Consider the following 56342-nt stretch of genomic DNA (forward strand, 5'->3'; position numbering starts at 1 on the left):
CAGTTGGCCGAATGGGCGCGCACGCACCGCCATTGCGGCGTGTGCGCCACGCCCATGCAGCGCACGCGCGGCGAACGCTGCTTTACCTGCGCCGCCTGCGGCATGCTGGCCTACCCGCGCATCTCGCCGGCCATGATGGTACTCATCCGCAAGGGCGAGCAGGTGTTGCTGGCCATGCACAAGCATTCACCATCGCAGCGCTTCAGTCCGCTGGCCGGTTTCCTGGAGGCGGGCGAATCGATCGAGGAAGCCGTGCACCGCGAAGTGATGGAAGAGGTGGGCTTGCGCGTGCATAACTTGCAGTACTTCATGAGCCAATCCTGGCCATTTCCCCATTCGCTGATGATCGCGTTTACGGCCGATTACCTCGATGGCGAGATCCGCCTCGACGAGAACGAGATCGCCGAGGCGCGCTGGTTCGGCCCCGGCGATGCGTGGCCGGAAGCGAGTTCGAGCGTGTCGATTTCCGCGCTGCTGGTGGGCGCGCACCGGCCGCCGGCGCAGTCGTAAACCAGGGGCTGCTCAGGCAGCCTGCCGCATTTTCTATATACTGGCGGCAATTGAAAATTTTAGGGTGGTTTAGCATGTCTCAAGAAGAATTCTCCGAAAACGACTGGCGCCGGCTGATCAGCAGCTTTGGTGAAGATCCGCAGCGTCCTGGCTTGCTGGAAACGCCGGCCCGCGTGGCCAAGGCGTGGAAGCACTGGACGTCCGGCTACGGCCAAGACCCGGTGGACTTGCTGAAAGCCTTTGAAGATGGCGCGGAACAGTACAACGAGCTGATCGTCGTGCGCGGCATCCCCGTCTACAGCCATTGCGAACACCACCTGGCGCCGTTCTTCGGCAAGGCCACCATCGGCTACGTGCCCAACGGCAAGATCGTCGGCCTGTCGAAACTGACGCGCCTCGTCGATTGCTTCTCCAAGCGCCTGCAAGTGCAGGAACGCATGACGATGCAGATCGCCAATGCGCTGATGGAAGTGCTGGAACCGAAATCGGTGGGCGTGGTCGTACGCTGCCGCCACCTGTGCATGGAAAGCCGCGGCATCCGCACGCCGGGCGAAGAAACCATCACCTCGGCCATGCTGGGCGAGATGCAGCCGAACCTGGCGCTGCGCACGGAATTTCTGGCCCTGGCGCGCGAAGTCTGATTTTCGGCGACGATGCGGGACGAAGGCGGCATATGCCGCCTTTTTTCATGCGCGCCCGGATTCCCGTTCCGCCAGGTAGCGGGCCGGCGGCTTGCCCACGGCCTTGCGGAACATGGTGACAAAACCGCTGGTATTTTCATAACCGAGTTCCAGCGCCACCGCTTTCACGCTGTGGCCTTGCGCCAGCCGTTGCAAGGCCAGGATCACGTGCAGTTGCCGGCGCCAGCCGCCCACGCTCATGCCCATTTCCTCCAGCGACAGCCGGGTCATGCTGCGCTCGCTCATGCCGATGCGGCTGGCCCACTCGGCCAGGGTGCTTTTATCGGCCGGCTGCGCCAGCAGCAGGGCGGCCAGGCGGCGCAAACGCGCATCGCGCGGCATTGGCAGATGCAAGTCTTCCACGGGCGCGACCGCCAATTCATCGAGCAGGGTGGCCACCAGGCGTTCCTGCGCGCCCTGCAGCGCGATCAGGGTGGGAAAACCGGCCGCCTTGGTGATGAGTTCGCGCAACAGGGGCGAGACAGCCACGGTGCAGCAGATGGCCGGCAAGGCCGGCGCCGTGGCCGGCTCGATAAACAGGCAGTAGCACTCGGCCTCGCCCACGCCCTGCGCCGAATGCATCAGGCCGCCCGGTATCCACACGGCGCACTGGGGCGGCACGATCCACACTCCACTTTCTACTTCGCAATGGATCACGCCCCGCGTGGCGTACAGCAGCTGCCCCTTGCGGTGCTGGTGCGGCGCCTGCTCCGCATCCTCTGGCACGCTGGCCAGGCCCACGGCCAGCAAAGGGCGCAGCACGCCGTCGACGTCGAAATCGAGGATGGAGGCCTCGTCGTCCAGACCCAGATGGGCCGTCAGCATGCTGGGCAAGAGGGGATGGGGCATGGGATGACTTTGGCTGGATTGAATAATATTGTGGCTATTGTATGCAATGACGTCGGGCGCCGTCATCGGTATCGTATGGCTATCCGCAGCCCCGCTTCAACGGCAACCGCCGCCGCCCGTGTTCTGATGAAGGTGAGGAGAAACGGCAACCCCCTTGAAGGAGTCCCCCATGCAACTCGATATCACCGATTTCCCCCTCGTCTGGATGCGCCGCGACAACGCCGCCAGCGGCCCCGACGATGCCTTGTTCAGCCAGTTCGAGGACTTGCTGGCGCGCCAGCAAGCGTTTGTCATCCTCAGCGAAGAAGGCCTGGACGAGGATGGGCATGACCATCCGCAGGAAGAGCGCAAGCGCGCCGTGCTGTGGATGAAACGGCACAAGGCTGCCCTGCGTGCGTATATCCAGGGCATGGTGCTGGTCGAACCGAGCGCCGCCAAGCGCCTGGCCGGCAAGGCTTTCGCCGTCATGTTCGGCCAGTTCTGGGGCTACCCTTTACACTTTGGCACCAGCCGCGACGACGCGCTCGACATCGCCCAACATTTGCTCAGGGCCTGGCTGCCTCCAAGGGAAAACTAACAACGCCAAGAGCACCTGACAAAACCGTAGCGAGCGGCAGTGATTTGTGGCCAAGAAGCGCAACCGTACTTTTGTACGGGGGTGCCGAGCCGGTGAGCATCGCAGGCCGCAAAGCGCGCCGCGCAGCAGGTTTGGTCAGGTGTTTTAGTAGCGGTAGTCGTTGACGAAGTGTTTTGTAAAGTTGTACTTGCTGCCGCCGTCGAGCAAGTCGATCAGGCGTTTCGGCGCCGAGGCCGACATGAAGGCGTCGGCCGCGCCGCCCGTGCTGCGGAACTTCATGCCCGGGCTGAGAATCTGGTTGGCGCCGATCTTCAGGTGCTGGAAGCTTTTCGTCTTTTCGTTGTTGAGGATGAAGTGCAATTCCTGCTTGAAGGTCAGGAAGGGGATCTTCAGCCACCAGCCTTCGTCCGTGCCATAGCTGGCGACGCTGGCAAAATGCGTGTTCTTGTCCGTCAGCGTGGGTTTGCCCAGGCGGTCGTTGATGCGTTTCATGGCTTCATTCTTGGTCATGCTGTGCTTTCGTGATTCAATCGATCTGGCGTGCATTTTGACACACGCCCGCCACCTCCGCCTGCCTTGACGCTGCCTATTCACAGCCTTTTTTGCTGCAATGCAATATCGCAACGCAACATCAATTCTCATCAATTGTCGCAACGCATTAACAACACCGGGCAAAATTCATTGCTTCCCGGCATTGTAAATATCGGTCGTTCGAGCGTATGCTGGAGACGTCTGAACGGTGCCGCCAGAGCACCGTCGCCGCCGCATTCCGGGCTTGCCCAGCTGGAAGCGGGCCACGCCCCATCGCCGCACAATAGAGAGTCGGAGACACAGCATGAAGAAATTGACGTTCCAGCAGAAGTTATGGATTCCCCTGATTTGCAGCCTGTTGTGCATCACCGTTATTTTTGTCTACAACGCCCTGGAAATTCGCAAGATCCGCATCGAAGAACGCAGCGCCGACCTGAGCAATGCCGCCGACCTGGGCCTGGGCGCCGTCAAGATGTTCGGCGACCTGGCCGCCAGCGGCGCCTTGACCAAGGAAGAAGCGCAAAAGCAGGCCACGGCCGTCATCAAGAGCATGCGTTTCGGCGAGACCGGTTATTTGTCCATCATCGATCTCGATGCCGTCGTGGTGATGAATCCCGCCGCGCCGCAAACCAACGGCAAGAACATGTCGGATTTTAAAGATGCCAACGGCACCTATCTGTACCGCGACATCGTTGCCGTCGGCAAGAGCGATGCGGGCAAGGGCTTCGTCCATTATTATTTCCCCCGCCCGGGCCAGAAGACGCCCGAACCGAAGATGAGCCGCGTGGTGGCCTACAAGCCGTGGGCCTGGACCCTGGTGGTGGGCGTGTACATGGATGATATCGATGCGGCCTTCCGCCAGTCGCTGCTCACCTCGCTGGGCGTGCTGGTGCTGGTGTGCGGCCTGCTGGCCGCCGTCGTCGTCGTAATCAACCGCAGCCTGCGCCATGCGCTGGGCGGCGATCCCGAGTATGCGGCCGACGTGGCGGAAAAGATCGCGAATAACGATTTGAGCGGCGTCGTGCGCACGCATGCCAGCGACCGCCACAGCGTGCTGTACGCGATGAAAACCATGCAGGCCAACCTGGTCGACGCGATCAGCGAAATCCGCCACAGTGCCGAGACGATCGCGACGGCATCGAGCGAGATTGCCAGCGGCAATATGGACTTGTCGGCGCGCACGGAAATGCAAGCCAGTTCGCTGGAAGAAACGGCGGCCTCGATGGAGGAGTTGACCTCGACCGTGACGCAAAACGCGGGCAATGCCGTGCAGGCGAATGAACTGGCGCAGTCCGCTTCCGCCGTGGCCCGCCAGGGCGGCGCCGTGGTGGCGCAAGTGATCGGTACCATGGACACCATCAACGCGTCGTCGCGCAAGATCGTCGACATCATCGGCGTCATCGACGGCATCGCTTTCCAGACGAATATCCTGGCCTTGAACGCGGCCGTGGAAGCGGCGCGCGCGGGCGAACAGGGACGCGGCTTCGCCGTCGTGGCGTCGGAAGTGCGCAATCTGGCGCAACGATCCGCAGGCGCGGCGAAGGAAATCAAGGAACTGATCGGCGCTTCCGTCGACAGCATCGCGGCCGGCAGCACGCTCGTCGCACAGGCGGGCACGACCATGGATCAGGTGGTGGCCAGCGTGTCGCGCGTGACCGACATCATGGCCGACATCACGGCCGCCTCGCACGAGCAAAGCACGGGTATCGGCCACGTCAACCAGGCGATCACGGAGATGGACAGCGTGACGCAGCAAAATGCGGCACTGGTGGAAGAAGCGGCGGCAGCGGCGTCGAGCATGCAGGATCAGGCGGCAGTGCTGGCGCAACTGGTGGCGCGCTTCAAACTGTCGGCGCAGGAACCGGGAACATCGCCGCGCCTGGCGGCAAGCTCGGCCGCGCCACGCGCCGTGGCGAAAAAGCCGCTGCGCAGCCTGGCGGCGCGCTAAGTTCCTATTGGGCCGGTGCCGCCGCTTGCGGCGCCGGCTCGAATTCCAGCTTGTCATCGACGACCACGAATTGCCCGACCGGCTGGCCCAGGTCGGCTTTCGGGTCGTTTTCCATTTCCGTCAGCTCATTGCAGGTATTCGTTTCCGCCTGCCACAGCTGCTTGCCCATGCGGATATTCCACAGGCCATCGCCCGCCGCGAACAGCTCGACCTTGATGTCGGCCGGCGCATCGGTGGACAGCGTATGCAGGCGCTGGCATTGCGGCAGGTTGGTGGCCATCAGCTGCACTTCCACGGTGTCTTGCCAAAAATAACGTTGCTGGCGGCGCACGGTCAGGGAATGGTCTTGCCCATCGAACATGTAGATGGCGAAGTCCTGGACACAGCCTGACAGCAGGACGGACAGCGTGACGATCAGGAGTTTGCGCATGGTCGGCTTTCTTTGTTTGTGCTCTGGAATGTCGGGATGCCTGCGTGACGGTGCCAGTGGGTGCTTGCCCTGCCTGGACGCCGTCTTGTTTTTCGCTTACGTGGCATTATATCCATGCATATCAGTTGCGGCGCGACAATAGTTCTGCCAAGTGCGCCTGCCCCTACTTATCTACCTGGAAAGACCACGATGATCGACCTGTATTATTGGACCACGCCCAACGGGCACAAAGTGACGATGTTCCTGGAAGAAGCGGGCATCCCCTACAACATCATTCCCGTGCATATCGGCAAGGGCGAGCAGTTCAAGCCCGAGTTTCTCGCCATCGCGCCGAACAACCGCATCCCCGCCATCGTCGACCAGGCGCCGGCGGATGGCGGTGAACCGCTATCCCTGTTCGAATCGGGAGCGATTTTGCAATACCTGGCCGAGAAAAGCGGGCAATTCCTGCCGGCCGACGTGCGGGGACGTGCCGAGGTCATGCAATGGCTGTTCTGGCAAATGGGCGGCCTTGGCCCCATGGCCGGGCAAAACCACCATTTCGTGCAATATGCGCCCGAACCGATCGACTACGCCATCACGCGCTACGTCAATGAAACGAACCGGCTATACGGCGTGCTGAACAAGCGCCTGGCGGACCGCGCATTCGTGGCCGGCGACACGTATTCCATCGCCGACATGGCGATCTACCCGTGGATCGTGCCGCACGCACGCCAGCGCCAGAAGCTGGAAGACTTCCCGCACCTGGCGCGCTGGTTCGCGGCCATCGCCGCCCGTCCCGCCACCGTGCGCGCGTATGCGCGGGCAGCCGAAATCAATGTGCAGCCCACCGTCAGCGGCGACGCGAAAAGCGTGCTGTTCGGGCAGACGGCGAAGACTATCGGCCAGGTTTAATTTCCGCGGTAGGTGGAAAAGCCGAAAGGGCTGAGCAGCAAGGGAATGTGATAGTGCTGGTCGGTCTTTTCCACGTGGAATTGCACGGGGATTTCCGGGAAGAAGGTTTCCTGTTTCAGCCGCGCATAGTGTTCGCCCGTCTTGAACACGATGCGGTAGTCGCCCGCCTGCATGGGTTGATTTTCCGGATACATGGCCGCGATGCGTCCTTGCGCGTTCGTCACGGCGCTGCCCAATTGTTGCCAGGCATCCCCTTTTTTCTGCTCCAGCGTGACCGTCACGCCCGCGGTCGGCTGGCCGCTCTGCAGGTCGAGAATGTGCACGCTCAAGGGATTGGCGGCCAGCGCCATGCTGGACAGGCTGGCGAAGGCCAGGGCGGCGGTGATTTTTTTCAGATAGGTCATCGTCGTTGCTTTCACAGGGTGGGGGAATCGAGTTCAGGAATGGCGGCCAGGGCGGCATGGGCGCAGGCCCGGTCTTGCAGGGCGCCACCGCCACCGGCGACGCCGATGGCGCCGACGACTTCGCCCTTGGCGCGCAAGGGCAGGCCGCCGCCCAGCAGCAACAGTTCCGGCACGGTCGTCAAATTGGCCATGTCGGGATTGCCGCGCGCGGCCACGGCCAGCGCCTGGGTATCGTTTTTCGTCGACAGGGCCGTGTAGGCCTTGCGCCGGCTGGCGTCCGTGTTGTGCGGCCCGACGCCATCGGCGCGCTGCACGGTCACGACATTGCCGCCACGGTCGAGTACGCTGACGACAATATGCCGGCCTTGCGCCTGGCACGCGGCGATGGCCGCATTCGCCAGCTTGTTGGCCATTGCCAGAGAAAGATCATCGACCTGGCGCAGCTGGGCGTGGGCGGGGCTGGCCAGCAGGTACAGCAGGGTACTGCCGAGTAACAGGGTTTTCATGTGGCTGTCCGTTGATAAGGTGGCGCCAGTATGGTCAGTGTTGCCCTACGAGAAGATGATCGCCGCATGACATTTTTATCATCCGCGGCGGTCCGTGCGCGGCGTAGAATGGTTTTATATTCTCCTTAGAAAGCGGCCATGCGTATCCTGGTAATCGAAGACGAACCGAAGACGGGCGACTATCTGCTGCGCGGGCTGGCCGAGTCCGGCTTCACGGTGAGCCTGGCGCGCAATGGCCGCGATGGCTTGCACATGGCAAGTACGGAGTCACCCGATCTCATCGTGCTCGACGTGATGCTGCCCATCATGGACGGCTGGCAAGTCTTGCGCGCGCTGCGCCTGCAAGAGGGTGGCGCGGACGTGCCCGTGATTTTTCTCACGGCGCGCGACGAAGTGCAGGACCGCGTGAAAGGGCTGGAGCTGGGCGCCGACGATTATCTGGTGAAACCGTTCGCCTTTGCCGAACTGGTGGCGCGCATCCGCACCCTGCTGCGGCGCGGGCCGCCCCGTGAAGACGACGTCATTCGCATCGGCGACATGGAAATCGACGTGATGAAACGCAAGGTCAGCCGGCAAGGCCAGCGCATCGCCCTGACGGCCAAGGAATTCGGCTTGCTGCATTTATTGGCGCGGCGCCAGGGCGAGGTGCTGTCGCGTTCCATCATCGCCTCGCAAGTGTGGGACATCAATTTCGAGAGCGACACCAATGTCATCGACGCGGCCATCCGACGCCTGCGCAGCAAGCTCGACGATCCGTTCGAACCCAAGCTGATCCACACCTTGCGGGGCATGGGCTATGTCTGTGAATTGCGCGCGCCCACGGTGCCTGACAATGGCGCCGCCGCATGAAGCTGGCAGAACTGCGGCGCTCGCTGACCCTGCGCGTGACGCTCGTCTTCGTGCTGATCGTGGCGCTCGTGTCGGCCGGGCTGGGCATGCATCTGTACCGTTCCTTTGTGGCGGAAATCGAGCGCCGCGATGACATCTTATTGCTGGGAAAACTGCGGCAGATTCAGCAATTACTCGGCAATGCGGGCACCCTCGATATCATCCGCGAGCGGCCCCAGTATTTCCGCGACACCATGAGCGGACAAGAGAATTCCCTGGTGCGCATCGTGCGCGCCGATGGCACGCGTTTGATCGATGTCAATCCGAACAGCGAGAACGTCGCGCATGCTGTTCCCGTGGCCGTCGATGCGCCCGTGACGGCCAGCGACATCGTCAGCTGGACCAGCCGCGACGGCTATCCGGCCCGGGTCGTGGCGGCCAGCGCCCGCATCGGCGATCCGGCGCAGATGGCCGATATTGCCGTCGCCCGGGTCTACGGCGACCGCACGGCCATGTTCGCCGCCTACCGCTGGCAGATCGTCGTCTCCGTGGCCGTCAGCGCACTGGTGGCGGCGATTCTGGCCAGCGTGATGCTGCTGCGGGGATTGCGGCCGCTGCGCAATATCGCCGCCCATGCGGCCCTCGTGCGGCCGGGCAAGCTAGGGCAGCAGCTCGAGGCGCGCGATGCGCCGACGGAACTGCTGCCCCTGATCCAGGCCTTGAACGCCATGCTGGCGCGCCTGCAGGAAGGCTATGCGCGGCTGTCGCAGTTTTCCGCCGATCTGGCGCATGAATTTCGCACGCCCGTCACTAATCTGCTGGGACAAAGCCAGGTCATGCTGGCCCGCCCGCGCAGCGCGCACGAATATGAACAGCTGGTGTCGTCGAATGTGGAAGAGCTGGAACGGCTGTCGCGCATGATCGACAGCATGCTGTTTCTGGCGCGCGCGCAGCAGGATGAAATGGTGCTCGTCAAGCAAGTCTTGCCCGTGCAGGACGAGTTCTTGCGCCTTGCCGATTTCTTTGAAGGCCTGGCCGAAGAGCGCGAGCTGGCGCTGGCCTGCCACGGCAGCGGCACGGTGACGGCCGAGCCGCAACTGCTGCGCCGCGCGCTCGGCAATTTGCTGTCGAACGCCATCCGCCATGCGGCGCCGGGCAGCACGATTTTAATGCGTTCGCACGCGACCAACGAGGGCGTGGAACTGAGCGTGAGCAACCTCGGCCCCGCCATCCCCGCGCGTCATTTGCCCCACCTGTTCGAGCGCTTCTACCGCGCCGACCCGGCCCGCAGCGACTCGGCCGCCTCCACAGGATTAGGGCTGGCCATCGTCACGGCCATCATGCAGTTGCATGGCGGCAGCGCGACGGTCGCATCCGACGCTGCCGCCACGACATTTACCTTGGTTTTCCCGGCGTAATATTGATGGTGGTGGTGTCGGATTACGCGCTTGCGCGCTAATCCGACCTACATCTTGGTTTTCACGGTGCAGGAAAGTAGGTCGGATTAGCGGGGCGTAGCCGCGCGTAATCCGACAATAGCGATTCGGCCGCTTCCGCAGGCCTGGGCATGGCCTGCGTCACGGCCATCGTGCAGTTATACGGCGGCAGCGCGAGTGTGGCGTCCGACGCGGCCGCCACGACGTTTACCTTGGTCTTCCCGGCGCAGCAACGTAGATACTGTTATCCCCGTCAAGCGGCGTGCAAGGCCGGATCAAATATTTTTCCCGACCTGAGCACGCCGAATGCCACGTGCACCAGCTTGCGCATCATGGCGCCGATGATCAGCTTGGGCGCTTTGCCGGCGTCACGCAGGCGCTGACCGAAGCGCTTGCCCCAAGGCGTCTTATGGACTGCCACCATGGCCGGCATGTACAGTGCCTTGCGCAGGAAACTGTGGCCGACCTTCGACATGCGTGGCTTGCCACGCACGCTGGAACCCGACTCGTGCTGGCGCGGATCGAGGCCCGCAAACGCCACCGCCTGCTTGGCGCTGTCGAAGCGCTCAGGATTGGCGTAGTAGGACAGCAGCACGGGAATCGTGCGCTCGCCCAGGCCAGGGATGCTATCGAGCAATTCGCGCTTGCCGCGTAAATCCGGGTCGTCATCGATATGACGGCGGATCGCCAGGATCAGCGCCTTGATCTCGGCGTCGAGCCAGGCAATATGATCCTCGATACCCTGGCGTACCGCCGCGCGCGCCACTTCAAGCCGGTTGCTTTCCTGCTGGCGCATCGCTTGCAAGGCATCGAGGCGCAGCACCAGCGCGCGCAGCGATTGCTCGGCCGGCGATGGCGCCTGCCAGGGCTCTGGCTGGCGTTCATGGGCGAAGTCGGCGATCAGCTGTGCGTCGACCTTGTCGGTCTTGGTGCGCACCAGGCGCGAAGCGCTGAAGGCCTTGATCTGGGCCGGATTGATGACACTGACCACCATGCCAAGTCCAGCGAGATATTCGGCAACCCCTTCCCAATACGTGCCCGTCGCTTCCATGCACACCCTGGGGCTGCCGGCAGCATGCTTCAGCAGCCATGCGTGGAGCGCGGTGAATCCTTGGTGGTTGTTCTCGACAACCTTGTTACGATGCTTGCCGTTGGGCAGGCGCAGCGCGCAGTCGAGCTTGGCCTTGGCAACGTCGATTCCTAAATTAAACATGCTGTGGTCCTCTTGCGATCTACCTTGCAAATGCGGGCTAACCGGCATGCCGGTGCCAAAGATACTGTCCGATCTTGACATGGAGGATGGGTAACTGGTGCGAGATCTACGGAGCTGGCTCGGGGCCTAAGGGCGGATACGGCATCCAGTTACCCGGTCTTGATATGCCTACCAAGATTTTGACAGCGGTCGATACCGTTCGCAATACCACGAACGGCATGAGGGGAATAATACAAGGTCGGATTAGCGGGGCGTAGCCGCGCGTAATCCGACAAGAGCGGCCAACAATGTTGTCGGATTACGCGCTGGGGCGCTAATCCGACCTACGCCTGCCAATCAGCCCATTTCCACCAAAAACTCATGCATGCCCGTATGCGGCAATTGCGCGCACGCCGGTGCAAAATGCGGCAACTGGCCCCACAGCAGCGGGTTGCCGACGATGTACACATAATGCTGCGCGCGCGTCAGGGCCACGTTGAGCAAATTCGGCGTGGCCGCCGCCCATTGCGCGGCGCCGGTCGTGCTGTCGTCGGCGCCGAGGACCAGCATGACCACGCTTTGTTCCTTGCCCTGGAAGGTATGCACGGTGCCGACCATCTGACTGCTCCACTGGCGCAGTTCGCGCGCCGTCGGCGCCTTGCCGTAGCCGAGGCGGCGGTCCCAGTCCATGTCGACGATGCGCGAACGCAATTCGTTGCGCACGGCCTTGAACGGCGTAATCACATACATGTCGGGCAGCTTGCCATCGCGGCGATATAGTTTCAACAGCACTTCCAGCACGAAATCGAGCTGCACCGGCACCACCTGCTTGTAGCTGACGGCGCCGACGGCGTCGATCCAGCGGCTCGGTCCCCGCGTCAGGCCCCGCGCGCCGGCCGGCGGCGTGCGTTCAGCCAGCCCATACACCATCTTGTCTTCGTAGGCGATGCTGTTGGCCAGCGAAAACATCGGTTCGACGCAGCGGCGGTGCACGCGCAGGGGGCTGCCTATCCACAGGGGCTGCGCGCTGCCGGTGCCGACCGTTGCGCCATAGCGGTTGGCCTTGTCGGCCAGGGTCTGCACGGAAACGGAAGTCGGCGCGTAGCTGCCGTCCTGCGTATGCGGCGACAGGGCGGACAGGGTCTGCACGAGACGGCCCGGCACCGTGAACACGGGTTCGATCTGCAGCGGGTCGCCCACGACGACGGCGCGCTTGGCGCGCCACAGGCTGCCCAGCGCCGCTTGCGGCACGGCCTGGCCCGCTTCATCGATGAACAGCCAGCCCAGCGATTCCGGGCCCATGCCCTGGAACTGGCGCGCGAACGAGGCAAACGTGGTCGACACGACAGGCACCACCATGAACAGGCTGTGCCAGACCATGGCGACGTGCGACTGGTCATACGCGCGCTTGTTTTTCAGCAATTTCGACACGGCCAGCAAGTTGCCGCCAAAGCCGGGTCCGCCCTTCTTCGCCACTTCCGCCAGCCACGCTTCGTGCAGGGCCAGGGCCTTGGCGAACAGGCGCGAGCGCAGGCGCGCCAGCGCCGGTTCATGCCACAGGCCGCCTATCTGCAACGCGTCGCCGTCCAGCTCGTCCAGGCTGGCCGGCGCGCTGATGGTGGGGAAACGCATGCGTGCGCGGCGCAGCAATTCCGTGCTGTCATCCCATTCGCGCTGGCGGGATTGCGCCGTGCGCAGGGCAATGTGCAGGCTGTTGCGGGCCCGCTCGCAGCGCGGCTCCAGCTCGCCCTTGAGCAGCAGCTTGATGGCGGACACGTCGCGCGCGGCCTGGCGCTGCGCTTCGGCGTTGGCCACGACGGCGTCCTTGTAGGCGCGCGCTGGGGCCGTGCGGAACAGGCGGGCAAAAAAGCCCGGTTGCGTCAGCGCCACCAGGCGCTCTTCTTCCAGCAATTCCTTCTTGCTGGCGAGCAGGGTGTCCTGCTGTGCCAGCGCGCCGGACAGGGCGTCATTCGCTGCATCCATCTCTTGCTCAGCTTCAATCAACGCCTGCTGGCTGGCCTGGATAAAATCGGCTTCCGTGCACGTGCCCACGGCTTGCCACAGGGCCGCGTATTGGGCGTGCTCGGCCAAGGCCTTTTCCACCACGTGTTCCGTTTCGCGGAACTCGCGCGCCGCCTGGGCGAAGCTCACGCCCTGGTAGCTGGTCAGCCATTGGCGGATATTCTGTGCATTCGGCGTCTTGCGCGCCGTGCTCTTGTCCCAGTCGTCGTCATAAAAATTGCTGACGAAGCGGCGGCGGTTGGCGCTATTGCCCAGCGCGCAGGACATCAAGCCCCATGGCGCTTCCGTCTCGTCCAGGGCGCGGTTGGTGCCATTGCCGTCGGCCACCACGCGGCGCGCCACGCTTTCAAAGTAACGCGTGCGCGCCCATTCCTTGCCCAGCTGTTTCGGTTTTGGGAGGTCGCCGGAAATATTTTCCACCGCCGCATTGTTCGACGAGGCGACGACCATTTCAAAGCCCGTCAATTCCGGGCGCAAGCGGGCGATGGTGATCGGGTCGCGCACGCCTTCGAAGGACACGGCCACCTTGCCGATGAAGGCGTCGCCGGCGCGGTCCAGACAGGACAGCACGCTGGCGCGGCGCACGATGTTGTCGGCAAACAATTCGCGCAATAACGTCGTCTTGCCCGTGCCGGGCGGGCCGTTGACGGAAAAGATGCCGCGTTCGCTCAAGCCCGTGCGCGCGCCATGGATGGCGAACTGCTGCATCAGGCTCATGGCGTAGCTGGCGTCTTCCAGCCAGTGTCCCCGGTTCATGTTCGCGGGATTGAGCATGGCGGCCAGTGCCTGGCGTCCGGCCGGGCTGTACAGGTCGATGCGCTCGTCCTGCGCCAGCGGCGTCAGGTAGGCGGCCACCGTCGCCGGCAACTTGCCCCCACGCAAGGCGCGGATGATCTGTTCCAGGTCATCGAGGTAAAAACTGTTGAGGATATCGATCGATGGCTCCACCGCGTCGCCAAAGTCCAGGCTGCGGTTCTGGCTGGCCTCAACCAGGTCGCCTTCCGTCACGGCCGCGCGTTTCTTGCGCGTGCGCAATTCCAGCACGGCCAGCGGCTGGCCGGCGGACGGGTGGAAGCCGGCCCAGTCGCGCAGCAGGTCGGCCAGGGCCGCGATTTCCATGCCGGACAGGGGCGCCGAGACATTGCCTGCCTCGTCCGTCACTGGCTGCGGGGCGCGGGCGGCGGCAAAGTTGCGCAGGCTGTCCTGCAGCACCAGCTGGCTGTCGCTGAAGGCGTCCAGGCTCAGGCCCGACCAGTCTGGCGTGCGGGCGCGGCCCAGGGCCCACGGCAAGGTCGACACGGAGACGGGATCGAACTGCGGCTCGCCCAGCGCATTGAGGTTAATGCGGGCAAAGCACGAGCGTCCCAGCAGCTCTGTTTTTTCTGTCTCGGCAATGTTTTCCGGGCCGTTGGCCGGCGGGCAAGCCTTGTTGATTTCGGCCTTGTCGAACACGCCGAGGAACAGTGAAAAGCCGTCGATCTCGCGGTCGGAAGGGACTGGCCACTGCGTGGCGAACTGCGGCGGCATTTGCGCCAGCTGTTCGCGGTGGAGGAGACGCACGGTGGATTGGTCTTCAACGTCCGTGATTTGATTCAGGTCAAACGGGATAAAGAATTCGATCTTGTGCCAATACTCCAGGATAGCCAGGAGGCGCTGCTGTTCTGCCTGATTCATGATGACCAATATTTTGTAAAGCGAGCGAGGATTGTAAAGCGTATGCGTGCTGCACGTTTTGCACTTTTGTCTATTGCGCGGGCTTTGCCGCAAAAAAAGTGGTATTGGCGGACGAAAAAAAGCCAGGCAGCAACTTCCTGCCTGGCTTTCCCCGTTGCGATGTTGCCGGGTGTTAAAACTCTGGTATTAACACGGGTGTTTTAAAACTCTTCCCATTCGCTTTCGGCGGCGGCATTGCTGCGGCGCGCCGGCGCGGCCGCGACGGCCTGGCGTACGGGTGCGGGCTTGGCTGCGGGGCGCGCGATGGCGGGCGCAGCCGCTGCCGGCGTGGCGCGCACAGGCGTCAGCTTGCTGACGCTGGCAACATGGTTGCCGGTTTTAAAGAAGCCCACCACGTGCGCCAGTTCGCCCGCCTGTTCCTGCATGCTTTGCGAGGCGGCCGCCGCTTCTTCCACCAGGGCCGCGTTTTGCTGCGTCACTTCATCCATCTGGGCAATGGCCATGTTGATCTGTTCGATGCCGATGGTCTGCTCGTGCGTGGCGGAGGTGATTTCGCCCATGATGTCGGTCACGCGCACGATGCTGTCGACGATGTCGCCCATGGTCTGGCCCGCTTCATTGACGAGGCGCGAACCCGTGTCCACGTTGGCGACCGAAGCGGCGATCAGTTCCTTGATCTCCTTGGCGGCCGAGGCCGAACGGTGCGCCAGATTGCGTACCTCGGTGGCGACGACGGCGAAGCCACGGCCCTGTTCACCCGCGCGCGCCGCTTCCACTGCCGCGTTCAAGGCCAGGATGTTGGTCTGGAAGGCGATGCCGTCGATGACGCCGATGATGTCGACGATTTTCTTCGACGAGTCATTGATCGTGCCCATGGTGTCGACCACTTGCGCGACGATGCTGCCGCCGCGCACGGCCACTTCCGACGCGCTTTTCGCCAACTGGTTCGCCTGGCGCGCATTGTCCGCGTTCTGTTTCACGGTCGAGGTCAGCTCTTCCATGGCCGACGCCGTTTCTTCCAGCGAACTGGCTTGCTCTTCCGTGCGTGACGACAGGTCGAGGTTGCCTGCGGCAATTTCGCTCGACGCCGTGGAAATCGCATCCGTACCGTTGCGCACTTGCGCCACCACGCTCAGCAAGCTCGTGTTCATGGCTTTCAGGGCTCCCAGCAGGCGGCCCGTTTCATCGCTGGAATTGACGACGATGTGCGACGACAAGTCGCCCGAGGCCACGGTTTCGGCCACGGCCACGGCCGCATTGATGGGCTGGGTGATCGAGCGCGTGATGATCCAGGCAACAAAAGCGCCCAGCAGCACGGCCACGCTGCCCAAGGTAATCATGGAAGCGCGCGCACTGTTGCTCAGCGTTTCGGCGTCCGTTGCCGCCTGGGCCGCCTGCTCGCCTTCATACGCGACCAGGCTGTCGAGCGCGCCCAGCACGCGTTTCAGGCTCGGCGCCGCCTGCTGCGTCAAAAAGGCGATCGCTTCATCCGTCTGGCCCGCATTGCGCAGCTCGATGACCTTGTTGTTCAGCGGCGCGCCCGATTTCAGGGCCGCGTCCAGTTCAGCCATCAGCGCCGTTTCCTTGTCTGTCGAAATTTTCTTTTGCAGGGTTTCCTTGGCGGCGCCGTATTTCTTGCGTGCTTCGCCGATCTTGGCCAGTTCCGCCTGCACCAGCGCTTCCGTCGGCGCCACCACAATGCTGGTGATCGCCAGGGTAATGTTGCGCACGTTGTCGCTCATGGTATTGGCGGCCGCCATCTTGACGTTCTTATCGGCCACGATGTCGTGCGTGCGTGCGCTCAGTTGCCCCATGGAGTACAGGCCGACGAGCAAGACGGCCACCAGCAGACCGAGAACGACAGCAAATCCGATCCCGAGCCGGGTGCCGATTTTGAATTGTGTAAGTGACATGATTGCTTTCGTATTGCGGAAGTGAGGGAAAACGTCGACAGGCCAAGGCTACGGGTTTATACGTAAGGGCAGCCAGCCTGTAATTGTTCCTCAAAATTCCGCACTGCAATACAAAAACTTGTATCAAGTCCGCGAAAAGTTTAAAAAATGGTAGCAAATTAAATAAGTTGTCGTGTGGAAACAACGAGCGCGGCGCCGGGTGCGGGCTTAGTTTTCCGGAAACACGTGCATGGCGAGGAAGTCGATGAAGGCGCGCAGTTTCGGCGTCAGGTGGCGGCTGCTGGGCCACAGGATGCGAAAGGCGCCATCGTGCCGGCGGTGCGCGTCCAGCACCGGCTGCAAGCGGCCCGCCGTCAGCGCCGCGCGCGCGGCAAAGTCGGGCAGGGCGGCGATGCCCAGGCCGCTTTCGGCAAAGTGCAGCAGGGTGTCGACATTGTTGCAGTTGAGCACAGTCGGCAAGCCGGCCGCGTGCAGGGCATGCCACTCGGGCAAGGGCCACGCCTCGACCTTGCCGCTGCTGGGAAACTTGTACAGCAAACAAGTGTGGCGGGCCAGGTCGGCCGGCAGCGCGGGCGTGCCGTTGCGCGCCAGATAGGCTGGCGAGGCCACCAGTTGCAGCTGGAACTGGCCCAGCTGGCGGCTCATCAAACGGCTGTCGGCGCTTTCTCCCGCGCGCACGACGGCGTCATATCCCTCTTCGATGACGTCGACCCGGCGGTCGCTGAAATCGAGGTCGAGTTCCACCTGCGGATAGGCACGCGCAAAGGCCGCCAGCACGGGATTGAGCAGGCTGCCCACCTGCGGCAGGCTGACGCGCAGCCGGCCTTGCGGCGCGCGCTTGCTGTTCGATAACTCCAGCTCGGCCGCTTCGATTTCGCCCAGGATGCGCCGGCAGCGCTCGAGAAACACGGTACCCTCGCTGGTCAGCGCAATGCTGCGCGTGCTGCGGTGAAACAGACGCACGCCGAGCCGCTCTTCCAGCCGCGCGATGCTCTTGCCCACGGCCGAGGCGGAAATGCCGAGCACCCGGCCCGCCGCGACAAAACTGCGCGTTTCCGCCGCCTGCACGAAGGCCGTGAATCCCGCCAGATTATCCATGGTTTTCCTTTTGATTGCGGATGTCAACGTCCGCACAGACAGAAACTATAGCCTGTTTTTCTTTGATCGCGTCTCGCTTACCTTGGCAGCCTGATCATTTGAAAGGCTGAGCCATGATGTACAACTTCTCTCCCGCGGCCTTGGCCGCCCGCATTGACCCCTTGCTTGATGCCGTGCTGCATCAGCAGCGCCTGGTGGGCGCCGTGGTGCTGGTGCGCCAGTGTGGCCAGGAAATCTATCGCCGCGCCGCCGGCCACCTGGACCGCGAAGCGGGCACGCCCATGGAGGAAGACGCCGTCTTCCGCCTGGCCTCGGTCAGCAAACCCATCGTCTCCACGGCCGCGCTGGCGCTGGTGGGGCAGAACCGCCTGGGCCTGGACGACCCGGTGGCGCGCTGGCTGCCGTATTTTGCGCCGCGCCAGCCGGACGGCGCCGTGGCGGCGATGACCGTGCGCCACTTGCTCACGCACACGGCCGGGCTCGACTACGGCTTTTTCCAGCCGCCGGGCGGGGCGTATGCACGGGCGGGCGTGTCGGACGGCATGGACGCGTCCCGCATTTCCCTGGAGGACAACCTGCGCCGCCTCGCTACCGTGCCGCTCGCGTCTGCACCGGGTGCGCGCTGGGCGTATTCGATCGCCACCGACGTGCTGGGCGCCGTGATCGAAGCGGTGACGGGTTTGCCGCTGGCGCAGGCCGTGGCACAGCTGGTGACGGCGCCGCTGGCCATGCACGACACGGGTTTTATGGCCACGGACGCGGCGCGCCTGGCCGTCGCGTATGCGGACCGCGCAGCGGAAGAAGCCCGGCCGCGCCGTTTGCTGGACGAGGGGGAAGACCATCTGCCGTTTCTCGAAGGCATGGCCGGCTTTACCTTGTCGCCAGCAAGGGCGCTCGACGCGCACGCGTATCCGTCCGGCGGCGCCGGCATGGTCGGCTCCGCCCCCGATTTCATGCGCCTGCTGGAAACCCTGCGACTGGGCGGCGCGCCGCTGCTGCCGCCAGCGCTGGCGCGCCAGATGGGAGCAAACCAGACGGGCGGTTTCGACTTGCCGTTCTGGCCGGGACGCGGCTTCGGCCTGGGGTTCACGGTCTTGACGGACCCGCTTGCCGCCGCCACGCCGGAGTCTGCGGGCACGTGGCGCATGGGCGGCACGTATGGCCACTCGTGGTTTGTCGACCCGGCGCAGGAACTGTCCGTGGTGGCGTTTACGAATACGGCATTGGAGGGCATGGCGGGACCGTTCGTCACGGAACTGTGCCAGGCAGTGTATGGCGCCAAGGAAATGCCATGACGCGCCCGCACCCCATCGTCTTCCTCGCGCTGGGTCTGTTCGGCGTGTATTGCATCGAGTTTGGCGTGGTCGGCATCTTGCCGATGATCATGCAGCGTTACGGGGTGACGGCCGCGCAGGCGGGTTCGCTGGTGAGCCTGTTCGCGCTGGTGATCGCCGTGGGCGGCCCCTTCCTCGTGCTGCTGGCCACGCGGTGGCGCCGCAAGAGCGTGCTGATCGTCTCGCTGCTCGTGTTTGCCCTGGCCAGCGTGGCCTCGGCGTATGCACCGCGCTTCGGGCTGCTGCTGGCGCTGCGCATCGTGCCGGCCCTGTTCCACCCCGTGTATTTCTCGCTGGCCATGGTGGCCGCCGCCGCCCTGTATCCGCCGCGCGATGCGGCGCGGGCCGGCGCGCATGCGTTCACTGGCACCAGCATGGGCATGGTGCTGGGCATCCCGCTGACCACCTGGATCGCTGCCCAATATGGCTATGAGGCATCGTTCCTCGCGTGCGCCCTCGTCAATGCGCTGGCCGCGCTGGGCTTATATGTGTTCTTGCCCGACACGCCGCGCGAGGCGCCGATGGCGTATGGCCGCCAGCTGGCCGTGCTGCGCAAACCTGCGCTGTGGTTCACCATCGCCGCCGCCGTGCTGGTGTTTGCCGCCATGTTTGCCGTGTATGCGTATGCGGCCGCGTATCTGCAGCAGGAGGCGGGCTTGTCGGCGCGCCAGACGGGGCTGGCGCTGGTGGTGTTTGGCGTGGGCGGCGTGGCGGGCAATCTGTTTGCGGGGCGCCAGCTGGGCATGCACGTGCTGCGCACGGTCTTGCTGCAGCCCGTGCTGCTGGGGCTGGCGTACTGGCTGTTGTACCGGCATGCGGGCACGGGCATCGGCTGGGCGGCGCTGGCCGTGTTGCTGCTGTTCTGGGGCGCCGCGCATACGAGCGGGCTGATCGTCACGCAAGTATGGCTCAGCAGCGAAGCGCGCGAGGCGCCCGCGTTCGCCATCGGCGTGTATATCGCCGCCATCAACCTGGGCGTGACGCTGGGCGCGCTGGCCGGCGGCATGGCCATCGAGTCCTATGGCATGCCGGGGGCGCTGGCCTGCGGCGCGCTGCTGGGCGGGCTGGCGCTGGCAGCGATTGCCGTGAAAGCGTGGCTGTACCGCCCGCCGTCAGTCGGCAAGATGGTTGGGGATGCGAAACAGTAAATCCGTGTCGCCGATGTCCACGCCCGCTTGCGACAGCAAGGTGCTGGCCTGACCCCGGTGATGCGTCTGGTGGTTAAAGAAATGCATGAGCAGGCTGAAAAACTCGCGCCGGTTAGGCCCCTTGCTGTTGCGGTAATCGAGCAAATGGTCGAGGTCTTCTTCGCGGATGGACGCGGCCCAGTCGATGATGACCTGGTCCAGCCATTGCCGGTGCGCGTGCATGGCGGCAAAATCGTCGGCCGCGAACAGCGGCTGCGTGAGCGACGCGGGCGGCGTGATGGCGCGGATGGGATCGAGCAGGGGGAAACCGGCCGGATGTTTCGCGTAGCGCTGCAGCCACAAGGTATCGCCCACCATCACGTGGTTCAGGGTGGCCAGCAGGGAGCCGAAAAAGGCGCCCCGCTCGCGCTGCAGTTCGCCGGGCGGCAGGCTGGCGGCCGCCGCATAGACCTTGGCATTCATCCACTGGTTGTAATCGGCCATCAGGCAAATGTGGGCGCAACGGCTCATGGTGATTCCTCCAGTGTATGAATGCTCTATGTTAAACGGACTTCAGGAACGCGCGTATGCCGGCCAGCAGCATTTCAATGGCCATCGCCGTCAGGATCAAGCCCATCAGGCGCTCGAACGCCGTCATGACCCTTGGACCGAGCGCCCGCTGCAAGCGTTCGGCGCACAGGAAGACGGCCAGCCAGACGACGGCCACGGCCGTCAAGCCCGCCACGTGGGCGATCACTTCATTGACTTCATGCGAGGAAAACAGCAGCACGGTGGCCAGGGCCGACGGGCCGGCCAGCGCGGGGATGGCCAGCGGCACGATGAACGGCTCGCCGCCCATCTCGTGGTCGCTATTGCCCGCGTTTGGCTGCGGAAACACCATGCGCATGGCGATCAGGAATAAAATCACGCCGCCGCCGATGCGCAGCGCCACTTCCGACAATTGCAAGGCGTTCAGGAAATGGCGGCCGAAGAACATAAACAGCAGCAAGATGCCGAAGGCGATCAGGCATTCACGCACCACGACTTTCCAGCGCCGCTCGATCGGTACCCGTTTCAGGGCGTTGACGAACAGGGAAACGTTGCCGAATGGATCGGTGACGAGCAAAAGCAGGATAAAAGTCTGGAAGAAATTCTGTGTCATGGTGGTGTGATTGAGGTCAACACCGCTGCCAGGATGGGCGCGGTGCGATAAGGCTTGCGATGATAACAAGCCCGGCGCTTATCGCCCATGATTATTGATGCATAGCAGCATTTTTTTTATGCCGCGATGACTTTTGCCTGGTAAAACGCGGTCGGCGTCGTGCCGAAATGCTTTTTGAACATGGCGGCAAATGCGCTTTGGCTCGTGTAGCCATTGTCCATGGCCACGTCGATGACCTTGCCGCCGCGCGCCAATTGCTCCAGCGCCCGCAGCAGCCGCGCCTGCTGGCGCCACTGGCCAAAGCGCAAGCCCGTCTGCTTCTGGAACAAGCGGTGCAGGCTGCGCTCGGTGATCGCCAGTTCTTGCGCCCAGTGCGCCACCGTCAGCTGTTCGCCCGGCTGTTCCATCAGCCGCGCGCAGATGCCGCGCAGGCGCGCGTCCGCAGGCAAGGGCAGATACAGGGGCAGCACAGGCAGGCTGCCCAGTTCGTGCAACAGCAATTGCAGCAGATGCCAGTCGCGGCTGCCTTCCGTAAAATCGGGCGCGATGTCGACGGCGGCCACGATCAGTTGCCGCAGCAGGGGGCTGATGTCGAGCACGCAACTGTGGCCAGGCAGCAATGGAGAATTGGCGCAGTTGACGAACACCGTGCGCATTTTCACGGTGCCGCTCATGCGCACCTGGTGCGCGATACCGGGTTGCAGCCACACGCCGCGCGTGGGCGGCACCACCCAGCGCCCGCCCTGCGCCTCGATGGTCATCACGCCCTCGATGGCGTACAGCAATTGCGCGTGCGTGTGGCGGTGTACGGAAATCACGTGGCCATGCGCATAGTCGACGGCCAGCGCCATGGCGCGCGCCGTGACGGGCAGCAATTCCTGAAAGGCGGGGGAGGTGCAATCCATAAAAAGAGCGTCAGTTTTGCGATAGGTATGGACATCTTAGCGCGAGAAGGCGCGGCGCGCCTGCGGCATGATGGTTCCCCGCAACTATTCCTGGAGCTACGCATGCCTGTGCGCGCCTATCTGTATCCTTTTCTGGCCATGCTGCTGTGGGCCGGCAACGTCGTCGTCTCGAAGCTGGCCGCGTCCAGCATCGCCCCCACGGCCATCACGTTTTATCGGCTGGTGCTGGTCTTGCTGGTGATGACGCCGTTTATCGCCCATCCCCTGTGGCGCAACCGCGCCGCTATCCGCCGCCAGTGGTGGCAGCTGGCCCTGTGCGGCCTGATGTCGATGGCGCTGTTCCAGAGCCTGTCCTACCGCGCCGCCGAATCGACGACGGCGACGAATATGGCCATCGTCACGGCGCTCGCGCCCCTGATGACGGCCCTGCTCAGCGTGCTGCTGCTGGGCGAGCGGTTGACGGTCGGCATGGCGGCCGGCGGCGTGCTGTCGTTTGGCGGCTTGCTGTACCTGGTGGGGCGCGGCGACGTGCTGGCCTTGCTGCAGCAGGGCGTGCATGCGGGCGATGCGCTGATGCTGCTGGCCTGCCTGAGCTTTGCCCTGTACGGCGTGCTGCTGCGCCGCTGGCGTCTGTCCATTCCCGCCTGGCAAGCTATTTATTGCCAGGCGCTGGCGGCCCTGGTGTGCATGCTGCCGCTGTTCCTGCTGCTGCCGCCTGGCAGCGCCCGGCTGGACGCCACCACCTTGCCCCTGATCGGCTATGCGGGCATCGGCTCATCCATCGTGCTGTCCTACCTGTGGATCGAGGGCGTCAAATTGCTGGGACCGAACCGCTGCAGCATCTACGTCAATCTGCTGCCCCTGCTGACGGCCTTGCTGGCCATCGTCTGGCTGCATGAAAGCATGCATCTCTATCACCTGGTCGGCGGCGGCATCTCGCTGCTGGGCGTGCTGCTGGCGCAGACGGTGCAGCGGCCGCTGTTTGGCCGGCGTCCTGGGGTGTCCGGTCTTGCCTGATGGCCATGCATAATGGCGGCTTTCGGCAGTGGAGTTGACATGCGGTACACATTTTGGATGAGCACGATGGCCATGGCGCTGGCCTGGGGTACCCTGGCGCCGGCCCAGGCCGCGCCGCGTTTTTATGAGGGTGCGCCCATGGCCTACGCCAGCGCCGTCGAGCGCCGCGACGGCGGCGTGGTGCTGGCTTTCCTGCGGGAAAATGGCGAGGTCAACGGTTACTATTGCCAGTGCAACGGCATCAGTGAAAAACGCATGAACCTGGACAAGTACGGCCAGGCCAGCATCGAGGCCGTGTTCCAGCTGGATCTCGACAGCGAGGGCGAAACCACGTTCGTGCTCAGCCGTAGTGGCGCGCGCAGTGACAAACCCTACGGCTTGCATGCCTACCGCTACGAGCGCAGCGGCGGCAAGATGTTCAAGGTGCCGGCCTTGCAGCCCGCGCTGGATGCCATCGTGCGCGGCGCAACAACCATGGACGAGGCGCAGGTGCGCGCCGCGCTGGCCTCCTTGCAGTTGATCGACTACAGCATCGCCTACGCGCCTACGGGCGTGGCCGGGTTCGACGCCATCGAGCATGCGCACGGCACCCTGGCCGGCTATTTCAATATCGATGGTGAATTATTGCCCGGCAAGCCGGCCGACGCCCCCGCGTTTGCCTATAAAAAGACGTACCAGGAAAAGGATGGCCATTATCTGACCGTCACGTATCTGCTGGGCAAGGGCTGGGAAGGGGGCTTCGCGCCCAGTTATCACATCAAATGGATCACCTGGGAAACACAGCCGCAACGCTTTGCCGGCAGCCAGGACGGGCCATTCATCGAGTACGACGTCAATTGTTGCGTGGGCAGCGTGTTTGCCCGCGGCCTGTATGCGCAGGGCAAGCGCACCGGCGTATGGCATTACGAAGAGCCCAATACCATTCGCTCGTCTGGCGCTTTTGTCGACGACAAGGCCGAGGGGCTGTGGACGTATGCAAGCGGCGACGAGACCACCACGGGCATGATGCAGCGGGGCCAGCGCACGGGGCGCTGGGAAGTGCGCCCGGGCGTGGCCGAATGGCGCGCAGCGGACATGCACAGCTACACCGGTTACGACCATTTCGTAAAAGACCGTCTGGACGGCCCCAGCGAGCGCCGCGCCGGTGGCGTGGTGCAATGGCAGGGTAGTTATGTGAATGGCAAGAAGCAGGGCCAGTGGGTGGAACCTGGCGGTGGCGGCGACTATGCCGATGACATCAAACAGGGGCCATGGAAGAAATCGACGCCGGACGGCGGCTGGCAAGTGTTGACCATGCTCAATGGCAAACCCGATGGCAAGCTGGAGCAGTATGCGGCCGATGGCCGGCTGGAACTGGTCGAACATTACCGCCTCGGTGTCCTCGATGGCACGATGGAAAGTTTTTATCCGGACGGCAAGCGGCGTTACCAGGGCACGTTTGCCGACGGCAAGCGCGATGGTGCGGAAACCCTGTTGTATCCCGATGGCGAACTGCCGCAATTTCACCGCAACTGGCACAAGGGCGTGCTGCATGGCGTCAATATCGAGAATTTCCAGAACGGAAAGCCGAAGCAGATCGGCGCCTACAACATGGGCAAGAAAACGGGCCGGTTTCAGTATTTTCGCGACGATGGCCAGCTCATCGAAGAAACCATGTATTAACTAGATGGCTAGCATAAATGGCATTCCCAAGCGACCGCGCACGTCAGCGGAATGCCAGTTCTGCGCAAAAAACATCATCCGCTTGTTACAAAGCGTGAAAATTCCAGACGGATGTTGCTACTGGTAATCTTTCCCTGTATCTTGCAGTCAGGAAATTAAAAGTACAGGAAACCTCGACCTCGTTGCCCTGTCTTGCACTCCTGACGATATGCGCGGGCCGCCTTCCCCCTGCCGCCGCACACGCCGTATCGACCTGTCCTGAACAATTCACGTGATCCGCCCATCTGGCGTTTGCCGCTATCTCGTCCGGCAGGCGGTGGCACGGTCGCGCCCTTACCAAGGAAAACTGCATGCTGTCGAATATAACAATAAAAATGCGTCTGATCGCTACCATGAGTGTGCTGGGCGTGTTGATCGCCTTGCTGGGCGTGATGAGCATCATCAGCCTAAAATCGGCCAACAACAGCCTCAACGAGGTCTACAGCAATCAGCTGGCCTCGACGCAAGCGATCGGCGAATCGCAAATTGCCCTGGGCCGCGCGCGGTTCACGATGGACCGCGTGATGGTGCACCCGGACGCGCCCGATGCCAAGGATACCCTGGCCCGCGCGGAACAATTTCTGGAAGCATCCAACAAGTCGTGGAAGGTGTACCTGGCCTTGCCGCAGAGCGCGGAAGAAAAGCGCCTGTCCGACGACATGGACAAGAAGCGCAGCGATTACATGAACAATGGCGTGCTGACCATGAGCAAGGCTTTGCGTGAAGGCAACATCGCGCAAGCGGACGGCTTGATGATGAAAGGGCTGACGCCGCTGTACCGCACCCTTGACCAGGCCGCTGAAACCTTGACGCAATATCAGGCCAGCTCGGCCGCCAAGATGTATGCGGAAAGCCAGTCCAGCTTCCGCACCCAGGTGACCATGGCCATCGGCGGCATGATAGTGGGCGCCTTGCTGACGATTATTTCCAGCTTCTTGCTGCTGCGCGCCATCTTTGGCCCGCTGGACCAGGCCCTGCGCCATTTCGGCGCCATTTCCGACGGCAACCTGGCCAACGACATCGTCATCACGCGCCACGACGAGATGGGCGCCTTGCTGACGGGCTTGCAGAAAATGCAGGAACGCCTGTCGACCACCGTGCGCGGCGTGCGCGACGGCAGCGGTGCCATCGCCACGGCCAGCAATGAAATCGCCTCGGGCAACCTGGACTTATCGAGCCGCACGGAACAGCAAGCGTCGAGCCTGGAAGAAACGGCCTCGTCGCTGGAAGAGCTGACCTCGACCGTCAAGCAGAATTCCGACAATGCGCGCCAGGCCAACCAGCTGGCCGTTTCCGCTTCGGACGTGGCGGTGAAAGGCGGCGCACTGGTGGCGCAAGTGGTCGATACCATGGGCACCATCAGCGAATCGTCGAAAAAGATCGCCGACATCATCGGCGTGATCGACGGCATCGCCTTCCAGACCAACATCCTGGCCCTGAACGCGGCCGTGGAAGCGGCCCGCGCCGGCGAGCAAGGCCGTGGCTTTGCCGTCGTCGCCACGGAAGTACGCAACCTGGCGCACCGCTCGGCTTCCGCCGCCAAGGACATCAAGATGCTGATCGAAGCATCGGTACAGAACGTGGGCGCCGGCAGCGCGCTGGTCAGCCAGACGGGCACGACGATGGATGAGATCGTCTCCAGCATCCGCCGCGTGACGGACATCATGGGCGAAATCAGCGCCGCCGGCCGCGAGCAGGAACTGGGCATCGGCCAGATCAATCAAGCCGTGGCGGAAATGGATACCGTGACGCAACAGAATGCGGCGCTGGTGGAAGAAGCGGCAGCCGCCTCGGAGTCGATGCAGGAGCAGGCGGCGGCGCTGGCCGAGATGGTCAGCATTTTTAAACTCGACGCCAACCACAGCGGCCCGGCAGCGGCCAAGCCTGCCTTGCGCAAGCCTGTCGTGGCCGCCGCCAGCACGGCCTTGAAACGCCCGGCGTTGCGCCTGACGCCAAGCCGTACTGCCTCGGCAGCCGCTCCGGCCCAGCCACGTGCTGCCAAGCCCGCTGCAGACAGCAGCGGCGAATGGGAAGAGTTCTAACTTAGCGAGGTTCCAGGGCCGCCTTGCTGCCCTGTTCCTGCAATAGCGCCGCCTCGGCCAAGGCCTGGGCGCGCGCTTCCTCTGCCGCCTGTTCCGCTTTTTCCAGTGCATCATGGCGCGCCTGCAAGGCCGCGCGCGCGCGCACGAAGACGATCTTGATGGCCGCCATCACGGGCACGGACAGGAAGATGCCGACCACGCCACCCAACTGGTCGCCGGCCAGCAAGCCGACGATGACCATCAGCGGGCTCACTTCCACGCCTTCGCTCATCAAATACGGGTTGACCACGTAATCCTGGAACAAACGGTAGGCGGCGATAAAGCCGATCAGCCAGAACACGTGCTCGAAGCCGCTGAAACCGGCCACGACCACGGCGATGACGGCCGCCGCCAGCGGACCGGCAAACGGGATGAATTCCAGCAGGGCGGCCGCGCCGGCCAGCAGCAGGCTGTACGGCACGCCCATCAGGGAAAAGGCGATGCTGTAGGAGACAAACGTGGCGATCGACAACAGCAGCAGGGCGCGCACATAGCGCGACAGCAGGATGTCGAGGTCATCGATGATGGCGCCCCAGAGTTTCTTGTTCGGGCGGTTCAGCAGGGACAGCAAGCCGTCGCGCATGTCAGGGCCTTCCTTGATCAGCAAAAAGCTCAGCACGGGCACCAGCACCAGATAGATCAGGTTGCTGGCCGCATGCATGACGGTCAAGCCCAGTTCCTTCGCCAGCGGCATGGCTTGTCCCGTACCGCTGCTCAGCTGCGTCTGCATGAAGGACAGCAGGCGCGCGCGCAACGGTTCCATGAATTCGGGCAATGGGATGCGTTCGGCAAAATTATTCCCCTTGAGCAAGGTCGGCAGCTGATCGCTGAGCTTGATCGCCTCTTCCTCGATGCGCGACCCGAAGATGGACCCCAGCACCGCCACCAGCAAGATCACCACGAGGAAGACGATGCCGATGGCGGCTGTGCGCGGCAGGCGTTTCGGGCCATGGCGCTCCAGCAGTCCGATCAGCGGATACACGAGGTAGCTGAAGAAAATGGCAAAGACGACCACGATCAGGGTCGACGAGACCTTGTAGGTGAGAAAGAGCAGGAAGGCGATGAGGAACGCCGTCCATACCATCTTGGCAACACGCAAGTTAAAACCGAACATATGAATTCCTTAGGGCAGGATGCGACGCAAGCGTGGCTGGCTTGAAGGGCAGGGTGGGCAAGGCAGGGATCGGGCCGCGCCGCACGGCCGGAAATCATACCGCAAAATGCCAAAATGCCATGCTCTTGTGCGTAATGGCAATGCTTTCCCTGTTCGCCTTCCTTAATTTTTCCGCCAGATGGCCACGGTGATGAACACGCTGTCTTTCTTGCCCGGTTCGCGCAAGGTCACCGTGTAGCGGCCGCTCGTATCGCTGCCCGTGAACACGACCTTGTCGTCATGGCCCTGCACTTGCGCGCCTTTGGCCAGCTTGGCATAGGTGTTGAGCACCCAGTGGAAATCGGCATAGCTGCGCATGGTGATGCTGGCATCGGGCATGGGCTCGTCGCCGGCCTCGGCCGCTTCCGCAGGCGTGCGCATGGGCAAACCGGCCAGGCCCGCCGGTGCAATGAGCTTGCCGCCGCTGGCGCTGCTATTCAATTCCGCGCTCGGCAGCAACAGGTGCAGCAAGCTGGGGGGAAAGCCGGGCGGCACGTCGCGCGGCTCCCAGCCGGGCTGGCCGGGAAGAGTGGTGATGTATTCCACCGCAGCAATGCTTTGCCGCTGTTCCGGCGCAGCCTGCGCCAGCATGGGCGGCAGTTGCCGCGCCCACACGAGCAGCGGCGCGGCCATCTCGTCCTCCGCGCCTGGCGGCACGAACACCGTCAGCATGGCGTGGGTGGACGGCAGGCAAGCGGGCAAGGCATCGCCGATGGCGGCCTGGCAATGACCGTTGACGAGGCCCAGGGCCAACAGCTTGCGTTGCGGATCGAACAGCATGGCGGCGCGCTGCGCGCCGTGTGTGTCGGGGTTGATGGACGCCAGCACGGAACGCCCGTCGGGCAGCATGGTGCGCTGGATGTCTGGCAGCGAACGCATGCTGTCGAGTACCTGGAGCGCGATCAGGGTATCGCCCTGCGTGTAGTTGCCGCGCGCATAACCGAGCAGCTTGAAGACGCCGGCGCGAATTTGTGGATGCTCGTTCAGGCTGAGCGGCGGCGATGGCACGGAGACAGGCACGGTGGCGGCCGCGAAGGCGGCGTCTTCGGTCGCTTGCGTTTGCGCCAGCGCAAACGGTGACGTGCCCAGAGCCGCGCACAGCGACAGCAGGGGATAAATGAGGCGTATGTTCAATGGCAATCCTGGTCGAGAGGCCATGCCGGTCCGGGCGCCGGCATGCGCGCGCCGCGATCTTAGCATTTCAGGAATGAAACGCTTTCTGCTAAGCTAGTCTATTGAATCACTGTCCCGCTTGCCATGGCCAAGATCACCATTTCCTGCAGTATGCCAGTCGACGATGAAGTCGTGACCGAGTTCTTGCACAAGTACGTGCTCCACTCGCGTGTCGGGGCGGCCAGGAAGTTGCGCATGGGAGAGAAGGGCTGTTTCTATACCTGTTCTTTATACCTGGAAGACCATGCCAGGGTCAGCCAACTGCTCCGCCGCATGCTGGCCTTCTTTGAGAGCAAGAACATTCCCTTGACCATCCTCAAGATCGGCGCGCAGGACAGCTGGTGCGAGGTGGATCCCGAGCAGCGCGAGCCGTGGAAGATTGCGCCGCAAACCTTGCTGGCGCTGCTCGACGCGACGACGGACGGCGGTATTCAGGCGGCGTTGAACACGTAGCGGTTCTTGCCGTTTTTCTTGGCCTGGTACAAGGATTCATCGGCGCGCCGGTAGCTGTGCGACAAGTCCGCTTCCTTGATCAGTTCCGCCATGCCGATGCTGACGGACACCTTGCGTTCCGGCACGAAAGCCGCCTCGACCGCATCGACCAGCTGCGCGGCAAAGGCGCAGGCCGCGTTCTTTTCACCCACGTAGATGACGGCAAATTCCTCGCCGCCCAGGCGGCCGCACAGGTGATCGCCCGACAGCCCCGCGATCACCTCGGCGATCCTTTTCAGCACTTCGTCGCCCACGTCATGGCCATGCACGTCATTGATCTGCTTGAAGTCGTCGATGTCGATCATCAGGAAATACGCGGGCGTGCGCGCCGTGCGCTGCAGGACGCGGGCGCTTTGCGTGAACATGCGCCGGTTATTGAGTCCGGTCAAGCCATCCTTGTAGGCCATCGTCGCCAGCTCGCGCTGGGCGCGGTAGTTATGGATGCGCAAGACGAGAAAATAGATGTTCAGCGCAAGACCGATGATCACGCTGATGGTGACGGCCAGCACGGGCCAATGCTGGTCGGCCTGGCCCGCATGCACGGGAAACTGCCCCAGCCCCAGGATGGCCCAGACGCATAGCGACACGCCCAGGTAATACGCGATGCCGCTGAAGATGGGCGCCGTCGTCAGCGTGATCATCACGCCCAGCGGCAATACCCAGAAAGCGGGGTCTTCCGTGCCCAGCATCAGCACGCGAAAGCCGAAAGCGATGAACAGCACGCTGATGGTGCCGCTGGTGATAATCGCCTGCAAGGACTTCGCATACACAGTCAGCAGCAGCCCGGCCAGCATGCCCGTCACGCCCAGCGCCGCCTGCGCATGATCGAGCGAGGCGCGCGACAAGGTCAGGCTGAACGTGACCAGCCAGCAAGCCAGGCCAAACGTCAGGATGGCTATCGAAATGAAATGCAGTTCCTTGAAAAAGCGCTGCTGCTGCTCCCGTTCTCCTGAAAAGAACAAGTAATAGAAGGCAGGCGACAGGCTGCGCGAAGTGAACATGACATTTGTCCAGAGACAACGTGCCTTGCGGCAAGGGCGCCTCCCGGCAACGGCAGGCGGCATGACGCGCGTACAAAACTAGTTGCGCTCAGGAACTAGTGTACTGGTTTCTTGGGGGCAGTGGTGATCCGGGCGAGGAAAACGGCGGCCAGTGTACTGCCGCCGCCACAGTGGCGTACGGCGGCGCGGCGGCGAGGGGCGTCACAGCTCGCGTGCCAGCACCTGGCCAACCAGGTCCTTGCCAAAGCTGTGATGCGCCTCTTCTTCGACCAGCTGGAAGCCGGCCTTGTCGTAGATGCGCCGGGCATCGGTGAGGATGCTATTGGTCCACAACACCATTTTCGTGTAGCCGACCTGGCGGCTGAAGCGCAGGCATTCATCGACCAGGCGGCTGCCGATGCCCAGGCCGCGCGCGCAGGGATCGACATACAACAGGCGCAGCTTGGCCGTCGTGTCATCCTGGCGCACGATGAAGACGGAACCGATCACCTTGCCGTCCTTCTCGGCGATCCAGCAGCGCTCGCGGGCAGGATCGAATTCCCGCACGAATTTGGCGAGAATCTCGGCAACGAGTGCCTCGTACTCGTTGTTCCAGCCATACTCCTGCGCATACAGCACGGCTTGCCGGTGGATGATCCAGCCCATGTCGCCCGGCTGCGGATTGCGCAGGATATAGCTGGGCGATGAGCTGGGCGATGGCTCCCCCAGCAAGCCCTGGATTTGCTCCATGGCCGCGACCAACTCCTGCTGCGCCGTCGGCGGCAAGCGCTCCAGCATGGCCGCCACTTCGCGCCGCGATGCCTCGATCAGCGGCGCGAGGGTGAGCTGTCCCTGTTCGGTCAGCTGCAATTGCGTGGCGCGCGCATCCGTCGGCGAGCGCGTCTTGGCGATCAGCCCCTGCTTTTCGAACCCGGCAATCACCCGGCTCAGATAGCCCGCGTTCAAGCCCAGCTCGCGGCACAGGTCCGCACTGGTCAATTGCTCCCGGTGCGCCAGTTCGTAGAGGATGCGCACTTCCGTCAGAGAGAATGCGCTGTCCAGCAGGTGTTCATGCAGCACGCCAATCTGGCGCGTATAAAAACGATTAAAACGGCGCACGATCTCCGTGCGTTGGCCGAGTTGGTCCGTATGCATCTGACGCCTTCCATATACTTGCTTATGGCAGATTATTGCTTGCTTTTAGCAAGTATGTCAATGCGCTGGTGCCATGCTGGCAGGCATAAAAAAGCGGCCCTGAAGAGGGCCGCCTTGGCAGTAATGGAAACCAGGGAAAGCTGGCTTACACGTCAATATTCCCCGCGCGCAACGCGTTGTTTTCAATGAACGCGCGGCGTGGTTCCACGTCGTCGCCCATCAGGGTCGTGAAGATCTGGTCCGCCGCAATGGCGTCTTCGATCTGCACTTTCAACAGGCGGCGCACGGTCGGGTCCATCGTCGTTTCCCACAGCTGGTCCGGGTTCATTTCGCCCAGACCTTTGTAGCGCTGTTTCGAGACGGTGCGTTCGGCTTCGTCGCGCAGCCATTGCATGGCTTGGTGGAAGTCGACCACGGCGATTTCCTTCATGCGCTCGCCTTCGCCGCGGCGGACAAACGCGCCTTCGCCGATCAGGCCTTCGAAGGTGGCGGCGCCGCTGCTCAGCACGGCGTAGTCCGGGCCTTGCACGAAGTCGGCGTCGATGGCGCTGACTTTGATGTTACCGTGGTGCATGCGCTCGATGCGCAGCATGTGTTTTTCCGATAAGTCGTCGGAACGCACATGCACTTTCACTGCGCTGTCGTTGATGGCCGTCTGCAGGGCCAGGGCGGAAGCTTCCGCCAGGTCCAGGGTCGACAGGTCCAGCTGCACGCCCGTCATGATGGCCGTCAGGGCGGCGCGGTCGATGACGCGCGTCAGACGCGTCATGATGGTGTTCGACAGGTTGAACTTGCGCACCAGTTCCGTCAGGGTGTCGCCGGAAATGCCTTCCGCGCCTGTGCGCGGCACCAGCACGGCCGTGTTCAGCGCCACCGTCATCATGTAGCTCGCTTCTTCGGCGTCATCTTTCAGATAGCGCTCGTCGCGGCCCGCTTTCACCTTGTACAGCGGCGGTTGCGCGATGTAGATGTGGCCGCGCTCGACCAGTTGCGGCATCTGGCGGTAGAACAGGGTCAGCAGCAGGGTACGGATGTGGGCGCCGTCGACGTCCGCATCGGTCATGATGATGATGCGGTGGTAGCGCAGCTTCTCGACGTTGAATTCGTCCGGTCCGATCGAGGTGCCGAGGGTGGCGATCAGGGTGGTGATCTGCTCCGACGACAGCATTTTCTCGAAACGGGCTTTTTCCACGTTCAAGACTTTACCGCGCAACGGCAGGATCGCCTGGAACTTTCGGTCGCGTCCCTGTTTTGCCGAGCCGCCTGCCGAGTCACCCTCGACGATGTACAGTTCGCACAGGGCGGGGTCTTTTTCCTGGCAGTCGGCCAGCTTGGCCGACAGGCCCAGGCCATCCATGATGCCTTTGCGGCGCGTCAAATCGCGGGCCTTGCGGGCCGCTTCACGGGCACGTGCCGCTTCGACGATCTTGCCGCAGATGATCTTGGCGTCGTTCGGTTTTTCTTGCAGGTAATCGGCCAGGGTCTTGGCGACGATCTCTTCGACAGGACCGCGCACTTCGCTCGATACCAGCTTGTCTTTCGTCTGCGACGAGAATTTCGGTTCCGGCACTTTCACCGACAAGACGCAGGTCAGGCCTTCGCGCATGTCGTCGCCGCTGATTTCCACTTTCGCCTTCTTGGCGAACTCGTGTTCATCGATGTATTTGTTGATCACGCGCGTCATGGCCGCGCGCAAGCCCGTCAGGTGGGTGCCGCCGTCGCGTTGCGGGATGTTATTCGTGAAGCACAACACCTGTTCATTGTAGGCATCGTTCCACTGCATCGACACGTCGACCGAGATGTTCGTATTCTGGTCCGACAGGCGCTCGCCCGTAGCCTGGAAAATGGTCGGGTGCAAGACCGATTTGGCCTTGTTGATGTATTCGACGAAGCCGCGCGTGCCGCCTTCGAAAGCGAAGATTTCTTCCTTGCCCGTGCGCTGGTCGGACAACTTGATGTTGACGCCATTGTTCAGGAAGGACAGTTCGCGGATGCGCTTGGCCAGGATTTCGTAGTGGAATTCCACGTGCGTGAAAATCTCTTCATCGGCCCAGAAATGCACGTCGGTGCCGCGCTTGTCGGTGTCGCCGATGACCTTGATCGGGGAGGTGGCGACGTCGCCGACCATGACGATCTGGCGGTCCTGCGGCACGCCGCGCACGAATTCCATGTAATGGACCTTGCCGTCGCGGCGGATGGTCAGTTTCAGCAATTTCGACAGGCCATTCACGCAGGACACGCCCACGCCGTGCAAACCGCCCGAGACTTTATAGGAGTTCTGGTCGAACTTGCCGCCCGCGTGCAGTTCCGTCATGACGATTTCCGCCGCCGAACGCTTCGGGTCGTGCTTGTCGTCCATTTTCAGGCCGGTCGGCACGCCGCGGCCATTGTCGGTGATCGAGATCGAATTGTCGCTGTGGATGGTGACGTGGATTTCCGTGCAGTGGCCGGCCAGCGATTCATCGATGGAGTTGTCCAGCACTTCGAATACCAGATGGTGCAAGCCGGTGCCGTCCGAGGTGTCGCCAATGTACATGCCCGGGCGTTTGCGTACGGCTTCCAGGCCTTCCAGGATCTGGATGGAGGCGGCGCCGTATTCTTCCGTTTTGGCCTGGATCGGGGTGTCTTGTGGATTCTCGGACATGGACTGCTTTCTCAAATAACGATTGCTGATTGATTCGGGGCTGCTGGCTGATGACCGCAGGTCGGGTTAGCCGGAACGGCGTAACCCGACAGACGGCGCTCAGCATGTCGGATGACGCTGCGCTCATCCGACCTACGTCACTGCTGTGGTCTTTAGATCCGCATCGGCATGACGACATACTTGAAGTCGGCATTGTCCGGGATGGAGATCAGGGCGGACGAGTTCGAGTCGCCCAGCGCGATGTTGACGTATTCGCATTTCAGGTTGTTCAGCACGTCCAGCAGATACGTCACGTTGAAGCCGATGTCGACGGAATCGCCGCCGTAGTCGATTTCCAGCTCTTCGACGGCTTCTTCCTGGTCCGCATTGGTCGAGCTGATCTTCATGCTGCCCGGGGTGATGATGCAGCGCACGCCCTTGAACTTGTCGCTGGTCATGATGGCGGCACGTTGCAGCGAGCGCAGCAGTTCATCGCGGCCGATGGTGAAGTCGTTCTTGTAGCCTTTAGGAATCACGCGCGTATAGTCGGGGAACTTGCCTTCCACCAGCTTCGAGATCAGCTCGATGTCGGCAAAGGTCAGTTTCACCTGGTTGGCGGCAATGTCCAGCTGCACCGGCTCATCGTTCTCTTCCAGCAGGCGCTGCAGTTCGATGATGGTCTTGCGCGGAATAATCACTTCCTGGCGCGCGAACGTCTGCTCGGTGGCGACCTGGCAAAACGCCAGGCGGTGGCCGTCGGTGGCCACGGCGATGACATTATTGCCATCCAGAACCAGCAGCAAGCCGTTCAGGTAATAGCGGATGTCTTGCTGCGCCATTGAGAAATGCACCATGTTGAACAGGTGCTTCAGCGTTTTCTGGGGCAGGGTGACGGACGCGTTGTAGCTCTCCGCCTGTTGCACGGTTGGAAACTCTTCCGCCGCCAGGGTTTGCAGCGCGAAGCGCGACTTGCCCGTTTGCACGGTCAGGCGCTTGTTGAGCAGGGTCATCGTGACGTCGCCCGATTCGGGCAGCGCGCGCAAAATGTCGAGCAGCTTGCGCGCGGCCACGGTGGTACCGGTGACGTCCGCGCCGGAACCGATTTCCGCGTGCGTGGTGATCTGCACTTCGGTGTCGGTCGACAGGAAGGAGACATTTTCACCGTCTTTGCGGATGAGGATATTGGCCAGAATCGGCATAGTGTGCCGACGCTCGACAATACCGCTCACGATCTGCAGTGGCCGGAGAAGGGTATCTCGGGTGGTTTTGACCAATTGCATATTTATCCTCAATGTATAGGTTGAACAGTACGACGTTTAACGTATTAATTTAACAATTCTTGCCATAGGGAGCCCCGACAGACCGGCTGCGGCGCCCTCCCAGATAATAAGGGTAAAGCACGTTTTGAGCCAGTCTTGCCCAGTCGTGCTTGCAACGCCTGACAAAACCGTAGCGAGCGGCAGTGAGTCGTGGCCGAGACGCGGAGCTGTGCTTTAGCACAGTGAGCATCGGAGGCCGCGAATCGCGACGCGCAGTAGGTTTGGTCAGGCGTTCTTAGCCTTTCAATGTTTGCTCCAGCACATGCAGTTCATGGTTGCATTCCGGATTCTTGGTGCGGTCCAGCGCGATCTTGCGCACGGCATGCAGCACCGTGGTGTGGTCGCGGCCGCCGAACAGCTCGCCGATTTCCGGCAGGCTCTTCTGTGTCAATTCCTTGGCCAGGTACATGGCGATCTGGCGCGGCCGGGCGATATTCGCGGGGCGGCGCTTCGAATACATGTCGGCAACCTTGATATTGAAGAAGTCGGCCACGGTTTTCTGGATGTTTTCCACGGAAATCTGGCGGTTCTGCACCGACAGCAAGTCCTTCAAGGCTTCCTTGACGATATCAATCGTTATATCTTTGCCATGGAAGCGCGAGTACGCCAGAATTTTGCGCAGCGCACCTTCCAGCTCGCGCACGTTCGAGCGCAGGTGCTTGGCGACAAAGAAGGCCACGTCATCGGAGAAGGTCACGCCTTCCTGCTTGGCTTTTTTCAACAGAATCGCCACGCGCATTTCCAGTTCCGGCGGTTCGATGGCCACCGTCAGGCCCGAGTCGAAGCGCGAAATCAGGCGGTCGTCCATGCCCGTGATTTCCTTCGGATACGTATCCGAGGTGATGATGATCTGTTTCTTCGCAGCAATTAATGCCTCGAACGCATAGAAAAACTCTTCCTGCGTGCGGCTCTTGCCGCCAAAGAACTGGATATCATCGATCAGCAGCATGTCGAGCGAGTGATAGTAGTGCTTGAAATCGTCGAAACCCTTGCGCTGGTAAGCGGTCACTACGTCGCGGACGTACTGTTCCGCGTGGATGTAGCGGATCTTCGCGCCCGGATTGTCGGCCATCACCTGGTTGCCGATGGCGTGGATCAAGTGGGTTTTACCCAGGCCGACGCCGCCGTAGAAGAACAGCGGGTTATACGACACGCCCGGATTGTTCGCCACCTGGATGGCGGCGGCGCGCGCCAGCTGGTTGGCCTTGCCGGTCACGAAGCTGTCGAAGGTCAGGTCGGTGTTGATGCGGCTTTGCTCGCGTCGCGGCGCGGCGCCGATGCTCAGTTCCGGCACGCTCGGCTGCGGCTCCGCCGGGCGGGCGCTGGGCGCGCCGCCATTCGGATCGCTGGCCGGGGTGCTGGCGGTGACTGGCTTTTTCGGCAGGGCCAGGCGCGGGTCGAGCACGAACTGCACTTCCGTCGGCGCTTCGAAGTACTGTATGGCCAGCGCCGTGATGCGGCTGGCGAACTGGGTCTTGACCCAATCGAGCTTGAAGCGATTGGGCGCAGCAATGCGCAGCTTGCCCTCTTCGTAATCGAGAGGGATAAGCGGTTTGATCCACGCACTGAATTGTTGCGGTGTCAGCTCCAGTTCCAACTGCGCGGAACAGGCCTGCCAGAAATTATCCATGTATGTCTATGTGAAAAGGTGTGGGAGGGCGTATCGATTCTGCCCTGCGGTCACCGTGTTGCAAGGCCGGCGTCGCGCGAGGGCTCGCCACACGTAACGCGCTATTCTACTCCCGACTGACAAAGTTATCCACAGGCACGACGCTTATTTTTGTGTGGCGGGGTGGGGCGCCATGTGTATAAGAAGCGACTTATCCCCCGGTTATCCCGTCACAGGCAGTGCTGGCGCGGCCTGCGGCGCAGGTGGGGAGCCGCGCGCAAATTTCCAGACGATCACGGCAATCCTTGACAAGAGGGGGGCATATGCTGAATAATTCAGGGTTCCCCGCCCGTATTCCGTGTTTATTCATTTGGAACGACAATATGGACTAAGCGTGGATTAACGACGCAGTACCAAATCGTAGCGAGCGGTGATGAGTTGTGGCTGAGGCGCGCAACTGTGCGAAGGCACAGTGAGCACCGGAGGCCGCAAATCGCTCCGCGTAGTCGATTTGGTGCGCGTTCAAGCGGGCGATGAGATTGGCCAGCTTGTGCCTTGGCATAAGTGCGCGATTGTCATTGGCACCAAAAACTGACGGGACGTCAGACCCGATTTTGCATTTTTTTTGTTTTTAGCGAGACCAACATGAAACGTACTTACCAACCTTCCGTCGTTCGCCGCAAGCGTACGCACGGCTTCCGCGCTCGTATGGCTACCCGTGGTGGCCGTGATGTGCTCAACGCACGTCGCGCAAAGGGCCGCAAACGTCTGGCCGTCTAGGCTTGTCGTTGACAGCTGATCGCGTGGCTAGCTGTACTCCAGTCGGCAATCAACGCGAAGGTTCACACGACTTCGCGCGCTTTCGGCGTATCGTTAAAACGGATGAATTTTCATCCGTTTTTCGTTTGCGCCCTTCGCAAAAAACAGCGCATTTTGTGCTGTACACCCGACACAATCAATTGCCGCATGCGCGGCTGGGCGTCGTTGTGGCCAAGCGTTTCGCGCCGCGCGCGGCGACCCGCAACACGATCAAGCGCGTCACGCGCGAGCTGTTTCGCAACAGCGCGATGCCGCCGGTCGACTGCGTGGTGCGTTTGTCGCGCGCCGTCAACAGCAAGGATGGCCCGGCCACCACGAGCAAGCTCAAAGCCGAGCTGCGTGAAGAATTGAGCCGCCTGTTCGCGGCGCAAATCGCCGCCCAGGCCCGTTCTGTTGCTGCGCCACCACCATCCGCGCCATGAAAACCCTGCTGCTGTTCCTGCTGCGTGCTTATCAGTTGCTGATCAGCCCCATGCTGGGACAGAATTGCCGTTTCTATCCGAGCTGTTCGCATTACGCGATGGAAGCGCTGCGCGTGCACGGTACGGCCAAGGGCAGCCTGCTGGCTGCCAAGCGCCTGTGCCGTTGCCACCCCTGGAATGAAGGGGGCGTCGACCCGGTGCCGCCGGCCGATGGCAAACAATCTTCAACGACCGCTTGCGGTTGCAACCACTCCTGACAAATACCCTAATGGATATCAATAAACGTACCATCCTGTGGATCGTGTTTTCCGTCTCGCTGGTAATTCTCTGGAACGAATGGATGATCTCGAACGGCAAGCCGTCGATGTTCTCCGCGAACACGGAACAAACCGCCAAGGCGCCTGTCACCCCGGCCAAGACGGCCGCCCTGGCTGCTGCCGGCGCGACCGCCGTGCCTGGCGAAGCGACCGATCCCGCCGCGTTCAAGCGCGAAGTGATTACCATCACCACCGACGTCATCAAGGTCGATATCGACACCCTGGGCGGCCAGGTCAAGCGTCTGGAATTGCTGAAGTTCAAGGGCGCGGGCAATCCGGGCTGGTTCGGCGGCTGCTTCGGCCTGTTCAAATGGTGCCAGCCTGATGAAGGCAAGCAAAACGAAGTGCTGTTCGACGAAGGCGCGAACCACACCTACCTGGCGCAATCGGGCCTGGTCGGCGGTCCTTTCCCTACCCACGCGAGCGGTTTCACCGTGCAGCCTGGCGTGCGCACCCTCGGTGACGGCAAGCAAGTGCAACTGGTGATGGAAGCGGTCGAAGGCGGCGTCAAGCTGACCAAGACGTTTACGTTCAAGCGCGGCGACTACGTCATCGACGTGCGCCACGACGTGGCCAACGTGGGCGCGGCCCCTGTCACGCCGCAGCTGTATCTGCAACTGACGCATGACGGCAACAAGCCGGTCGGCGACTCGTTCTTCAACAGCAGCTTCACGGGTCCGACCCTGTACACGCCGCAAGACAAGTACCAGAAGCTGACGTTCGAGAAAATCGAAAAAGCGGCCGTGGAAGACGAGAAGAAGGGCAACGACAACGCCATGAAAGGCCTGCATCCGGCCACGGCGAATGGCGGCTGGTTTGCGATTTCGCAACACTTCTTCGTCTCGGCTTTCGTTCCGCCTGAAAACGCCAAGCGCGACATCTTCACGAAAAAGCTCGGCACCAACCTGTACGCCATCGGCAACGTGCTGCCATTGCCTACCCTGGCGCCAGGCGCCACGGCCAGCATGGACAGCAAGCTGTACTCGGGTCCGCAAATCGCGCACCTGCTGGAAAACGTTTCGCCTGGCCTGGAACTGGTCAAGGATTACGGCTGGCTGACCATCATCGCCAAGCCGATCTTCTGGGTCATGGAACACATCCACAGCGTGCTCGGTAACTGGGGCTGGACCATCATCGCCTTCACGATCCTGATCAAGCTGGCCTTCTTCCCCCTGTCGGCCGCTGGCTACCGCAGCATGGCCAAGATGAAACTGGTCACGCCGAAGATGCAGGCGATCCGCGAGCGCTACAAAGGCGATCCGCAAAAGATGAACCAGGCCACGATGGAGCTGTACAAGACGGAAAAGATCAATCCGCTGGGCGGCTGCCTGCCGATCCTGATCCAGATGCCCGTCTTTATCGCCCTGTACTGGGTGCTGAACGCGTCCGTGGAAATCCGCGGCGCGCCATGGATCGGCTGGATCACCGACCTGGCCCAGCATGACCCATGGTGCATCCTGCCGGTGCTGTACGCGATCTCGATGTACATCACGACCAAGCTGAACCCGGCCCCGGCCGATCCGATGCAAGCGAAGATGATGTTGTTCATGCCGTTGGCATTCTCGGTGATGTTCTTCTTCTTCCCGTCGGGCCTGGTACTCTACTGGGTCGTCAACAACGTCCTGTCGATCGGCCAGCAATGGGTGATCACCAAGAAATACGCGCCGTCCACTGTGTAAGCAGGGTTAGCGAAGTAAAAGCCCGCCTAGTGCGGGCTTTTTAATTCTTGTAGGTCGGATTAGCGTGGCAAGGCCACGCGTAATCCGACACTATCGCCAGCGTGTGCTGCGTCGGCTTACGCGCTGCGCGCTAAGCCGACCTACGTTGCTGCACCTTCCCTTGCCGTACCTATTACAATATCCCCATGAAACTCGACTCTTCCCCTATCGCCGCCATCGCCACCGCTCCCGGGCGCGGCGGCATCGGCGTGGTACGCGCCTCCGGCAAAAATCTCGCCCCGCTGATGACGGCCCTGTTCGGCGCGCAAACGCTGAAACCGCGCCACGCCACCTATCTGCCGTTCACGGAAGCCGATGGCAGCATCATCGACCAGGGCATCGCCATCCACTTCAAGGGCCCGCATTCCTACACGGGCGAAGACGTGCTGGAATTGCAGGGCCACGGCGGCCCCATCGTGCTGCAGCTGCTGCTGGCGCGCGTGCTCGAAGCGGGCAAGGACAGCGGCCTGCGTCTGGCAGAACCGGGCGAATTCACGCGCCGCGCTTTTCTCAATGACAAGCTGGACCTGGCGCAAGCCGAAGCCGTGGCGGACCTGATCGACGCCTCGACGGAAGCGGCGGCCAAGTCCGCCTCGCAATCGCTGTCGGGCGCGTTCTCGAACACCATCCACGCGCTGGTGGAACAGGTGACGGGTTTAAGGATGCTGGTCGAGGCAACCCTGGACTTCCCGGAAGAGGAAATCGATTTTCTGGAAAAATCGAATGCGCGCGGCCAGTTGAAAGCCGTCATCGAAGCGTTGAATAAAGTGTTTGCCCAGGCGGCGCAGGGTGCGCTGCTGCGCGAAGGCCTGAACGTGGTGCTGGCCGGCCAGCCGAACGTGGGCAAGTCGTCGCTGTTGAACGCGCTGGCGGGCGCCGACGTGGCCATCGTCACGCCGATCGCCGGCACCACGCGCGACAAGGTCAGCGAAACCATCCAGATCGAAGGCATTCCGCTCAACATCATCGACACGGCCGGCATCCGCAGCGCGGGCGACACCATTGATGCCGTCGAGCGCATCGGCATCGAGCGCACCTGGGGAGAAATTGGCAAGGCGGACGTGATTTTGCACCTGCTTGACGCAGATCATGGCCCGACACTGGCCGATGAAACCATCGTCGCCGCCTTCCCGGAAGGCGTGCCCGTGGTGCGCGTGTGGAACAAGATCGACCTGTCGGGCCACAAGCCCGGCGTCGACAACATGCCGGACGCCACCCACGTGTATCTGTCGGCGCACGAGCACATCGGTATCGACCTGCTGCGCGCGGAACTGTTGCGCATCGCCGGCTGGCAGCAGACGGGCGAATCGCTGTACCTGGCGCGTGAACGCCATCTGATCGCCTTGAAATCGGCCGGCAAGCATCTCGATATCGCCGCCGCGCACGCGGCGCAGGACGACCAGTCGCTGGACCTGTTCGCCGAAGAGCTGCGCCTGGCGCAGGTGCAGCTGTCGAGCATCACGGGCGAGTTTTCGCCTGACGATTTGCTGGGCGTGATCTTCAGCCGTTTCTGCATCGGCAAGTAAGGAGAATCGGATGAAGCTGCTGTTTGCCGTCATGTTCGCCTGCCTGCCCCTTCTGGCTGGCGCGCAGGAAAAACTGCCGCAAGACGTGGCGAAATTCGTCGAAAATGCGCAGATGTGCGAGCACTTCGCCGGCGAATGGGATGACAACGACAAGGCGCGCCAGCGCGAGATCACGCAAGCCGTGGCCAGCTCGTGCGGTCAGGCGCAGCGGCAGTGGAAGCGCTTGCGCGTGAAATACGCGAAGCAGCCTAAGCTGCAACAAGTCATTGCCGAGAATGCCAATGACGCGGTCAGGAGCTTTCGGAAATAAGTCCGAACGGCGAAAAGGCCGGGGTCAGACCCTCAACACCGCTAACACAGAGGTCATCGCTCAGGTGCGAGGGGGTCTGACCCCAGGTTTTGTCACCCCTTCCTCCCCTTCGCCTGTTCTTCCCTGAACTTCTGGAACGCCTCGATATGCTCGGCGCGGCGCAGCACGCGCGAGTGCGGGTCGAGCGTGTACGTGGCGCCAGCCGGCAGGGGCAGTTCGCCAAAGCCCAGCGACATGGGAACGGTATGGATTTCTTTGCCGATACGCACTTCCACCGGCATCGGGAAGGCGATGTCGGCAGGCGTCTTCCATAGCAGGCGCAAGATGTCGCCGTCGCGCACGGCGGACAGTTCCGGCAATGCCGCCTGGTACAGATAAACCTGGAAGAACCAGTCGTAATTGCTGCCCGTGACTTTGTTGACGATGGCCATGAATTCCGCCGTGCTGCCGTAGCGCGGCTGGAACTGGCCCGGCAGCGGCTGTTCCGTGCCGTAGACGAGCAGGCGCACGGCGCGGAAGAAGGCCTCGTCGCCGATCAGACCGCGCAAGGTGTGCAGCACCAGCGTCCCTTTCACATACAGGTCGCCGCCCGGTCCGCCCTTTTTCTGGTCGTAGACTTCTTCCTCGCTTCTCGGCTTGCCCGAAACCATGGGCGCCTTGTTGACGATGCCGGCCCGCATTTGCTGCAACGAAGCAAAATACTCTTGCTCGCCCCGCAGGTATTGCATGTACAGCGGCTGCATATACGTGCCGAAGCCTTCGTGCAGCCACATATCGTCCCAGTTGCTGTTGGTGAGCTGGTTGCCGAACCATTCATGGGCAAACTCATGCTGCAGCAATTCATCGTAGCCATAGCTGGTCTTGGCGAATTTGTTGCCATAGGCATTGATTGTCTGGTGTTCCATGCCCTTGTGCGGGGTTTCGGCGATGCCGACTTTCTCATCGCCAAACGGGTAGGGGCCGATGACGCTTTCAAAAAAGTCCAGCATGGGCGGCAATTCCGCGAACAGGGCGCCTGCCTTGGCCTCGCTTTCCGGCAAGTACCAGAATTGCAGGGGGATGCGGTTGCCGTAGCGGCTCGCATACTCGCCCTGCAGGCTGCGGTAGGGCGCCACGTTCAGGGCGATGCCATAGGTGCTCGGGTGTTTGGCGCGCCAGTGCCAGGTGCGCCAGCCGTCGGCCTCATCCATGCCGAGCGCGATGCCGTTGCCGGCCGCCACCAGCGGCGCCGGTACCTGGATGTGCTGGTCGATCAGCCGGGCCTTGCCCATCGGGTGGTCGATGCAGGGCCAGAACAGGTCGCAGCCTTCGCCTTGCACGGCGCTGGCGATCCACGGCGCGCCATCGGCCGTGCTCGACCATACCATGCCGCCATCCCACGGCGCTTTCACGGCGACGTGCGGCACGCCGTGGTAGACGATGCGGATGGTGGTGCGCGCGCCTGCCGCGAGGGTGGCCGGCAAGGTCATGCTCAGGCGGCCGTCCGGATTGGCATAGTCTTGCGGCCGCAGCGCCTTGCCGTCGATTTCGATGGCATCGACGGGCAGGTTGCGGTCCAGGTCCAGCGCGAAACGCGAGATCGGCTGCGTGGCCAGGAAGGTCAGGCGCGCATCGCCGGCAATGCTGCGGCGGGCCGGATCGATGCGCAGGCTCAGGTCGGCGTGTTCGAACACCACCGCCAATTGTTCCGGCGTGCGTTCGGCACCCGAATTGAGGGTGTAGGCGGTGGGCGCGCGCGTGGCGCAGGCGCTGAGCAGCAGGCAGGAGAGCAACAGGGGGATGTGTTTCATGGCGTGCGCGCAAGTGAATGGAGCACTGATTGTAGTGTGAAGTGACAACGTTGTCGTTTGGAAATTTCAAAGTGCCGATGGGGCAAGCGTGGCCACGGTTGAGAAATGTCATGGGCTTCAAACTGTGCTGACGTAATCTTGCTGAGCGGCCTTGAAGTGCCGCTAGGAAAGGAAGCGCCATGGACAGCGAACAGCCGGAAGTCGTGGAAAGCAGGGGCATGGCGGCGCCGCCATTGCCTTCCCTGCCGCAATTGATCGCAGCGCTGCCGCCGAAAGGTGCATGCTGGTACTGCGACAAGCCGCTCGATGCCGTGCGCCGTTTCTGTTGCAAGAGTTGTTGCGTGGCGTATGCGGAAGAGGCGCAGTTCAACAGCTGAGCGGCAGCTCGCTGTGCGCTAGCGGCGCCGCAGCAGCGCCGCCAGGGCGCCTTCGAAATCGAACTCGTGCGCGGCGGCGGCCACCTCCTGGTACACATTCACGCCCAGGCTGGCCGCGAGCAGGCTGGCCGAGTTTTCCAGGATGTCGATGGCCGCGCCGTCGCCTTCGCGCAAATGGCTGGCCAGGCGCGCCAGCAGCAGCTGGATGGCGGGCGCGGCCGGGTCGGGCGCCACGTCCTGCGCCGCCGTGTGGTTTGCCTCCGGCGTGCCCAGCATGCTGCTGACTGCGCCGAGCAATTGATCCTGCGCCAGTTCCAGCTGCAGCATCTGCTGGGCCAGGTCGGGCGCCTGCGCACGCAGTGCCGATTCCAGGGTTTCCGACAGGCTGTGCACATGGCGCGCCCCGATCATGCCGGCGGCGCCTTTCAGGGTATGCGCTTTCAGGCGCGCGGAAACGTAGTTGCCCGTGTCGAATTCGGCGCGGATCTGGCACGGCGTGGTGCCGTGGTCGTGCAGGAAGCGGCGCAGGATTTTCAGGTACAGGATGCGGTCGCCCATGATGCGGCCCAGTCCGTTCTCAACGTCGAGAATGCGGACCATGTCGGATGCCGCAACGGCGGCATCATCATCGCAAGTGGCGTGTGGTTTCAGCATGCTGTGCAGAGCGCCCCAAAACTTGTCAATTGCTGTAAAGCAGGAACCACCATTTTACATCCAGTCGTCCATGACGCTGCGCCCGCTTGGCGGGGCGAGTCGCCCTAGCGCGTGCTGAATGACCAGCTCTGCGTGACGTCCGCGCCATTGACTTTCCCGATGAAACTCACGTCATAGCTGGTGTTCGCGTTCAAGGCCGCCAGCGGGATGATGGATGCGGCCGAGACGGGCGTATGCACATCATTGCCGCTGGTGAGCAGGCGCACGGCCAGGTCCGCGGCGGTGCCGCGCTGGCGCACGCTGAACGCCGTCACGCTGACGGGCGTGCCGTAATTGGCATGCACGCTGATCGGGTAGCCGACCACGTCCTGGTTCGGCACGGGATCGGGCGATTCGTTATTGCTGGAAAAACTGACGGCCACCTTCTGCTGTCCGCTGTAGGGGTAAGTGACGATCTGTCCCGCCGCCAGCCCCGGGCCATAGCTGCGGTTGCCGGCCAGGTCGGTGGTGAAATAGGCATAGCCGGCGCTGCTGACGGCCGCGCCCGCGCCGCCTTCCTTGAACAGCGGTTCGAAAATGACGAAGCGGTGATAGATGGCCGTGACCAGTTCTTCGGCCAGGTAAAAGCCGGACGTGTTGCTCGCGCCGGCGATCACTTCACCCTGCAGCGAGGTGACGACGTAGCCGGCCTTGGCCAGGCGGTCGCCCAGTGTGACGCCTGTAAAGCCGGGCTTGCCCTGCACCTGTTCGTGCGCCACCGTATTGTTGAGATTGAGATAGCTGGAATGGCCGAGGGCCGCGCTGTCGATCAGGCTATTGCGCACCAGCGGCGACAGGCCGATCTGGCTGCGCCGGTAGTTGAACCAGTTGAAGCCATCGGTGGCAATATTGTTGCTGAGAACGGGAGCACCCGGCTCCTGCGTCAATTGCCCGGCCGGGGTCGAGTTGCTCAGCGACGTATTGCCGCTATCGCTGCCGCCGCCGCAGGCGCTCAGCAGGGCTGCGCTCAGCAGGGCAGGTATCCAGTATTTCCAACGCAGTGACGAGGCAATCAAGTCGACTCCTGTAGAGGTAGGCGGGCAGCGGTGGGGGCAGCGTGCTGTCCTGTAAAACGATTCTAAGGTATTTTGATCACGCGTAGAGCATCCGTGAAAAGATATGTCGCGCTCGTGCGGGGACGGTGCCGCCGCTGCGCAGGGTAGAATGGGCGCAGCGCAGCGTTTGCCGCTGCATTGCCTTACTTCCGATTTTTTTGATTGCCCATACATTTGAACACATTGCCCAAGTCGCGCCTGCAGCGCGCCAAATATGCCTTGCCCAGCATGGTGACTTTGCTTTCGATAGCCTGCGGTTTTGCCAGCATCGTCATTTCCGTCGACAACGCCGCCGTGGGCGACGCGGATGCCTACCGGCTGGCGGCGGCGCTGCTGGTGCTCGCCGGCGTGTTTGACGCGCTCGACGGCTACGTGGCCCGGCTGACGGGAACCAGTTCGCAGTTCGGCGTGCAGCTCGATTCGATCGCCGACGTGATGAATTTCGGCTGCGCCCCGGCCGTCCTGTTGTATTGCTACGGCTTCGTGCAGATGGGCGTGCACGATCCGCTGCTGCTGCGCTTTGGCGGCATGGCCAGCTTTTTCTTTGTCGCCTGCGGGGCCATGCGCCTGGCGCGCTTCAATGTGAACGTGGGGCGTACCGATCCCCTGTATTTCGTCGGCATGCCGATCACGGCCGGGGCCGCTTGCGTGGCGGCGGTGGTGGTAGCCTGGCCGGCGCCCATCGATTCCATGCTGCACAGCTATCTGCTGATGCTGCTGCTCGTCGGCGTGGGCAGCCTGATGGTGTCGACCTTGCGTTTCCCCAGCTCCAAGCAAAAGAAAAGCATGGCCGCGCTGCTGGTGCTGATCCTTGCCATCGCCCTGCTGGTGTGGCTGAAGACGAGTTTCTTTGCCCTGTTCTTCGCCGTCTACATCGCCGCCACCCTGCTGCTCAACCTGGCGTGGCATCTGGGCTGGCGCGGTATTGCCTTACCCCAGGTTTTTAATGACCCGGACGAGATTGATTAAACGTTAAGCCACCTCGTGCCCACGCGCGGCGCGCAGGATGGCGAACCAGTCACTGCGGCTGAGCGTGAACTGCGTGCCTTCCACGGCCACGCCCACGGCCTCGATGCGGCCCGTGCCCGTCAGCGGCAGGGGGCGGCAAGGCAATTGCATGATCCAGGCAAACACCACGCTGGCAAACGGACGCTGCAGCTGGTCGGCGATCTGCTTGATGACATTGCGCAAATTCTCCACATTCGCATCGCCACCCTGGAACAGGCGCCCGCCCGCCAGCGGCGACCAGATCATCGGCGCCACCCCCACGTCCTGCAAGCCGTCGAAGGTTTCGTCGAACAGGGGCGCCACGTGCAGCGGCGAGCATTCCACCTGGTTCGTCACCAGCGGGAAGCGCCGGTGCAGGCACTCGAACTGGTGGCGGCTGAAGTTCGACACGCCAAAGTGCAGCACCTTGCCATCTTTCTGCAATTGGGTAAACGCGCCGGCGATCTCGTCGAAATCCATCAGCGGGTCGGGTCGGTGGATCAGCAGCAGGTCCAGGCGGTCCGTCTGCAGCTGGCGCAAGCTGTGTTCCACGGAACCGGTGATGTGCGCCGCGCTCGTGTCGTAATGCTGGATGGCGTGGCCGGGACGGTGCGGCGAGAGCAGCTTGATGCCGCACTTGCTGACCAGCTCCATCTTGTCGCGCAAGCCCGGCTGCAGGGCCAGCGCTTCGCCAAATAGCCCTTCGGCGCTGTAATCGCCATAGATATCGGCATGGTCGAAACTCGATACGCCCAGCGCCAGGCATTGCTCGATGAAAGCCAGGCGCTGCTGCGCCGACATATTCCACTCGCCGATGCGCCACATGCCGGCGACGATGCGCGACAGTTCGGGACCGTTGCTGCTTAAACGGCTGCGCGGCGCTTGCAGACTGGCGGGAAATACATGGCTCATGGGCTGGCTTTCTGGTGGTGACGTGATGGGACTCGCCACGATTATAGCCAGCTAATCTACAGCATGCTGCGGATAAAGCGGCAGCAACGCTCCTGCAGGGCATCGTCGAGCTGGCCGCCCAGTTGCATCTGGTACACGAGCGCCGATTGCAGCATGAAGGCGAACAGGCGCAGGTCGAGGTCGGCGCGCACGCCGATGTTGACCAGGCGCTGCACCACCAGGGTGATCCATGGCGCGACGATCTGCTCGCGAAAGCGCAGCTGGGCCGCCGCATCATTGTGGATCAGCACCAGCAGGTCGCAGGTGAAGCGGCCGTCGGCGTTCAGGTTGTCGAAGATGCGCGCGCAGATCGCTTCGATTTCCTGGCCGTCCGGCATGTCGAGCGCGCGCTGCAGCTTCTCCGCCGTGCGCTTGACGAGCGCGTCGAGCAGCATGTCTTCGCGCCGCGGCCAGCGCCGGTAGATCGTCTGGCGCCCCACGCCGGCCACGTCGGCCACCATCTGTATCGTCACCGCCTCCAGTCCATGCTGGCGCACCAGCATGACGATCGCTTCCAGTACCGCATCTTCCACGCCCGCCTTGCGCGGGCGGCCACGCACCGGTACCTCTTTTGTAGTCACGTCTCACCTGTCTCTGAATGTTTCTTTTAATTATGGTACGATGCGCACCGTAAATGCAAAGCTAGCGCTTGTCAATCATCTTGATCAATTAACCGGCAGGCGGATGCACCGCGCCGCGATACTCCAGCCATCTTTACGTGAAATCTGCCATCTCAGCGGCGCGTGTCCGCATTTTCTTTCTGACTCCCACATCCATCACTGTGGCGGCTTATGCCGCCTGAGGACAACCTATGAAAATCATCGGGATTTCGCCCCACCGGCGACACTTCTTGCGCAAGGCCGTCGGCGCCGCGCCTGCCGTGGCCTTGCTGGCTGGCGCCGGCGGCGGCCTGGCCATGGCCGTCTCCAAAGACCAGCCTGCCTACAAACCGCGCTTTTTCGACGCCACCGAGTGGGCCACATTGAGCGCGCTGGTCGACCGGCTGATCCCCGCCGATGGCGAAGGGCCGGGTGCGCTGGAATCGGGCGCGCATGAATTCATCGATGCGCAGATGAACACGCCTTACGCGTATGGCGCGCTGTGGTACATGCAGGGGCCGTTCGTGCCGTCGATCGAACAGTTCGGCTACCAGTTCCACATGGCGCCGCGCGAGCTGTACAAGAGCGCCCTGGCGGGCGTGAATGCGGCCGTGCAGAAACAGTCGGGCAAGCCCTTCGTCCAGCTGAACGCGGCCGAGCGCGACGCCGTCATCACGCAATTGCAAAAGGGCACCTTGGACATCGGCGAAGTGCCGTCGAAAATCTTCTTCAACCAGCTGCTGCAAAACACGCGCGAAGGCTATTTTTGCGACCCCGTGCACGGCGGCAACAAGGACATGCTGGCCTGGAAGATGGTCGGATTCCCTGGCGCGCGCGCCGACTACATGGACTGGGTGGAGCAGTATGGCAAGAAATACCCGTTGCCTCCAGTATCCATCGCCTGAAAACGTCCATGGCGGCGTTGCACTGCCTGGTCGTACTAGCGTACTGCCTGCGGCAATGCGCCTTGCCCTGAACCTTTTCAGTTATTCGTACCCGATCAAAGAAAAAGAAAAACCATCATGAGTGATATCAAACCCGATGTAAAAATGAAGCCTGTCGATGCCGTGATTGTGGGCTTCGGCTGGACCGGCGCCATCATGGCCAAGGAATTGACGGAGGCGGGCCTGAACGTGGTCGCGCTGGAACGCGGCGAGTACCGCGACACCTATCCCGACGGCGCCTATCCGAAGACCCTCGACGAGCTGACCTATATCCAGCGCAGCAAGCTGTTCCAGGATATGTCGAAGAGCACGTTCACCTTCCGCCACAGCATCACGGGCGTGGCCGTGCCGTACCGCCAGATCGGCGCCTTCAAGCCCGGCACGGGCGTGGGCGGCGCGGGTTTGCACTGGTCGGGCATGCACTGGCGCGTCCTGCCGGAAGAGCTGCAGATCCGCAGCCACTACGAACGCCGCTACGGCAAGAAATTCATCCCTGAAGGCATGACGATCCAGGATTTTGGCGTGACTTACGCCGAGCTGGAGCCGCACTTCGATTTCGTCGAAAAAGTCTTCGGCACCTCGGGCCAGGCGTATAAGGTCAACGGCATCGTCGTCGGCGACGGCAATGTGTTCGAGGGCGATCGCTCCGACAATTACGCGCTGGCGCCGCAAAAAGTGCCGTACACGGCCGAATTGTTCCGCCGCGCGGCCAAGGCCGTCGGCTACCACCCGTTCGTCAACGCCTCGTCGAACGCGTCCGGTCCGTACACGAATCCCTACGGCTGCCAGATGGGCCCGTGCAACTTCTGCGGCTTCTGCTCCGGCTACGCCTGCTACAACTATTCCAAGGCCTCGCCCAACGTCAACATCATGCCGGCCCTGCGCATGGTGGCCAACTTTGAATTGCGCGCCAATTGCAACGTCGTGCGCATCAACCTCGACGGCAGCAAGGGTGGCAAAGCGCGCGCCACGGGTGTGACCTACATCAATGCGGATGGCAAGGCCGTCGAGCAGCCGGCCGACCTGGTCATCGCCAGTGCCTTTGCCTACAACAATGCGCACCTGTTCCTGCTGTCGGGCATCGGCAAGCCGTACGACCCCGTCAGCAATGAAGGCGTAGTGGGGCGCAATATCGCTTACCAGATGATGTCCACCATCCAGACTTTCTTCAAGGAAGACACGAACACGAACCCGTTCATCGGCGCCGGCGGCACCGGGGTCGCGCTCGATGACTGGAATGGCGACAATTTCGACCATGGCCCGCTGGGCTTTGTCGGCGGCTCGCCCGCCTGGTGCAACCCGGCCGGCTCCAAGCCCATTTCCGGCATCGCCACGCCGGACGGCACGCCCGCCTGGGGTGCTGCCTGGAAGAAGGCCGTCAAGAAGAGCTATTTGAACACGGTGTCGTTCGATTGCCACGGCGCCAACATGACTTACCGCGACTGCTATGTCGATCTCGACCCCACCTACACGGACAAGTATGGCCAGCAATTGCTGCGCTTTACCTTTGACTGGAAGGAAAACGACATCAAGATGAGCCGTTTCGTCACCGACAAGATGATGAAGGTGGCCGAGGCCATGAATCCCGAGTCGATCAAGGTGTCCGTCAAGAGCGTGGGCGACCACCTCGACTTGCGCAATTACCAGACCACGCACTGGGCGGGAGGCACGGCCATGGGCGCGGACCGCAAGACCAGCGTCGTCAACCGCTACCTGCAAAGCTGGGACGTGCACAACGTGTTTGCCGTCGGCTCCAGCGTGTTCCCGGTCGGCATCGGCTACAACCCGACGGGCCTCGCTTGCGCGCTGACCTACTGGTCGGCCAAGGCCATCCGCGAGCAATACCTGAAAGATCCCCGTCCCCTGGTCGCTTGATAAAGAACAAGAAGATGAACAACACATTCACCCATACCGTGGGCGCGCTGCTGCTGGCGCTCGCCGCCAGTACCCCCAGCACCGTCCTGTCTGCCACCACGGCCGCCACCGTCCCGAACGCCCAGCTGATACGCCAGGGCGAATACCTGGCCCGCGCCGGCGACTGCATCGCCTGCCACACGGCCGGCATGCAGGGTAAACCGTTCGCCGGCGGCCTCGGCATGGAAACGCCGATCGGCAAGGTGTATTCCACCAACATCACGCCCGATAAAAAGGCCGGTATCGGCGACTGGAGCTTTGCCGATTTCGACAAGCTGATGCGCACCGGCGTGACGAAACACGGCTACACCGTGTATCCGGCCATGCCGTATCCGTCATACTCGCGCCTGAGCGAAGCGGACATGCAGGCGCTGTACGCCTACTTCATGCATGGCGTGAAGGCGGACCCGACGCCGAACAAGGCGGCGGACATTCCATGGCCCCTGTCGATGCGTTTCCCGCTGACCATCTGGCGCTGGGCGTTTGCCCCCACGCCGCAGCCGTATAAAACGCCGGTCACGGGCGATGCGCAATTGCTGCGCGGCGCCTACCTGGTGCAGGGCCTGGGCCACTGCGGCGCCTGCCACACGGCGCGCGGCGTGGGAATGCAGGAAAAATCGCTGACGGATGAGGGCAACACCACCTTCCTGGCCGGTGGCGGCGTGATCGACGGCTGGTCCGTGCCTTCGCTGCGCAATGAACATGGCGGCGGCCTGGCGCGCTGGAGCGCAGCCGAGATCGCCGAATTCCTGAAGACGGGCCGCAACAGCCACACGGCCTCGTTTGGCGCCATGAACGACGTGGTGGCCCATTCCATGCAGCACATGACGGATGGCGACCTGGCGGCGATGGCGAAATACCTGAAATCGTTGCCGCCGTCGAACCCGGTCACGCCCGCTTTCGTGGCGGACGACAAGCTGGGCAAGCAGTTGTTCAGCGGCATCGTCAATTCCAAGGGCGCGCAACTGTACCTGGACCGCTGCGCCGGTTGCCACCGTTCCGACGGCAAGGGCTACGACAAGGCTTTCCCTGCGCTGGCCGGTAACGCCGTGCTGCAGACCAACGATCCGACCTCGGCCATCAATATCGTGCTGTCGGGCGGCGCCGTGCCGGCCACGCGCACGGCGCCGTCGGCGCTGACGATGGCGCCGTATGCCGACATCTTCAATGATGAGCAAACTGCGCAAGTGGTGACCTTCATCCAGACCAGCTGGGGCAACCGCGGCACGCCCGTGACGGCGGCGCAGGTGGCCAAGGTGCGCAAGCTGTCCGTGCCGGTGCAAGCGTCGCAGACGGAAGCGACGTTTGCGGCAGGCCGTCACGGTACGTTCCCGCCCGTGCCGCGTGCGCCGCACCTGAAGGATGCGCCTGCGAAGTAAGCTGACGTAACGCAAGACGAAAAAAATGCCCGCAGCATCTGCGGGCATTTTTTATGGGGAATGCTGACGGCTTATTTCATCCACAGGCGCATCGAATCCCAGGCGCGGCCGAAGATCGTTGCCTGGTTGATCGGTTCCAGCGCCACGACAGGCAGTTCCAGCAGGACCTTGTCGTCGACCATCATTTTCAGCTTGCCGACAGGGGCGTTTTCAGCCAATGGCGCCACCAGCGGGTCCTTGCGTTCCAGCACAGGTTTCATCTTGGCCGCCGTGCCTTTTGGTACGGTGACGAGCACATCGCGGGCGAAACCGATTTTCACGGTGCCTTTCGAGCCCTTCCACACTTCCGGCGTGGCCACGGCCTGGCCTTTCGAGTACAGCTTGACCGTATCGAAGTTCTGGAAGCCCCAGTTCAGCAGCTTCTGGCTTTCCTGCGTGCGGGCCTGGTCGGACGAGGTGCCCAGCACCACGGAGATCAAACGGCGCTCGCCGGTGCCGCCCGGACGGCGGGCCGAGGCGATCATGCAATAGCCGGCCGCTTCCGTGTGGCCCGTCTTCATGCCGTCGACGGTCGGGTCCAGCCACAGCAGGCGGTTGCGGTTAGGCTGGGTGATCTTGTTGTAGGTAAAACTTTTGATGGAATCGATTTTGTAGAATTCCGGATAGTCGGCGATCACGCGCTTGGCCAGCACGGACAAGTCTTGCGCCGTGGAATAGTTCTCGGGGCTAGGCAAGCCATGCGGATTGGCAAAACGCGTGTTTTTCAGACCCATGCGCTGGGCTTCGCGGTTCATCAGCACGACGAAGGTGCCTTCATCGCCGGCGACGGCTTCGGCCAGTGCCACGGCAGCGTCGTTACCCGATTGAATCATCAGGCCGTGCAGCAAGTCGTCGATCGACACGGGCGTGGCCGGGTCGATGAACATCTTCGAGCTGCTCGAATCGACTTTCCATGCGCGCACGGACACGTTCACTTTCTGGTCCAGCGCCAGCTTCTTTTCGCGGATGGCGGCAAACGTCAGGTAGGCCGTCATGATCTTGGTCAACGAGGCCGGCTCGATGCGCGCGTCCGGATCTTGCGAAGCAATGATCTGGCCACTGGTGGCGTCAAGCAGCAGCCAGGACTTGGCGGCGATGGTTGGGGCTGGAACGGTTTGCGCGTAGGCGGCGGATAGGAAAAGTACACTGGAGGCCAGTGCCGCTAAAAGTTTTTTCATGGAGGCTGGTCTGCGAAAAAGATGAAGGCTGAGGGCCACGCAGTTGCTGCGTACGTGGCCGCGTGGAAAAAACGGATCAATTATAGCCGTGGAGGCGCTAGTAAGCCCACACTTCAATGATCATCTGCTGCGATTGCGGGTTTGTCACCATGCCACAGCGCAATCACGAGGTTCTTGATGTGGTTGAGCTTGCGGTGGAAAAAGTGGTCGGCGCCGGGGATTACGATCACGGGAATGTCTTGTGGACGGGCCCAGTCGAAGACGGCGGACAGGGGAATCGTGTCGTCCAGTTCGCCGTGGATCAAAATGGTGTCGGCCGGAATGTCGGCCATGGCCCATTTGCCGGCCGCGCTGCCGATCAGCGCCAGGCGCTCGGCGGGCGTGCCGGCGGCGGCCAGGCGTTCCTGCAGTTTCGATTGCACGTAGGTGCCGAACGAGAAGCCGGACAAGGCCACGGGCAAGCCCGGGTACAGGCCGACCATGTGTTCGTATAACAGTTGCATGTCGTCCGTCTCGCCCGCGCCATGGTCATGTACGCCTTCGGAGGCGCCCACGCCGCGGAAGTTGATGCGCGCCACCACGTAACCGAGGGCGACAAACGCGCGCGCCAGGGTTTGCGTGACCTTGTTATCCATCGTGCCGCCGTACAGCGGGTGCGGATGGGCAACGAGGGCGATGCCGCGCGGAGTGTCTGCCGGGAAATCGAGCAAGCCTTCCATGCTGCCTGCATGGCCGGCGAGGGTAAATTTTTCCGAGTTTCTGTTCATGATGCTCATACTGGTGGCTATCTCTTAAATTGGCATTAAATCTTCAGGCGCTCGACTATTTTTCCACCCACCAGGTGGGTATCGATGATTTCATCGATATCGCTGGTGTCGACATAGGTGTACCAGGTCGCTTCCGGGTAGATCACCAGCAGCGGGCCTTCCTCGCAGCGGTCCATGCAGCCGGCCTGGTTGATGCGGATCTTGCCCGCGCCGTTCATGTCGAGTTCCTTGATGCGGCGCTTGCAATGCTTTTGCGCCGCTTCCGCGCCATGGTCGCCGCAGCTGTTGCGGCCGTCTTCACGTTTGTTCATGCAGAAAAAAACGTGGCGTTCAAAATACGGTGCGTCGCTCATACTATGCTCCTGCTGATTCATCAATGCGCCATGATAGCGCTTATGGGTGGTCTTCGCGACGCTGGCGCTGCACATCGTCCTGCCGGTTCAGGCGGTGCGAGGGCAGGCACAGGAACCACAGGGCCACGAAGGGCCACAGCAAGGCGAGAAATTGCGCCGCGCCATTAAAGTTCAGGAACTTGCCTTGTACCCAGCCTTGCAAGGTTGACATGAAATACGGGTTGATCGGCGTCGTATTCACCATCACCAGGCTCAGCAGCAAGGTGGCGGCCGCGATGCGGCGCTGCGCCACATGCGGCGCGAAGGCCAGGCCGCCCAGCATGATCAGGCCGATCAAGAAGCCGCCCTGGGCGCCCGGCGTGATCCAGACGAAGGCGTTTTCCGGTGAAAACAGCAGCGCGCTGGCCATCGAACGCACGGTCAGGGCGGCGGCGATCAGGGTCAGCATCAGGATGGCGCGCGGCGCGGCGCGGCGCAGCAGGCACAGCAAGGTGAGCACGGCGCCCGTCATGCCGCAAGCCGTGATGATGGTTTCCGAAAGCCAATATTGCTCAACCGTTAAGACCACGTCGGGACGCAGATACGTGGCCAGGTCGATGTCGACGCCCGCCAGCTGCGACAGCCAGTCCGACAGGATGGGCAGCAGCTGGCCCAGGCCGAACAGATAGCCTTGCGGATAAATCTGCGCCAGCGGCCACAGGGCCACCAGCACCAGGCCCTGGCTGGCGTGCTGGGCAAACCAGCGCTGGCGCAAGCGGTACAAATGGCTGTGGTCGAGCAGCTTGCGCGCCGTCAGGGCGCCGATGATGGAACCGATGCAGCAGCCGGCCGCATTCGTATAGAAATCGAGATTCGACGATACGCGGCTGGGCAGATAGGTT

At 62.5% G+C, this 56342-nt stretch carries 53 protein-coding genes (2 of these 53 only partly in view); 25 read left to right on the top strand and 28 right to left on the bottom strand.

Features of this window, described 5'->3' with window-relative positions; genetic code table 11:
* Together nudC and folE are read left to right on the top strand one after the other, a co-directional pair.
* On the top strand, nucleotides 1-510 hold the 3' portion of the coding sequence (gene nudC, locus OX462_RS01245; RefSeq protein WP_409027595.1) for an NAD(+) diphosphatase. The gene continues 330 nt to the left of window position 1, outside the view; the window shows 510 of its 840 coding nt (coding positions 331-840); its start codon lies beyond the left edge, outside the window; the stop codon is at nucleotides 508-510.
* Between the two features lie 74 nt (nucleotides 511-584).
* Nucleotides 585-1151 (top strand): GTP cyclohydrolase I FolE, encoded by a 567-nt coding sequence (gene folE / locus OX462_RS01250; protein ID WP_035822985.1) that lies wholly within the window; start codon nucleotides 585-587, stop codon nucleotides 1149-1151.
* Between the two features lie 45 nt (nucleotides 1152-1196).
* Here folE and OX462_RS01255 read toward each other — a convergent pair whose 3' ends face one another.
* A complete protein-coding gene (locus OX462_RS01255) occupies nucleotides 1197-2015 on the bottom strand; it encodes an AraC family transcriptional regulator (RefSeq protein WP_409028714.1) in 819 nt (272 codons plus the stop codon).
* 193 nt (nucleotides 2016-2208) lie between these two features.
* Between OX462_RS01255 and OX462_RS01260 the strand changes: the two genes are divergently transcribed.
* Entirely contained in the window at nucleotides 2209-2616 is a 408-nt protein-coding gene (locus tag OX462_RS01260) for a hypothetical protein (protein ID WP_070224790.1), read from the top strand.
* A 144-nt stretch (nucleotides 2617-2760) separates the two neighbouring features.
* Here the strand turns inward: OX462_RS01260 and OX462_RS01265 are convergent, their stop codons facing one another.
* A complete protein-coding gene (locus OX462_RS01265; RefSeq protein WP_070224789.1) occupies nucleotides 2761-3126 on the bottom strand; it encodes a hypothetical protein in 366 nt (121 codons plus the stop codon).
* 325 nt (nucleotides 3127-3451) lie between these two features.
* On the opposite strand from OX462_RS01265, the gene OX462_RS01270 reads away from it, so the two are divergent.
* Nucleotides 3452-5095 (top strand): methyl-accepting chemotaxis protein, encoded by a 1644-nt coding sequence (locus OX462_RS01270; RefSeq protein ID WP_409027596.1) that lies wholly within the window; start codon nucleotides 3452-3454, stop codon nucleotides 5093-5095.
* Nucleotides 5096-5099: 4 nt separating this feature from the next.
* Here OX462_RS01270 and OX462_RS01275 read toward each other — a convergent pair whose 3' ends face one another.
* Nucleotides 5100-5525, bottom strand: a complete 426-nt coding sequence (locus OX462_RS01275) for a hypothetical protein (protein WP_070224787.1) — start codon at nucleotides 5523-5525, stop codon at nucleotides 5100-5102.
* A 189-nt stretch (nucleotides 5526-5714) separates the two neighbouring features.
* Here OX462_RS01275 and OX462_RS01280 point away from each other — a divergent pair, with 189 nt between their 5' ends.
* Entirely contained in the window at nucleotides 5715-6419 is a 705-nt protein-coding gene (locus OX462_RS01280; protein WP_070224786.1) for a glutathione binding-like protein, read from the top strand.
* On the opposite strand, the gene uraH is transcribed toward OX462_RS01280, so the two are convergent.
* Together uraH and OX462_RS01290 are read right to left on the bottom strand one after the other, a co-directional pair.
* Nucleotides 6416-6823: a hydroxyisourate hydrolase gene (gene uraH, locus OX462_RS01285; protein ID WP_409027597.1), complete on the bottom strand. Its 408-nt coding sequence runs from the start codon at nucleotides 6821-6823 to the stop codon at nucleotides 6416-6418. The two genes, OX462_RS01280 and uraH, sit on opposite strands and share 4 nt — an antisense overlap.
* 11 nt (nucleotides 6824-6834) lie before the next feature.
* Nucleotides 6835-7329: a GlcG/HbpS family heme-binding protein gene (locus tag OX462_RS01290; RefSeq protein ID WP_070224784.1), complete on the bottom strand. Its 495-nt coding sequence runs from the start codon at nucleotides 7327-7329 to the stop codon at nucleotides 6835-6837.
* 138 nt (nucleotides 7330-7467) lie between these two features.
* On the opposite strand from OX462_RS01290, the gene OX462_RS01295 reads away from it, so the two are divergent.
* Nucleotides 7468-8178, top strand: coding sequence for a heavy metal response regulator transcription factor (locus OX462_RS01295; protein ID WP_070224783.1), 711 nt, complete (start codon nucleotides 7468-7470; stop codon nucleotides 8176-8178).
* On the top strand, nucleotides 8175-9575 hold the full coding sequence (locus OX462_RS01300; protein ID WP_409027598.1) for a heavy metal sensor histidine kinase: 1401 nt from the start codon (nucleotides 8175-8177) through the stop codon (nucleotides 9573-9575). Before OX462_RS01295 ends, OX462_RS01300 begins: the two co-directional genes overlap by 4 nt.
* Before the next feature lie 271 nt (nucleotides 9576-9846).
* Here OX462_RS01300 and OX462_RS01305 read toward each other — a convergent pair whose 3' ends face one another.
* Complete coding sequence (locus OX462_RS01305) at nucleotides 9847-10806, bottom strand: IS110 family RNA-guided transposase (RefSeq protein WP_121668350.1); 960 nt, start codon at nucleotides 10804-10806, stop codon at nucleotides 9847-9849.
* A 336-nt stretch (nucleotides 10807-11142) separates the two neighbouring features.
* Nucleotides 11143-14367: a DEAD/DEAH box helicase gene (locus tag OX462_RS01310; protein WP_409027599.1), complete on the bottom strand. Its 3225-nt coding sequence runs from the start codon at nucleotides 14365-14367 to the stop codon at nucleotides 11143-11145.
* Here OX462_RS01310 and OX462_RS01315 point away from each other — a divergent pair.
* On the top strand, nucleotides 14335-14685 hold the full coding sequence (locus OX462_RS01315; RefSeq protein WP_240453476.1) for a hypothetical protein: 351 nt from the start codon (nucleotides 14335-14337) through the stop codon (nucleotides 14683-14685). The two genes, OX462_RS01310 and OX462_RS01315, sit on opposite strands and share 33 nt — an antisense overlap.
* Here the strand turns inward: OX462_RS01315 and OX462_RS01320 are convergent.
* Together OX462_RS01320 and OX462_RS01325 are read right to left on the bottom strand one after the other, a co-directional pair.
* Nucleotides 14682-16394, bottom strand: a complete 1713-nt coding sequence (locus tag OX462_RS01320; RefSeq protein ID WP_409027600.1) for a methyl-accepting chemotaxis protein — start codon at nucleotides 16392-16394, stop codon at nucleotides 14682-14684. The two genes, OX462_RS01315 and OX462_RS01320, sit on opposite strands and share 4 nt — an antisense overlap.
* Before the next feature lie 207 nt (nucleotides 16395-16601).
* Nucleotides 16602-17492, bottom strand: coding sequence for a LysR family transcriptional regulator (locus OX462_RS01325; RefSeq protein WP_121670671.1), 891 nt, complete (start codon nucleotides 17490-17492; stop codon nucleotides 16602-16604).
* Between the two features lie 113 nt (nucleotides 17493-17605).
* Here OX462_RS01325 and OX462_RS01330 point away from each other — a divergent pair, with 113 nt between their 5' ends.
* Nucleotides 17606-18787, top strand: coding sequence for a serine hydrolase domain-containing protein (locus OX462_RS01330; protein WP_205602306.1), 1182 nt, complete (start codon nucleotides 17606-17608; stop codon nucleotides 18785-18787).
* Nucleotides 18784-19974, top strand: a complete 1191-nt coding sequence (locus OX462_RS01335) for an MFS transporter (protein ID WP_409027601.1) — start codon at nucleotides 18784-18786, stop codon at nucleotides 19972-19974. The genes OX462_RS01330 and OX462_RS01335 overlap by 4 nt, the downstream gene beginning before the upstream one ends.
* Here the strand turns inward: OX462_RS01335 and OX462_RS01340 are convergent.
* The 3 genes from OX462_RS01340 to OX462_RS01350 form a co-directional block, all read right to left on the bottom strand.
* Nucleotides 19939-20484, bottom strand: coding sequence for a DinB family protein (locus tag OX462_RS01340; protein ID WP_070310250.1), 546 nt, complete (start codon nucleotides 20482-20484; stop codon nucleotides 19939-19941). The two genes, OX462_RS01335 and OX462_RS01340, sit on opposite strands and share 36 nt — an antisense overlap.
* 31 nt (nucleotides 20485-20515) lie before the next feature.
* Nucleotides 20516-21115, bottom strand: a complete 600-nt coding sequence (locus OX462_RS01345) for a MarC family protein (RefSeq protein WP_070224777.1) — start codon at nucleotides 21113-21115, stop codon at nucleotides 20516-20518.
* A gap of 116 nt (nucleotides 21116-21231) precedes the next feature.
* Nucleotides 21232-22020 carry an AraC family transcriptional regulator gene (locus tag OX462_RS01350; protein WP_409027602.1) on the bottom strand — a complete coding sequence of 263 codons (789 nt, stop codon included), beginning with the start codon at nucleotides 22018-22020 and terminating at the stop codon, nucleotides 21232-21234.
* A 102-nt stretch (nucleotides 22021-22122) separates the two neighbouring features.
* Here OX462_RS01350 and OX462_RS01355 point away from each other — a divergent pair, with 102 nt between their 5' ends.
* The 3 genes from OX462_RS01355 to OX462_RS01365 all read left to right on the top strand — a co-directional run bounded on the left by OX462_RS01355 (nucleotide 22123) and on the right by OX462_RS01365 (nucleotide 26780).
* A complete protein-coding gene (locus tag OX462_RS01355) occupies nucleotides 22123-23037 on the top strand; it encodes a DMT family transporter (RefSeq protein ID WP_409027603.1) in 915 nt (304 codons plus the stop codon).
* Nucleotides 23038-23076: 39 nt separating this feature from the next.
* Nucleotides 23077-24699 (top strand): toxin-antitoxin system YwqK family antitoxin, encoded by a 1623-nt coding sequence (locus OX462_RS01360; protein ID WP_409027604.1) that lies wholly within the window; start codon nucleotides 23077-23079, stop codon nucleotides 24697-24699.
* Between the two features lie 350 nt (nucleotides 24700-25049).
* The gene (locus OX462_RS01365; RefSeq protein ID WP_070224774.1) at nucleotides 25050-26780 is read left to right on the top strand and encodes a methyl-accepting chemotaxis protein; all 1731 of its coding nucleotides are present in this window, start codon (nucleotides 25050-25052) and stop codon (nucleotides 26778-26780) included.
* A 1-nt stretch (nucleotide 26781) separates the two neighbouring features.
* On the opposite strand, the gene OX462_RS01370 is transcribed toward OX462_RS01365, so the two are convergent.
* Together OX462_RS01370 and OX462_RS01375 are read right to left on the bottom strand one after the other, a co-directional pair.
* On the bottom strand, nucleotides 26782-27933 hold the full coding sequence (locus OX462_RS01370; RefSeq protein ID WP_099411359.1) for an AI-2E family transporter: 1152 nt from the start codon (nucleotides 27931-27933) through the stop codon (nucleotides 26782-26784).
* Between the two features lie 162 nt (nucleotides 27934-28095).
* Nucleotides 28096-29106, bottom strand: coding sequence for a hypothetical protein (locus tag OX462_RS01375; protein ID WP_409027605.1), 1011 nt, complete (start codon nucleotides 29104-29106; stop codon nucleotides 28096-28098).
* 171 nt (nucleotides 29107-29277) lie between these two features.
* On the opposite strand from OX462_RS01375, the gene OX462_RS01380 reads away from it, so the two are divergent.
* Nucleotides 29278-29598: a hypothetical protein gene (locus OX462_RS01380; RefSeq protein ID WP_409027606.1), complete on the top strand. Its 321-nt coding sequence runs from the start codon at nucleotides 29278-29280 to the stop codon at nucleotides 29596-29598.
* Here the strand turns inward: OX462_RS01380 and OX462_RS01385 are convergent.
* The 5 genes from OX462_RS01385 to dnaA all read right to left on the bottom strand — a co-directional run bounded on the left by OX462_RS01385 (nucleotide 29577) and on the right by dnaA (nucleotide 37344).
* Nucleotides 29577-30638 (bottom strand): GGDEF domain-containing protein, encoded by a 1062-nt coding sequence (locus tag OX462_RS01385; protein WP_409027607.1) that lies wholly within the window; start codon nucleotides 30636-30638, stop codon nucleotides 29577-29579. The two genes, OX462_RS01380 and OX462_RS01385, sit on opposite strands and share 22 nt — an antisense overlap.
* A gap of 201 nt (nucleotides 30639-30839) precedes the next feature.
* Nucleotides 30840-31772 (bottom strand): bifunctional helix-turn-helix transcriptional regulator/GNAT family N-acetyltransferase, encoded by a 933-nt coding sequence (locus tag OX462_RS01390; protein WP_409027608.1) that lies wholly within the window; start codon nucleotides 31770-31772, stop codon nucleotides 30840-30842.
* Between the two features lie 145 nt (nucleotides 31773-31917).
* Nucleotides 31918-34416, bottom strand: a complete 2499-nt coding sequence (gyrB, locus tag OX462_RS01395) for a DNA topoisomerase (ATP-hydrolyzing) subunit B (RefSeq protein ID WP_409027609.1) — start codon at nucleotides 34414-34416, stop codon at nucleotides 31918-31920.
* A 152-nt stretch (nucleotides 34417-34568) separates the two neighbouring features.
* On the bottom strand, nucleotides 34569-35675 hold the full coding sequence (gene dnaN / locus OX462_RS01400; RefSeq protein WP_034754341.1) for a DNA polymerase III subunit beta: 1107 nt from the start codon (nucleotides 35673-35675) through the stop codon (nucleotides 34569-34571).
* A 274-nt stretch (nucleotides 35676-35949) separates the two neighbouring features.
* On the bottom strand, nucleotides 35950-37344 hold the full coding sequence (dnaA, locus tag OX462_RS01405; protein WP_070224767.1) for a chromosomal replication initiator protein DnaA: 1395 nt from the start codon (nucleotides 37342-37344) through the stop codon (nucleotides 35950-35952).
* Nucleotides 37345-37968: 624 nt separating this feature from the next.
* On the opposite strand from dnaA, the gene rpmH reads away from it, so the two are divergent.
* The 6 genes from rpmH (at nucleotide 37969) to OX462_RS01435 (ending at nucleotide 42435) form a co-directional block, all read left to right on the top strand.
* Nucleotides 37969-38103 (top strand): 50S ribosomal protein L34, encoded by a 135-nt coding sequence (gene rpmH, locus OX462_RS01410; protein ID WP_010401996.1) that lies wholly within the window; start codon nucleotides 37969-37971, stop codon nucleotides 38101-38103.
* A gap of 23 nt (nucleotides 38104-38126) precedes the next feature.
* A complete protein-coding gene (gene rnpA, locus OX462_RS01415; RefSeq protein WP_071650299.1) occupies nucleotides 38127-38564 on the top strand; it encodes a ribonuclease P protein component in 438 nt (145 codons plus the stop codon).
* Nucleotides 38561-38821, top strand: coding sequence for a membrane protein insertion efficiency factor YidD (gene yidD / locus OX462_RS01420; protein ID WP_034754335.1), 261 nt, complete (start codon nucleotides 38561-38563; stop codon nucleotides 38819-38821). Before rnpA ends, yidD begins: the two co-directional genes overlap by 4 nt.
* 11 nt (nucleotides 38822-38832) lie before the next feature.
* Nucleotides 38833-40560, top strand: a complete 1728-nt coding sequence (gene yidC, locus OX462_RS01425; RefSeq protein ID WP_409027610.1) for a membrane protein insertase YidC — start codon at nucleotides 38833-38835, stop codon at nucleotides 40558-40560.
* A gap of 185 nt (nucleotides 40561-40745) precedes the next feature.
* Entirely contained in the window at nucleotides 40746-42125 is a 1380-nt protein-coding gene (gene mnmE, locus OX462_RS01430; RefSeq protein ID WP_070310263.1) for a tRNA uridine-5-carboxymethylaminomethyl(34) synthesis GTPase MnmE, read from the top strand.
* A gap of 10 nt (nucleotides 42126-42135) precedes the next feature.
* Nucleotides 42136-42435: a hypothetical protein gene (locus OX462_RS01435; protein WP_070310264.1), complete on the top strand. Its 300-nt coding sequence runs from the start codon at nucleotides 42136-42138 to the stop codon at nucleotides 42433-42435.
* A gap of 92 nt (nucleotides 42436-42527) precedes the next feature.
* Here OX462_RS01435 and OX462_RS01440 read toward each other — a convergent pair whose 3' ends face one another.
* Entirely contained in the window at nucleotides 42528-44225 is a 1698-nt protein-coding gene (locus OX462_RS01440; RefSeq protein WP_409027611.1) for a M1 family metallopeptidase, read from the bottom strand.
* 179 nt (nucleotides 44226-44404) lie between these two features.
* Here OX462_RS01440 and OX462_RS01445 point away from each other — a divergent pair, with 179 nt between their 5' ends.
* Entirely contained in the window at nucleotides 44405-44602 is a 198-nt protein-coding gene (locus OX462_RS01445) for a hypothetical protein (RefSeq protein ID WP_070224761.1), read from the top strand.
* Between the two features lie 18 nt (nucleotides 44603-44620).
* Here the strand turns inward: OX462_RS01445 and OX462_RS01450 are convergent, their stop codons facing one another.
* Nucleotides 44621-45202 (bottom strand): Hpt domain-containing protein, encoded by a 582-nt coding sequence (locus OX462_RS01450; protein ID WP_227742065.1) that lies wholly within the window; start codon nucleotides 45200-45202, stop codon nucleotides 44621-44623.
* A 158-nt stretch (nucleotides 45203-45360) separates the two neighbouring features.
* Nucleotides 45361-46311, bottom strand: coding sequence for a CAP domain-containing protein (locus OX462_RS01455; protein WP_409027612.1), 951 nt, complete (start codon nucleotides 46309-46311; stop codon nucleotides 45361-45363).
* 267 nt (nucleotides 46312-46578) lie between these two features.
* Here OX462_RS01455 and pssA point away from each other — a divergent pair, with 267 nt between their 5' ends.
* The gene (gene pssA, locus OX462_RS01460) at nucleotides 46579-47319 is read left to right on the top strand and encodes a CDP-diacylglycerol--serine O-phosphatidyltransferase (RefSeq protein ID WP_254679595.1); all 741 of its coding nucleotides are present in this window, start codon (nucleotides 46579-46581) and stop codon (nucleotides 47317-47319) included.
* 3 nt (nucleotides 47320-47322) lie between these two features.
* Here the strand turns inward: pssA and OX462_RS01465 are convergent, their stop codons facing one another.
* Nucleotides 47323-48249 carry an aldo/keto reductase gene (locus OX462_RS01465; protein WP_070224759.1) on the bottom strand — a complete coding sequence of 309 codons (927 nt, stop codon included), beginning with the start codon at nucleotides 48247-48249 and terminating at the stop codon, nucleotides 47323-47325.
* 56 nt (nucleotides 48250-48305) lie between these two features.
* Nucleotides 48306-48869, bottom strand: coding sequence for a TetR/AcrR family transcriptional regulator (locus OX462_RS01470; protein ID WP_217494248.1), 564 nt, complete (start codon nucleotides 48867-48869; stop codon nucleotides 48306-48308).
* A gap of 230 nt (nucleotides 48870-49099) precedes the next feature.
* Here OX462_RS01470 and OX462_RS01475 point away from each other — a divergent pair, with 230 nt between their 5' ends.
* From OX462_RS01475 to OX462_RS01485, 3 genes are all read left to right on the top strand, one after another.
* Nucleotides 49100-49792 carry a gluconate 2-dehydrogenase subunit 3 family protein gene (locus tag OX462_RS01475; protein ID WP_070291987.1) on the top strand — a complete coding sequence of 231 codons (693 nt, stop codon included), beginning with the start codon at nucleotides 49100-49102 and terminating at the stop codon, nucleotides 49790-49792.
* A gap of 117 nt (nucleotides 49793-49909) precedes the next feature.
* Nucleotides 49910-51706 carry a GMC family oxidoreductase gene (locus OX462_RS01480; RefSeq protein WP_409027613.1) on the top strand — a complete coding sequence of 599 codons (1797 nt, stop codon included), beginning with the start codon at nucleotides 49910-49912 and terminating at the stop codon, nucleotides 51704-51706.
* A 14-nt stretch (nucleotides 51707-51720) separates the two neighbouring features.
* Nucleotides 51721-53124, top strand: coding sequence for a cytochrome c (locus OX462_RS01485; RefSeq protein ID WP_409027614.1), 1404 nt, complete (start codon nucleotides 51721-51723; stop codon nucleotides 53122-53124).
* A gap of 71 nt (nucleotides 53125-53195) precedes the next feature.
* Here the strand turns inward: OX462_RS01485 and OX462_RS01490 are convergent, their stop codons facing one another.
* The 4 genes from OX462_RS01490 to OX462_RS01505 form a co-directional block, all read right to left on the bottom strand.
* The gene (locus OX462_RS01490) at nucleotides 53196-54341 is read right to left on the bottom strand and encodes a D-alanyl-D-alanine carboxypeptidase family protein (RefSeq protein ID WP_070224754.1); all 1146 of its coding nucleotides are present in this window, start codon (nucleotides 54339-54341) and stop codon (nucleotides 53196-53198) included.
* A 113-nt stretch (nucleotides 54342-54454) separates the two neighbouring features.
* Nucleotides 54455-55108, bottom strand: coding sequence for an alpha/beta hydrolase (locus OX462_RS01495; protein WP_070224815.1), 654 nt, complete (start codon nucleotides 55106-55108; stop codon nucleotides 54455-54457).
* A gap of 35 nt (nucleotides 55109-55143) precedes the next feature.
* Nucleotides 55144-55461, bottom strand: coding sequence for a (2Fe-2S) ferredoxin domain-containing protein (locus OX462_RS01500; RefSeq protein ID WP_034781335.1), 318 nt, complete (start codon nucleotides 55459-55461; stop codon nucleotides 55144-55146).
* Nucleotides 55462-55501: 40 nt separating this feature from the next.
* Nucleotides 55502-56342: the 3' portion of a VanZ family protein gene (locus OX462_RS01505; protein ID WP_070224753.1), read on the bottom strand. The gene runs 347 nt beyond the window's last position; 841 of the gene's 1188 nt are visible here — the last part of the coding sequence; its start codon lies beyond the right edge, outside the window — the gene reads right to left on this strand; the stop codon is at nucleotides 55502-55504.

The sequence above is a fragment of the Janthinobacterium aestuarii genome, assembly GCF_046113285.1.
In the GTDB taxonomy this organism is placed as follows: Bacteria; Pseudomonadota; Gammaproteobacteria; order Burkholderiales; family Burkholderiaceae_D; genus Janthinobacterium.

What these genes read in the sequence shown, in the direction of transcription:
- yidD (WP_034754335.1), top strand. Translation starts at nt 38,561, where the DNA reads ATGAAAACCCTGCTGCTGTTCCTGCTGCGTGCTTATCAGTTGCTGATC.
- OX462_RS01385 (WP_409027607.1), bottom strand. Translation starts at nt 30,638, where the DNA reads ATGTTCACTTCGCGCAGCCTGTCGCCTGCCTTCTATTACTTGTTCTTT.
- OX462_RS01340 (WP_070310250.1), bottom strand. Translation starts at nt 20,484, where the DNA reads ATGAGCCGTTGCGCCCACATTTGCCTGATGGCCGATTACAACCAGTGG.
- OX462_RS01280 (WP_070224786.1), top strand. Translation starts at nt 5,715, where the DNA reads ATGATCGACCTGTATTATTGGACCACGCCCAACGGGCACAAAGTGACG.
- pssA (WP_254679595.1), top strand. Translation starts at nt 46,579, where the DNA reads ATGGTGACTTTGCTTTCGATAGCCTGCGGTTTTGCCAGCATCGTCATT.
- OX462_RS01445 (WP_070224761.1), top strand. Translation starts at nt 44,405, where the DNA reads ATGGACAGCGAACAGCCGGAAGTCGTGGAAAGCAGGGGCATGGCGGCG.
- OX462_RS01370 (WP_099411359.1), bottom strand. Translation starts at nt 27,933, where the DNA reads ATGTTCGGTTTTAACTTGCGTGTTGCCAAGATGGTATGGACGGCGTTC.
- dnaA (WP_070224767.1), bottom strand. Translation starts at nt 37,344, where the DNA reads ATGGATAATTTCTGGCAGGCCTGTTCCGCGCAGTTGGAACTGGAGCTG.
- OX462_RS01345 (WP_070224777.1), bottom strand. Translation starts at nt 21,115, where the DNA reads ATGACACAGAATTTCTTCCAGACTTTTATCCTGCTTTTGCTCGTCACC.
- OX462_RS01450 (WP_227742065.1), bottom strand. Translation starts at nt 45,202, where the DNA reads ATGGTCCGCATTCTCGACGTTGAGAACGGACTGGGCCGCATCATGGGC.
- OX462_RS01390 (WP_409027608.1), bottom strand. Translation starts at nt 31,772, where the DNA reads ATGCATACGGACCAACTCGGCCAACGCACGGAGATCGTGCGCCGTTTT.
- dnaN (WP_034754341.1), bottom strand. Translation starts at nt 35,675, where the DNA reads ATGCAATTGGTCAAAACCACCCGAGATACCCTTCTCCGGCCACTGCAG.
- OX462_RS01330 (WP_205602306.1), top strand. Translation starts at nt 17,606, where the DNA reads ATGATGTACAACTTCTCTCCCGCGGCCTTGGCCGCCCGCATTGACCCC.
- OX462_RS01300 (WP_409027598.1), top strand. Translation starts at nt 8,175, where the DNA reads ATGAAGCTGGCAGAACTGCGGCGCTCGCTGACCCTGCGCGTGACGCTC.
- OX462_RS01365 (WP_070224774.1), top strand. Translation starts at nt 25,050, where the DNA reads ATGCTGTCGAATATAACAATAAAAATGCGTCTGATCGCTACCATGAGT.
- OX462_RS01335 (WP_409027601.1), top strand. Translation starts at nt 18,784, where the DNA reads ATGACGCGCCCGCACCCCATCGTCTTCCTCGCGCTGGGTCTGTTCGGC.
- OX462_RS01275 (WP_070224787.1), bottom strand. Translation starts at nt 5,525, where the DNA reads ATGCGCAAACTCCTGATCGTCACGCTGTCCGTCCTGCTGTCAGGCTGT.
- mnmE (WP_070310263.1), top strand. Translation starts at nt 40,746, where the DNA reads ATGAAACTCGACTCTTCCCCTATCGCCGCCATCGCCACCGCTCCCGGG.
- uraH (WP_409027597.1), bottom strand. Translation starts at nt 6,823, where the DNA reads ATGACCTATCTGAAAAAAATCACCGCCGCCCTGGCCTTCGCCAGCCTG.
- OX462_RS01480 (WP_409027613.1), top strand. Translation starts at nt 49,910, where the DNA reads ATGAGTGATATCAAACCCGATGTAAAAATGAAGCCTGTCGATGCCGTG.
- OX462_RS01495 (WP_070224815.1), bottom strand. Translation starts at nt 55,108, where the DNA reads ATGAACAGAAACTCGGAAAAATTTACCCTCGCCGGCCATGCAGGCAGC.
- OX462_RS01325 (WP_121670671.1), bottom strand. Translation starts at nt 17,492, where the DNA reads ATGGATAATCTGGCGGGATTCACGGCCTTCGTGCAGGCGGCGGAAACG.
- OX462_RS01490 (WP_070224754.1), bottom strand. Translation starts at nt 54,341, where the DNA reads ATGAAAAAACTTTTAGCGGCACTGGCCTCCAGTGTACTTTTCCTATCC.
- OX462_RS01260 (WP_070224790.1), top strand. Translation starts at nt 2,209, where the DNA reads ATGCAACTCGATATCACCGATTTCCCCCTCGTCTGGATGCGCCGCGAC.
- OX462_RS01465 (WP_070224759.1), bottom strand. Translation starts at nt 48,249, where the DNA reads ATGAGCCATGTATTTCCCGCCAGTCTGCAAGCGCCGCGCAGCCGTTTA.
- OX462_RS01355 (WP_409027603.1), top strand. Translation starts at nt 22,123, where the DNA reads ATGCCTGTGCGCGCCTATCTGTATCCTTTTCTGGCCATGCTGCTGTGG.
- OX462_RS01320 (WP_409027600.1), bottom strand. Translation starts at nt 16,394, where the DNA reads ATGTCACTTACACAATTCAAAATCGGCACCCGGCTCGGGATCGGATTT.
- yidC (WP_409027610.1), top strand. Translation starts at nt 38,833, where the DNA reads ATGGATATCAATAAACGTACCATCCTGTGGATCGTGTTTTCCGTCTCG.
- OX462_RS01270 (WP_409027596.1), top strand. Translation starts at nt 3,452, where the DNA reads ATGAAGAAATTGACGTTCCAGCAGAAGTTATGGATTCCCCTGATTTGC.
- OX462_RS01295 (WP_070224783.1), top strand. Translation starts at nt 7,468, where the DNA reads ATGCGTATCCTGGTAATCGAAGACGAACCGAAGACGGGCGACTATCTG.
- OX462_RS01305 (WP_121668350.1), bottom strand. Translation starts at nt 10,806, where the DNA reads ATGTTTAATTTAGGAATCGACGTTGCCAAGGCCAAGCTCGACTGCGCG.
- OX462_RS01360 (WP_409027604.1), top strand. Translation starts at nt 23,077, where the DNA reads ATGCGGTACACATTTTGGATGAGCACGATGGCCATGGCGCTGGCCTGG.
- OX462_RS01350 (WP_409027602.1), bottom strand. Translation starts at nt 22,020, where the DNA reads ATGGATTGCACCTCCCCCGCCTTTCAGGAATTGCTGCCCGTCACGGCG.
- OX462_RS01485 (WP_409027614.1), top strand. Translation starts at nt 51,721, where the DNA reads ATGAACAACACATTCACCCATACCGTGGGCGCGCTGCTGCTGGCGCTC.
- rpmH (WP_010401996.1), top strand. Translation starts at nt 37,969, where the DNA reads ATGAAACGTACTTACCAACCTTCCGTCGTTCGCCGCAAGCGTACGCAC.
- gyrB (WP_409027609.1), bottom strand. Translation starts at nt 34,416, where the DNA reads ATGTCCGAGAATCCACAAGACACCCCGATCCAGGCCAAAACGGAAGAA.
- OX462_RS01290 (WP_070224784.1), bottom strand. Translation starts at nt 7,329, where the DNA reads ATGAAAACCCTGTTACTCGGCAGTACCCTGCTGTACCTGCTGGCCAGC.
- folE (WP_035822985.1), top strand. Translation starts at nt 585, where the DNA reads ATGTCTCAAGAAGAATTCTCCGAAAACGACTGGCGCCGGCTGATCAGC.
- OX462_RS01500 (WP_034781335.1), bottom strand. Translation starts at nt 55,461, where the DNA reads ATGAGCGACGCACCGTATTTTGAACGCCACGTTTTTTTCTGCATGAAC.
- OX462_RS01265 (WP_070224789.1), bottom strand. Translation starts at nt 3,126, where the DNA reads ATGACCAAGAATGAAGCCATGAAACGCATCAACGACCGCCTGGGCAAA.
- OX462_RS01435 (WP_070310264.1), top strand. Translation starts at nt 42,136, where the DNA reads ATGAAGCTGCTGTTTGCCGTCATGTTCGCCTGCCTGCCCCTTCTGGCT.
- OX462_RS01255 (WP_409028714.1), bottom strand. Translation starts at nt 2,015, where the DNA reads ATGCTGACGGCCCATCTGGGTCTGGACGACGAGGCCTCCATCCTCGAT.
- OX462_RS01440 (WP_409027611.1), bottom strand. Translation starts at nt 44,225, where the DNA reads ATGAAACACATCCCCCTGTTGCTCTCCTGCCTGCTGCTCAGCGCCTGC.
- OX462_RS01475 (WP_070291987.1), top strand. Translation starts at nt 49,100, where the DNA reads ATGAAAATCATCGGGATTTCGCCCCACCGGCGACACTTCTTGCGCAAG.